Origin of the sequence: Streptomyces sp. SudanB182_2057 (assembly GCF_964272715.1) — a bacterium.
GTDB classification, from domain to species: domain Bacteria; phylum Actinomycetota; class Actinomycetes; order Streptomycetales; family Streptomycetaceae; genus Streptomyces; species Streptomyces rubradiris.
This window is the reverse complement of record NZ_OZ186798.1, coordinates 2,350,467-2,407,828: the sequence shown is the minus strand read 5'-3', so window position 1 is coordinate 2,407,828 and position 57,362 is coordinate 2,350,467. Positions and strand designations below refer to the sequence as shown.

The 57,362-nt window shown below is 72.5% G+C and carries 46 protein-coding genes, 1 pseudogene and 1 riboswitch (2 of these 48 cut by a window edge); of the genes and pseudogenes, 30 read left to right on the top strand and 17 right to left on the bottom strand.

Going from position 1 to position 57,362, the window contains the following annotated elements:
• A protein-coding gene (locus ACSURM_RS10175; RefSeq protein WP_436954687.1) for a vitamin B12-dependent ribonucleotide reductase crosses the window boundary here: on the top strand, window positions 1–144 show its 3' end. 2,748 nt of this gene lie to the left of the window's left edge; 144 of the gene's 2,892 nt are visible here — the last part of the coding sequence; the start codon falls outside the window, past its left edge; its stop codon occupies window positions 142–144.
• Window positions 145–214: 70 nt separating this feature from the next.
• Here the strand turns inward: ACSURM_RS10175 and ACSURM_RS10170 are convergent, their stop codons facing one another.
• Entirely contained in the window at window positions 215–748 is a 534-nt protein-coding gene (locus ACSURM_RS10170) for a TerD family protein (RefSeq protein ID WP_436954686.1), read from the bottom strand.
• Window positions 749–896: 148 nt separating this feature from the next.
• Here ACSURM_RS10170 and ACSURM_RS10165 point away from each other — a divergent pair, with 148 nt between their 5' ends.
• The 3 genes from ACSURM_RS10165 (at window position 897) to ACSURM_RS10155 (ending at window position 3,222) form a co-directional block, all read left to right on the top strand.
• Window positions 897–1,502 (top strand): YdbC family protein, encoded by a 606-nt coding sequence (locus tag ACSURM_RS10165; protein WP_436954685.1) that lies wholly within the window; start codon window positions 897–899, stop codon window positions 1,500–1,502.
• A 142-nt stretch (window positions 1,503–1,644) separates the two neighbouring features.
• Window positions 1,645–2,304, top strand: coding sequence for a histidine phosphatase family protein (locus ACSURM_RS10160; protein ID WP_436954684.1), 660 nt, complete (start codon window positions 1,645–1,647; stop codon window positions 2,302–2,304).
• A 12-nt stretch (window positions 2,305–2,316) separates the two neighbouring features.
• Window positions 2,317–3,222, top strand: coding sequence for an ADP-ribosylglycohydrolase family protein (locus ACSURM_RS10155; RefSeq protein ID WP_436954683.1), 906 nt, complete (start codon window positions 2,317–2,319; stop codon window positions 3,220–3,222).
• A 385-nt stretch (window positions 3,223–3,607) separates the two neighbouring features.
• Here ACSURM_RS10155 and ACSURM_RS10150 read toward each other — a convergent pair whose 3' ends face one another.
• Window positions 3,608–5,158, bottom strand: a complete 1,551-nt coding sequence (locus ACSURM_RS10150; protein WP_436954682.1) for an MFS transporter — start codon at window positions 5,156–5,158, stop codon at window positions 3,608–3,610.
• A 181-nt stretch (window positions 5,159–5,339) separates the two neighbouring features.
• Here ACSURM_RS10150 and ACSURM_RS10145 point away from each other — a divergent pair, with 181 nt between their 5' ends.
• The 3 genes from ACSURM_RS10145 (at window position 5,340) to ACSURM_RS10135 (ending at window position 7,444) form a co-directional block, all read left to right on the top strand.
• The gene (locus ACSURM_RS10145; protein ID WP_436954681.1) at window positions 5,340–5,963 is read left to right on the top strand and encodes a TetR/AcrR family transcriptional regulator; all 624 of its coding nucleotides are present in this window, start codon (window positions 5,340–5,342) and stop codon (window positions 5,961–5,963) included.
• An 81-nt stretch (window positions 5,964–6,044) separates the two neighbouring features.
• The gene (locus tag ACSURM_RS10140) at window positions 6,045–6,746 is read left to right on the top strand and encodes a ribonuclease HII (protein WP_436954680.1); all 702 of its coding nucleotides are present in this window, start codon (window positions 6,045–6,047) and stop codon (window positions 6,744–6,746) included.
• Between the two features lie 68 nt (window positions 6,747–6,814).
• On the top strand, window positions 6,815–7,444 hold the full coding sequence (locus ACSURM_RS10135; RefSeq protein WP_436954679.1) for a hypothetical protein: 630 nt from the start codon (window positions 6,815–6,817) through the stop codon (window positions 7,442–7,444).
• A gap of 498 nt (window positions 7,445–7,942) precedes the next feature.
• Here the strand turns inward: ACSURM_RS10135 and ACSURM_RS10130 are convergent, their stop codons facing one another.
• Window positions 7,943–8,563 carry a hypothetical protein gene (locus ACSURM_RS10130; RefSeq protein ID WP_436954678.1) on the bottom strand — a complete coding sequence of 207 codons (621 nt, stop codon included), beginning with the start codon at window positions 8,561–8,563 and terminating at the stop codon, window positions 7,943–7,945.
• A gap of 324 nt (window positions 8,564–8,887) precedes the next feature.
• Window positions 8,888–11,053, bottom strand: coding sequence for a RecQ family ATP-dependent DNA helicase (locus ACSURM_RS10125; protein ID WP_436954677.1), 2,166 nt, complete (start codon window positions 11,051–11,053; stop codon window positions 8,888–8,890).
• Between the two features lie 143 nt (window positions 11,054–11,196).
• Here ACSURM_RS10125 and ACSURM_RS10120 point away from each other — a divergent pair, with 143 nt between their 5' ends.
• The 6 genes from ACSURM_RS10120 (at window position 11,197) to ACSURM_RS10095 (ending at window position 21,174) form a co-directional block, all read left to right on the top strand.
• Window positions 11,197–12,780 carry a DUF4192 family protein gene (locus ACSURM_RS10120; RefSeq protein ID WP_436954676.1) on the top strand — a complete coding sequence of 528 codons (1,584 nt, stop codon included), beginning with the start codon at window positions 11,197–11,199 and terminating at the stop codon, window positions 12,778–12,780.
• A 602-nt stretch (window positions 12,781–13,382) separates the two neighbouring features.
• A complete protein-coding gene (locus ACSURM_RS10115) occupies window positions 13,383–14,141 on the top strand; it encodes an NUDIX hydrolase (protein WP_436954675.1) in 759 nt (252 codons plus the stop codon).
• A gap of 214 nt (window positions 14,142–14,355) precedes the next feature.
• Window positions 14,356–17,133: an ATP-binding cassette domain-containing protein gene (locus ACSURM_RS10110; protein ID WP_436954674.1), complete on the top strand. Its 2,778-nt coding sequence runs from the start codon at window positions 14,356–14,358 to the stop codon at window positions 17,131–17,133.
• A 162-nt stretch (window positions 17,134–17,295) separates the two neighbouring features.
• Window positions 17,296–18,183 (top strand): FadR/GntR family transcriptional regulator, encoded by an 888-nt coding sequence (locus tag ACSURM_RS10105; RefSeq protein WP_359046499.1) that lies wholly within the window; start codon window positions 17,296–17,298, stop codon window positions 18,181–18,183.
• A 436-nt stretch (window positions 18,184–18,619) separates the two neighbouring features.
• Window positions 18,620–20,164: an RNA polymerase sigma factor gene (locus ACSURM_RS10100; protein ID WP_436954673.1), complete on the top strand. Its 1,545-nt coding sequence runs from the start codon at window positions 18,620–18,622 to the stop codon at window positions 20,162–20,164.
• Window positions 20,165–20,304: 140 nt separating this feature from the next.
• Window positions 20,305–21,174 (top strand): serine protease, encoded by an 870-nt coding sequence (locus tag ACSURM_RS10095; protein ID WP_436954672.1) that lies wholly within the window; start codon window positions 20,305–20,307, stop codon window positions 21,172–21,174.
• A gap of 90 nt (window positions 21,175–21,264) precedes the next feature.
• Here the strand turns inward: ACSURM_RS10095 and ACSURM_RS10090 are convergent, their stop codons facing one another.
• A complete protein-coding gene (locus ACSURM_RS10090; protein ID WP_073939430.1) occupies window positions 21,265–21,495 on the bottom strand; it encodes a DUF7455 domain-containing protein in 231 nt (76 codons plus the stop codon).
• Between the two features lie 441 nt (window positions 21,496–21,936).
• Between ACSURM_RS10090 and ACSURM_RS10085 the strand changes: the two genes are divergently transcribed.
• The 4 genes from ACSURM_RS10085 to ACSURM_RS10070 all read left to right on the top strand — a co-directional run bounded on the left by ACSURM_RS10085 (window position 21,937) and on the right by ACSURM_RS10070 (window position 26,829).
• Window positions 21,937–24,060: a DNA gyrase/topoisomerase IV subunit B gene (locus ACSURM_RS10085; RefSeq protein ID WP_436954670.1), complete on the top strand. Its 2,124-nt coding sequence runs from the start codon at window positions 21,937–21,939 to the stop codon at window positions 24,058–24,060.
• Window positions 24,061–24,473: 413 nt separating this feature from the next.
• Window positions 24,474–24,995 (top strand): DUF1453 domain-containing protein, encoded by a 522-nt coding sequence (locus tag ACSURM_RS10080; RefSeq protein ID WP_436954669.1) that lies wholly within the window; start codon window positions 24,474–24,476, stop codon window positions 24,993–24,995.
• Complete coding sequence (locus ACSURM_RS10075; RefSeq protein WP_436954668.1) at window positions 24,992–26,143, top strand: sensor histidine kinase; 1,152 nt, start codon at window positions 24,992–24,994, stop codon at window positions 26,141–26,143. The genes ACSURM_RS10080 and ACSURM_RS10075 overlap by 4 nt, the downstream gene beginning before the upstream one ends.
• Window positions 26,140–26,829 carry a response regulator transcription factor gene (locus tag ACSURM_RS10070; protein WP_436954667.1) on the top strand — a complete coding sequence of 230 codons (690 nt, stop codon included), beginning with the start codon at window positions 26,140–26,142 and terminating at the stop codon, window positions 26,827–26,829. Before ACSURM_RS10075 ends, ACSURM_RS10070 begins: the two co-directional genes overlap by 4 nt.
• A gap of 126 nt (window positions 26,830–26,955) precedes the next feature.
• On the opposite strand, the gene ACSURM_RS10065 is transcribed toward ACSURM_RS10070, so the two are convergent.
• The 4 genes from ACSURM_RS10065 to ACSURM_RS10050 form a co-directional block, all read right to left on the bottom strand.
• Window positions 26,956–27,636, bottom strand: coding sequence for a DUF7342 family protein (locus tag ACSURM_RS10065; protein ID WP_436954666.1), 681 nt, complete (start codon window positions 27,634–27,636; stop codon window positions 26,956–26,958).
• Entirely contained in the window at window positions 27,633–29,282 is a 1,650-nt protein-coding gene (locus tag ACSURM_RS10060; protein ID WP_436954665.1) for an ATP-binding protein, read from the bottom strand. The genes ACSURM_RS10065 and ACSURM_RS10060 overlap by 4 nt, the downstream gene beginning before the upstream one ends.
• A gap of 97 nt (window positions 29,283–29,379) precedes the next feature.
• Window positions 29,380–30,321 (bottom strand): sucrase ferredoxin, encoded by a 942-nt coding sequence (locus ACSURM_RS10055; RefSeq protein WP_436954664.1) that lies wholly within the window; start codon window positions 30,319–30,321, stop codon window positions 29,380–29,382.
• 53 nt (window positions 30,322–30,374) lie between these two features.
• Entirely contained in the window at window positions 30,375–31,631 is a 1,257-nt protein-coding gene (locus ACSURM_RS10050; protein WP_436954663.1) for a citrate/2-methylcitrate synthase, read from the bottom strand.
• Between the two features lie 215 nt (window positions 31,632–31,846).
• On the opposite strand from ACSURM_RS10050, the gene ACSURM_RS10045 reads away from it, so the two are divergent.
• Window positions 31,847–32,935 carry a CobW family GTP-binding protein gene (locus ACSURM_RS10045; RefSeq protein ID WP_436954662.1) on the top strand — a complete coding sequence of 363 codons (1,089 nt, stop codon included), beginning with the start codon at window positions 31,847–31,849 and terminating at the stop codon, window positions 32,933–32,935.
• Between the two features lie 15 nt (window positions 32,936–32,950).
• Here ACSURM_RS10045 and ACSURM_RS10040 read toward each other — a convergent pair.
• The 3 genes from ACSURM_RS10040 to ACSURM_RS10030 all read right to left on the bottom strand — a co-directional run bounded on the left by ACSURM_RS10040 (window position 32,951) and on the right by ACSURM_RS10030 (window position 37,845).
• Window positions 32,951–33,876 (bottom strand): IS5 family transposase gene (locus tag ACSURM_RS10040; RefSeq protein WP_436952712.1). Its coding sequence is split into 2 segments (ribosomal slippage): window positions 32,951–33,496 and window positions 33,499–33,876, totalling 924 coding nucleotides; the frame shifts between segments, so codons are not numbered across the junction.
• Window positions 33,877–34,062: 186 nt separating this feature from the next.
• Complete coding sequence (locus ACSURM_RS10035; RefSeq protein ID WP_436953732.1) at window positions 34,063–35,298, bottom strand: IS701 family transposase; 1,236 nt, start codon at window positions 35,296–35,298, stop codon at window positions 34,063–34,065.
• A 90-nt stretch (window positions 35,299–35,388) separates the two neighbouring features.
• On the bottom strand, window positions 35,389–37,845 hold the full coding sequence (locus tag ACSURM_RS10030; protein WP_436954661.1) for a DNA gyrase/topoisomerase IV subunit A: 2,457 nt from the start codon (window positions 37,843–37,845) through the stop codon (window positions 35,389–35,391).
• Between the two features lie 328 nt (window positions 37,846–38,173).
• On the opposite strand from ACSURM_RS10030, the gene ACSURM_RS10025 reads away from it, so the two are divergent.
• The 4 genes and pseudogenes from ACSURM_RS10025 to ACSURM_RS10010 all read left to right on the top strand — a co-directional run bounded on the left by ACSURM_RS10025 (window position 38,174) and on the right by ACSURM_RS10010 (window position 42,979).
• Window positions 38,174–39,577, top strand: a complete 1,404-nt coding sequence (locus ACSURM_RS10025; RefSeq protein ID WP_436954660.1) for a M16 family metallopeptidase — start codon at window positions 38,174–38,176, stop codon at window positions 39,575–39,577.
• Window positions 39,574–40,961 (top strand): annotated as a pseudogene (locus ACSURM_RS10020) (M16 family metallopeptidase). The gene ACSURM_RS10025 and the pseudogene ACSURM_RS10020 overlap by 4 nt, the downstream one beginning before the upstream one ends.
• Window positions 40,962–41,188: 227 nt before the next feature.
• Window positions 41,189–41,341: riboswitch (cyclic di-AMP (ydaO/yuaA leader) on the top strand.
• Between the two features lie 12 nt (window positions 41,342–41,353).
• Window positions 41,354–42,100, top strand: coding sequence for a M23 family metallopeptidase (locus ACSURM_RS10015; protein ID WP_436954659.1), 747 nt, complete (start codon window positions 41,354–41,356; stop codon window positions 42,098–42,100).
• 195 nt (window positions 42,101–42,295) lie between these two features.
• The gene (locus ACSURM_RS10010) at window positions 42,296–42,979 is read left to right on the top strand and encodes a GntR family transcriptional regulator (RefSeq protein ID WP_436954658.1); all 684 of its coding nucleotides are present in this window, start codon (window positions 42,296–42,298) and stop codon (window positions 42,977–42,979) included.
• Window positions 42,980–43,192: 213 nt separating this feature from the next.
• Here ACSURM_RS10010 and ACSURM_RS10005 read toward each other — a convergent pair whose 3' ends face one another.
• Window positions 43,193–43,474, bottom strand: a complete 282-nt coding sequence (locus ACSURM_RS10005) for an HPr family phosphocarrier protein (protein WP_030609104.1) — start codon at window positions 43,472–43,474, stop codon at window positions 43,193–43,195.
• A gap of 177 nt (window positions 43,475–43,651) precedes the next feature.
• Between ACSURM_RS10005 and ACSURM_RS10000 the strand changes: the two genes are divergently transcribed.
• From ACSURM_RS10000 to ACSURM_RS09985, 4 genes are all read left to right on the top strand, one after another.
• Entirely contained in the window at window positions 43,652–46,540 is a 2,889-nt protein-coding gene (locus tag ACSURM_RS10000) for a bifunctional acetate--CoA ligase family protein/GNAT family N-acetyltransferase (protein WP_436954657.1), read from the top strand.
• Between the two features lie 96 nt (window positions 46,541–46,636).
• Window positions 46,637–47,233 (top strand): DUF5998 family protein, encoded by a 597-nt coding sequence (locus ACSURM_RS09995; protein WP_436954656.1) that lies wholly within the window; start codon window positions 46,637–46,639, stop codon window positions 47,231–47,233.
• On the top strand, window positions 47,233–48,429 hold the full coding sequence (locus ACSURM_RS09990; protein WP_436954655.1) for an alkaline phosphatase family protein: 1,197 nt from the start codon (window positions 47,233–47,235) through the stop codon (window positions 48,427–48,429). Before ACSURM_RS09995 ends, ACSURM_RS09990 begins: the two co-directional genes overlap by 1 nt.
• A 53-nt stretch (window positions 48,430–48,482) precedes the next feature.
• The gene (locus tag ACSURM_RS09985; protein ID WP_359046461.1) at window positions 48,483–49,133 is read left to right on the top strand and encodes a thymidine kinase; all 651 of its coding nucleotides are present in this window, start codon (window positions 48,483–48,485) and stop codon (window positions 49,131–49,133) included.
• A gap of 4 nt (window positions 49,134–49,137) precedes the next feature.
• Here the strand turns inward: ACSURM_RS09985 and ACSURM_RS09980 are convergent, their stop codons facing one another.
• Entirely contained in the window at window positions 49,138–49,929 is a 792-nt protein-coding gene (locus ACSURM_RS09980; RefSeq protein WP_436954654.1) for a VOC family protein, read from the bottom strand.
• Window positions 49,930–50,245: 316 nt separating this feature from the next.
• On the opposite strand from ACSURM_RS09980, the gene ACSURM_RS09975 reads away from it, so the two are divergent.
• Window positions 50,246–51,097, top strand: coding sequence for a sulfurtransferase (locus ACSURM_RS09975; protein WP_436954653.1), 852 nt, complete (start codon window positions 50,246–50,248; stop codon window positions 51,095–51,097).
• A 75-nt stretch (window positions 51,098–51,172) separates the two neighbouring features.
• On the opposite strand, the gene sepH is transcribed toward ACSURM_RS09975, so the two are convergent.
• Window positions 51,173–52,213 carry a septation protein SepH gene (gene sepH / locus ACSURM_RS09970; RefSeq protein WP_436954652.1) on the bottom strand — a complete coding sequence of 347 codons (1,041 nt, stop codon included), beginning with the start codon at window positions 52,211–52,213 and terminating at the stop codon, window positions 51,173–51,175.
• A gap of 479 nt (window positions 52,214–52,692) precedes the next feature.
• Between sepH and ACSURM_RS09965 the strand changes: the two genes are divergently transcribed.
• Window positions 52,693–53,457 (top strand): hypothetical protein, encoded by a 765-nt coding sequence (locus tag ACSURM_RS09965; protein WP_436954651.1) that lies wholly within the window; start codon window positions 52,693–52,695, stop codon window positions 53,455–53,457.
• On the opposite strand, the gene ACSURM_RS09960 is transcribed toward ACSURM_RS09965, so the two are convergent.
• Together ACSURM_RS09960 and ACSURM_RS09955 are read right to left on the bottom strand one after the other, a co-directional pair.
• Window positions 53,381–54,700, bottom strand: coding sequence for a D-arabinono-1,4-lactone oxidase (locus ACSURM_RS09960; RefSeq protein WP_436954650.1), 1,320 nt, complete (start codon window positions 54,698–54,700; stop codon window positions 53,381–53,383). The genes ACSURM_RS09965 and ACSURM_RS09960 overlap by 77 nt on opposite strands.
• Window positions 54,660–55,898 (bottom strand): MFS transporter, encoded by a 1,239-nt coding sequence (locus tag ACSURM_RS09955; RefSeq protein ID WP_436954649.1) that lies wholly within the window; start codon window positions 55,896–55,898, stop codon window positions 54,660–54,662. The genes ACSURM_RS09960 and ACSURM_RS09955 overlap by 41 nt, the downstream gene beginning before the upstream one ends.
• A 221-nt stretch (window positions 55,899–56,119) precedes the next feature.
• Between ACSURM_RS09955 and ACSURM_RS09950 the strand changes: the two genes are divergently transcribed.
• Together ACSURM_RS09950 and ACSURM_RS09945 are read left to right on the top strand one after the other, a co-directional pair.
• Window positions 56,120–57,247 carry a ferrochelatase gene (locus ACSURM_RS09950; protein ID WP_436954648.1) on the top strand — a complete coding sequence of 376 codons (1,128 nt, stop codon included), beginning with the start codon at window positions 56,120–56,122 and terminating at the stop codon, window positions 57,245–57,247.
• A gap of 8 nt (window positions 57,248–57,255) precedes the next feature.
• Window positions 57,256–57,362 carry the 5' end (the start) of an inositol monophosphatase family protein gene (locus tag ACSURM_RS09945; protein WP_436954647.1) on the top strand. The gene runs 709 nt beyond the window's last position, so 107 of the gene's 816 nt are visible here — the first part of the coding sequence; the start codon lies at window positions 57,256–57,258; the stop codon falls past the right edge of the window.

The window sequence follows — 57,362 nt, the reverse complement described above, 5'->3', positions numbered from 1 at the left end:
GCCCACACCAGCGCCGAGCTGGTGGAGATGCAGCTGGGCATCCAGGCCGACGCCCCGCTGTGCTTCTCCTGCGGTACGAAGATGCAGCGGGCCGGCTCCTGCTACATCTGCGAGGGCTGCGGCTCGACCAGCGGCTGCAGCTGATGACACGCCGTCCGTGAGGTAAGGGGCGCCGGCCATGGCCGGCGCCCCTTACCCGTGTGCGCTGAGGACGTCAGGGCCGGCGTGCCCGGCCCATGACCCGGGTGAAGGTCGCCGGGTCCCCGTCGAAGCCGTGCAGGCCCGGGTGGAAGGTCCACTCGCCGGAGTCGTCCCGGACGAACTCGGCGAGCGCGGCGGCCGTCGCCCCGGCCACCGAGCCGAAGCCGTCCTCCGCGAGCACGGTGTAGCCCTCACGGATACGGAGGGCGGGGTTCAGCACGTCGGCGAACGTCGTGTGCCCGTACCGCTGTTGGATGACGGCGCCCACCACCACGCGCACGTAGCGGCCGTCGAGGCGGTCCAGTTCGAGCGTCATGACCTCGTCCCAGCCGAACCCCTTGCCGTCCGTGCTGTCGCGGTTGAGGGTGATCGTGCCGTCCGGTGAGCGGCTGTCGAAGTGCACCAGATAGGCCGGATCCCCGTACGCGTCACCGGAGACGAAGGTCGCGGCGATGATGTCGAGGTCGGTCGGCGAGTGGCCCGCCGGGCTGGGGTCCCACTTGAGCGCGACCTCGACCTTGCGGATTCCCTTGCTGAAGCCGGTCACCGGGCTTCCCCCTTCCGCTGTGGTTCGACCCCAACTTCACTGCGGCCGGGGTTTGTTGTCCATCGTGCCATGTACGGGGGGCCGTACGCGCGGGCGATCTCCACGAAGACGTGACCGACGCCACGTCCGGTGGCCGTACGATGGCGCGGTGCTGGTCAAGTGGATTCGCTGCACCGTGGTGGACCGCCGGGGTTTCGAGCGGGGGCAGCGGAAATGGGCGGGGCTTCCCGGGGAGCCGGGTTTCCGGGGGCAGGGCGGGGGCTGGAGCCGGCAGCGGCCGGGGGTGGCGCACCTCTTCGCCTTCTGGGAGAGCCGTGCCTTCTACGACTCCTTCATGGCCCGCTCCCACGACCGGCTGGCCGCCGCCCAGTCCGGCACCTTCAAGGACGCCCAGGTCAAGCTGTTCGAGTACCGCTTCGATGTGAAGACCGGATTCGAGCCCCGCTTCACCGACGCCGATCTGATCCGGGTGGCCCTGTGCACGGTCCGCGAGGAGCGCGTGGAGCACTTCACGCTCATGCAGGAGAAGGTCTGGAACCCCGCCATGGCCGGCTCGCCCGGCATGATCCGCGGCATGTTCGCCGAGGCGCCCGAGCACGAGTTCCTGATCCTGTCGATGTGGCGCGCGGCGGCCGAGCACGGCAAGTACCGCACCGAGCGCGTGGAGCGCCTCGCCCTGCGCGCCCAGACCGAGGCGGACATCGCGGCGCTCTCCGGCGACCTCGTGGATCTGGAACCGTCCTGGACGGTCTGAGGCGCGTGCCGGTCCGCAAAGCGAATGCGGCAGCCGTGGGCGGTCCCGTCACGGCGGCCCGGGACGCCGGATTCGTGTGACCTACGCCGTATGGAGCCCGTACGAGTGCTCGACGCGTCGCCGTACCCTCTAGGGTTTCGGCATGGCACGACCACGGCGCATCGTCCTTGTCCGGCACGGCGAGTCAACGGGCAACGTCGACGACTCCGTGTACGAGCGCGAACCCGACCACGCCCTCGCGCTGACCGAGCGCGGCCGGCGGCAGGCGGAGGAGACCGGCGAACGGCTCCGCGAGCTCTTCGGCCGGGAGCGGGTCAGCGTGTACGTCTCCCCGTACCGCCGGACCCACGAGACACTCAGCGCCTTCCGCCTGGACCCCGGCCTGATACGCGTCCGGGAGGAGCCCCGGCTGCGCGAGCAGGACTGGGGCAACTGGCAGGACCGCGACGACGTGCGCCTGCAGAAGGCGTACCGGGACGCCTACGGGCACTTCTTCTTCCGGTTCCCGCAGGGCGAGTCCGGCGCGGATGTGTACGACCGGGTCGGCGGCTTCCTGGAGAGCCTGTTCCGCAGCTTCGAGGCCCCCGACCACCCGCCGAACGTCCTCCTGGTGACCCACGGGCTCGCCATGCGGCTGTTCTGCATGCGCTGGTTCCACTGGACGGTCGCGGAATTCGAGTCGCTGTCCAATCCGGGGAACGCCGAGATGCGGATGCTCGTTCTCGGAGAGGACGGCAGGTACACACTCGACCGGCCCTTCGAAAGCTGGCGCGAGCCGGTGCCGCAGTGGGTCACCGGATAAAGTGGCAGGGCGATGACCGCTGACTCCTCTTCCCCCGGGCGCCTGGAGCGCGCCCTGACGAGCCTGCGCGGACTGGCCGTGGGAGACGCCCTGGGCTCCCAGTTCTTCGTCCCCGCGCACTATCCCCTGCTCAAGCGGCGCGAGCTGCCCGCAGGCACCTGGCAGTGGACGGACGACACCGAGATGGCCTGCTCGGTGGTCGCCGTCCTCGCCGCCCACCACCGCATCGACCAGGACGCCCTCGCCCGCTCCTTCGCCGAGCACCACGACTTCGACCGCGGCTACGGCCCCGCGGTCAACCGGCTGCTGCGCCTGGTCCGGGAGGGCGATGACTGGCGCCGGCTGGCCGCCGGGCTCTTCAACGGCCAGGGGTCCTGGGGCAACGGCGCGGCGATGCGGATCGCGCCCCTGGGCGCGTGGTACGCGGACGATCCGGAGCAGGCGACCCACCAGGCGGAGATCTCGGCCTACACCACCCACCAGCACCGGGAGGCCGTGGTCGGCGCCATGGCCGTGGCCGCCGCGGCGGCGTTCGCCGGTTCCCCGGACGGCCCGCCCGCCCCCGAGGCCCTGCTCGACGGTGTCATCGCGCTGGTGCCGAAGAGCGCGGTCGGCCAGGGCCTCCGCCGGGCCCGGGACATGCTCGACTACGACGACGCGGTCACCGTGGCGGCCGTCCTGGGCTGCGGACGCCGTACGACCGCCCATGACACCGTCCCCTTCGCCCTCTGGTCCGCCGCCCGGTCCCTCGGCGACTTCACGTCGGCGTTCTGGACCACCGCCCAGGTCGGCGGGGACGTGGACACCACCTGCGCGATCGTGGGCGGGGTGCTCGCCGCGGGCAAGGCGGGGAGACCGCCCGCCGAGTGGGCCGAGCGCACCGAGGCCCTGCCGGACTGGGTGCCCACGGGGGCCTGACGGCCAGTGCCGCCGCGCGAGCCCGGACGGCCCGGCGCCACGCACCGAAACTCTCCGTTCCCGGTGGGAACTCTCCGTGACCAACGCTCGTTGTCCCGATATCCGCTGCCCGCCGCGTCCGGTGCCGGGACGTCCGGCGGGGCCGCGAGCGTGAGAGGGACGGAGGGGAGGAGCGATGTCATTCGGTACGCGGGTGCTGTCGGCGGTGCCGCCGACGCGGGGCCGGGGAGCGGTTCGGGCGCTGCTTTCCGCCCTGGTCCGGGCCCTGCTTAGGGTCCTCTCGTGCGCTCTGCCGGGCGTGGTCTCGCCGGCCGGATCTCCGCGAGGGCCGTCTGTGGCCCGGCAGGGGTCCGGCCGGCCGCGGCATCGCGCGGCGCGTACCGGTTCAGCCCATGTGCGGGCCCGCCGTGCCCGCGAGGGAGTCGAGGTCGCTCTTGCGGACCCGCAGCACCAGCCAGGCGGTGACGAAGGCGAGTACGGCCATCGCGGCGGCCGGGATGAAGGCCGTGGAGATGCCATGGGCGAGCACCTCGTTCCCCCACGGCGCGGGCATCTCGTGCGTCTTGGCGAACTCCGCCTTCTGCTCCGGCGAGGCATCGGCGAGGAACCGGGGGAGCTGCTCCTTCCCCTCGTCGGTGGCGGCCGACCCGAAGACGGTCGTCAGGATCGACAGCCCGAGCGAACCACCGACCTGCTGCATGGCGTTGAGCAGTCCGGAGGCGGCGCCCGCCTCGTGCGGGGCCACGCCGGACACGGCGGTGACGGTGGCCGTCACGAAGGTCAGGCCCATGCCGAAGCCGAACACCAGCATCGGCCCCAGCACCCCGCTCGCATAGGTGCTACCGGGCTCGATGAAGGTCTGCCAGCCCAGCCCGACCGCCACCAGCGCCGCGCCGGCCATCATGAACGGCTTGGGGCCGAGCACCGGAAGGAAGCGCTGCGACAACCCCGCGCCGATCGCGATCGCGGCCGTCACCGGAAGGAACGCGATACCCGCCTTGGTGGCGCTGTAGCCGAGTACGTTCTGCACGAACAGCACGATGTAGAAGAACATGCCGAACATCGCCGCGGCCAGGCTCAGCATGATCACGTACGTGCCCCAGCGGTTCCGGTCCGCGAACATCCGCAGCGGGGTGATCGGCTCCTTCGCCCGCGTCTCGATGAAGACGAAGGCGAGCAGCAGCACCACGGCCGCGGCGAAGGAGCCGATCGTGAGCCCGTCCCGCCAGCCCTTCTCCGCGGCGCGGATGAACCCGTACACCAGCGAGGCCATGCCGACCGTGGAGGTGAGCGCGCCGGCGAGGTCGAAGCGGCCCGGGTGGCGCTCGGACTCGTTGATGTACAACGGCGCGAGCGCCGCGATCAGTACGCCGATGGGGACGTTGACGAACAGTACCCACCGCCAGTCGAGCCAGTCGGTGAGCATGCCGCCCGCGAGCAGGCCGATGGCACCGCCGCCCGCGGAGACGGCGGCGAACACACCGAAGGCCCGGTTGCGTTCCGGGCCTTCGGGGAAGGTGGTCGTTATCAGCGCCAGCGCCGTGGGGGACGCTATCGCGCCGCCCACACCCTGGAGGGCTCGCGCGGCCAGCAGTTGCCAGGGCTCCTGGGCCAGGCCGCCCAGCAGCGAGGCGAAGGTGAACAGCAGGATGCCGGTCATGAACACCCGGCGGCGGCCGAGGATGTCACCGGCGCGCGCACCGAGCAGCAGCAGGCCGCCGAAGGTGAGCGTGTAGGCGCTGACCACCCATGTCAGATCGGTCGTGCTGAAGCTGAGGGCTTCCTGAATGTGCGGGAGCGCGATATTCACAATCGTCGCGTCGAGTACCACCATGAGCTGACTGGCCGCGATGACGGTGAGTGCGATGCCGGGGTGCCCTCCCCGACGGGCCGCGCCCGATTTCTGATCGTCCGTGAGGAGCTGAGAGGTCGTCACTATGGGTCCCCCATACAGGCGTTAGTGAACGCTCGCGTTCACTGTCGCGTCCACCGTAGTGAGTCCCCGACAGTGAACGCAAGCGTTCACTTAAGCGCGCGTCGCGCCCGCGTCCCCGTTGCTGCGGCGTGGCGTCACTGCCCCGGAATCACCGCTCACCTCGCATGCAGGAGAAACACAGATGGTTACCTCGCGCTGTTCGGCCGCGCCCACCGGAACGGCTTCCCCCCGCCGGCGCGGTGCGGTACTGGAGCGGGCGATCCTCGACGCCGCCCTGGAGCAGCTCAGCACGGTCGGCTGGAAGGGGCTGACCATGGAAGGCGTCGCGGCCGGCGCCCACACCGGCAAGGCGGCGGTCTACCGCCGCTGGCCCTCCAAGGAGGACCTGGTCGCGGACGCCCTGGTGTCCGGACTGCCCCGGGTGGAGCGGGCCCCGGACCTGGGCAGCGTGCGCGAGGACCTGCTCACCCTGTGCCGTGAGGTACGGCGGATCATGTACTCCCGACCCGGCGCCGCCCTGCGCTCGGTCATTCACGAATGCGATCAGGTGCAGGCCGAGCGCTTCGAGGGGGTGATCCTCGGCAGCGTGGTCGAGCCGACCGTCAAGCTGGTGCGCGAGGTCATCGTCCGTGGAATAGAGCGGGGAGAGGTCCGGGAGGACGCGGCCAACGGCTATGTCTTCGACGCCATCCCGGCCATGATGATGTACCGGTCGAAGATGTGCGCCAGCGAATGGAACGACCGGGATCTCGAAGGGATGGTCGACCAGCTGATGCTTCCGCTGCTGCGGCCCTACGGGGCCTGACGTCCTCTTCCGGCGCCCTTCGCGCCCCTCGGGAGACCGGGGTGTCGCGCGCCGGTTCCGGCGGCGTACGCTAAGGGCGCCATGCCGTACGAACCGCCTACCCACGCCGTCGAGCGCTCCCTGCGCGCCACGACCGGAGCGAAGGTCATTGCCGGTGTCGACGAGGTGGGGCGCGGCGCCTGGGCCGGCCCCGTCACGGTCTGCGCGGCGATCACCGGACTGCGCCGCCCGCCCGCGGGCCTGACCGACTCCAAGCTGCTCACGCTCAAGCGGCGCACGGAACTCGCCGAGATCCTGCGGACATGGGTGACGGCCTATGCCCTGGGGCATGCTTCCCCCGAGGAGATCGACGACCTGGGGATGACGGCCGCGCTGCGGCTGGCCGCGATCCGCGCCCTGGATGCCCTGCCGGTCCGCCCCGACGCCGTGATCCTCGACGGGAAGCACGACTACCTCGGCGCTCCCTGGAAGGTCCGCACGGTGATCAAGGGCGATCAGTCGTGTGTGGCCGTAGCGGCGGCGTCGGTGATCGCCAAGGTTCAGCGCGACAAAATGATGGCCGAACTGGGTGTCGACCATGCACACTTCGGATTTGCGGACAACGCCGGGTATCCGTCGCCCGTGCACAAGGCCGCGCTGGCGGAGCGGGGGCCCACCCCGCACCACCGTTTGTCGTGGGCGTATCTTGATGCGTTGCCTCAGTGGCGGCACCTCAAGAAGGTCCGCAACTGGGCGGACGGAAGCGTTCCGGAAATTGAGGGTCAGCTCGGCTTCGATTTCTGACGGTTCCGATCGCACTGATGTGCCACCCGGTCATCCGCGCCGCACCAACGTTTGATAAAAATCAGCTCATGCCTCTCATTCCCGAGGAGCCTCAGATTCACGAGAGTGCCCAGGGTCCCCGCGCCACGCCGGCCAGCGGCCGCACCGCGCCGACCCCCCGCCCCGTACCCGGCCCCCGCCCCGCGGCTCCGTCCCGCCCCGGTCGTCCCGGCCCTCCGCGGCCCACGCCGCCGGCGCAGCGCGCACCGCGAGACGCGGCTCCGGCCAAGCCCGGTCCTTCCGGCCCGGCCGCTCCCGCCGCCGCGGCGGGCCCGCAGATCCAGTTGATCCCGGCTTCGGCCGAGGGTGCGCTCGACGCCGCCGAGGAGGCGGTGGACCTGCTCCTGGACTCGGGCCGCGCCCCCGGCGACGTACTCGTCCTCACCACCGGTGCCCAGCACCCGTGGGCCGAACACGAACTGTCCTTCGGCGAAGCGTCCTACTGGGCGCAGCACGACGCCGGTGACGACGTCTTCTACGCGGACGCCGCCGTCGCCGCCCGTGCCGCCACCCGCCCGGTGGTCGTCGTGGCCGTCAACGGAGGCCCCGCCTCCGTCGCTGCCACCGCCCTCCCGCTGGCCCACTCCCGTGCCGGTGCCCTGCTGATCGTCTGCGGCGACCCGCAGCAGATCAACTCGGTGCTGGGCGCCGGCGTCTGAGTCGCGTCGGCACCTCGGGACACCGAGGGGCCGAAGGAGCCGCTCCGGCGGGATCCGCACGGTGCGGCTTTTGGCGTGTCCGGGCGACGGCCCTGAGGCGCCCGGGACGACGGGCCGCGGCCCTGACACCGCCGGGTCCGTTCTCCCGGGGAGGCCCGGGCGTACCGGCCGACGTCACGCCGGGACGGTGATCCGGGTCGACATGGGGAGGCGTGGCGATGCCTGCCCGGCAGGACAGGCACCCCGCGGGGGTGGCCCGCACCGCCTGCGGCCGTCTCCGGGGCGCACCAGGGGCCGCACCCGCACGTCACCGGCGCAGCCGGGGCAGCTCTCGCAGGTCGTCCAGGGTCCTTCGGGGTCCGGAGGACAAGTGCGCGGGTGCTCCTCGGGACCGCTCCGCGCGCACGCCGGTCCGGTCCGGCCGTCACGCGCCGGCCGGATGCGCCGTGGCAGTCCCCGGTCGGTGGCGCGGACCGTCGTACCTCCGTCCCGCGCTGGTCAGCGAGCCGCCGCCCGGCTCAGCACCTCGGATACCGGGCCGCCGGTGCGTGGCGCGAGTGGCGGGGCTTCCGACGTGGCGAACGGCTCCGGGGCCGAGTGGGCGTTCGGCCGGCGCCCGCCGCGTCCCTCGCCGAGCACCTGCCAGCCGCCGTGGGTCAGCGTGATGTACGCGCCGCAGCGCAGCCCGTGCAGAGTGCAGGCATCACGCAGTCCCCACATCCAGGCGCCGTCCTCCTCGGTCCAACGCGCGTCGCCCTCCCGGCAGTAGAGCAGGACGGCGGTGCGCACAGGGGTGCGGCGGCGCAGGTCGTGCGGAATCACCCGGCGCAACTGGGCCAGCAGCGCGTTGCGCAACATCCAGCCGTCGGCCGGGGTCGCACGGCGCGTGAACGAGGCGCTCGCCCGCAACCGCTCATCCGGGTCGAGCACCGCCACGACCGCCGTGAGCGGCTTCGGGTGGTGGCGGGCGTGCAAGCCGCTGACGACCTCACGAGGGTTGCGCAGCAAAGGGATTCCGGCGGCGGCCCACTCCGCGGGCTCAAGCAGGCGACTGGCGGAGGCATCGGAGGCCGGCGTCGACAACGAGGCCGCCGAGGACGGTGCGAATCCGAAGGTCACGTTCCTCCCTTCGGCTACGCGCCCACACTGCGGGCGAGGTCGGATTCGGGGGAGCGCGCGCCGCAGCGGAGCCCAACCGGATCACGGGTGAGTCGTGCGGGTAGCGGACCTCAATTCTTCCTGTCGAACTGGGTTGCGGCAACGAGCAATTGGCGCCGCCGAGTGTTATCTGGTAGTGCGTGGCTTATATCCCTCCTACCCAAAGATCGGGCCGTCGACGCCTGCGCCCTCCGCGGCCCCGTGCGGCGGGCCGCCGCGAACGGCCGCGCGGCAGCCCGGAACAGCGGTAACGCGCCGCAGTTCACCACAGGGATGACGCCGTACTCATCCCTGGACGGCGAGAACCAGGGGCAACACGCCACGTGCCCCGGACCTGCGCAGCAGACGCGCCGCCATGGCCAGGGTCCAGCCCGTCTCCGTGAAGTCGTCGACCAGCAGCACCGGACCGTCGGCCGCGGCGAGAGCCGACGCGAGGGCGGGCGGCACCGTCAACGCCCCGTCGAGCGCTTTCAGCCGCTGGGCGCTGTTGCTGCGGGGCACCCGGGGCGTGTCTCCCGCGTATTCCACCGAGCCGAGCAGGGGCAGCCTGCCGACCTCGGCGATGCGGGCGCCCAGGGAGTGGATCAGCCTGGGCCGGCTGCGCGAGGCCATGGTGACCACGCCCACCGGCCGGGCCGGGGCGTCGGACGCACCGGAGGCCCAGCCGCCCGGACCACGGGCCCAGTCGGCCAGCACGCCGACCACGGCCTGCGCCACGTCGTCCGGCACCGCCGCGTCCGGTGCCTGCGGCACGAACAGGGGGCGCAGCCGGTTGCCCCAGCCGATGTCCGACAGCCGTCCCAGAGCCCTCCCCGGCGAGGCCTGTTCCCCCGCCGGGATACGGCCCTTGAGCCCGATGCCGATGGCCGGGAGCCCGGTCGGCCACATGCGCCGGGGCTCCACCTCCACCCCGGCGCGCCCCAGGTCGCTCCGCGCGGCGTCCAGAGCCGTCGGGGACAGATCGGAGGTGAAGCGCGGCCCCGCGCAGTTGTCGCAGCGGCCGCAGGGTTTGGCGCCCTCGTCGTCCAGCTGGCGCTGGAGGAATTCCATCCGGCACTCGGTGGTGGTGGCGTACTCGCGCATCGCCTGCTGCTCGGCCGCGCGCTGCCGGGCCACCCACGCGTAGCGCTCGGCGTCGTACGACCAGGGCTGTCCGGTGGCCGTCCACCCGCCCTTGACCCGTCGCACCGCTCCGTCCACATCAAGGACCTTCAGCATGGTCTCCAGGCGGGAACGGCGCAGCTCCACCAGCGGTTCCAGAGCGGGCAGCGACAGGGGGCCGTCCGACCGGGCCAGCACGTCGAGGGTGCGCCGGACCAGATCTTCGGAGGGAAAGGCCAACGAGGAGAAGTACTCCCAGATCGCCTCGTCCTCCTTGCCCGGAAGCAGCAGCACCTCGGCGTGGGCGACGCCGCGGCCGGCCCTGCCGACCTGCTGGTAGTAGGCGATGGGGGAGGAGGGCGAGCCGAGATGGACGACGAAACCGAGATCCGGCTTGTCGAAGCCCATGCCGAGCGCCGAGGTGGCCACCAGGGCCTTGACGCGGTTGGCGAGCAGGTCCTCCTCCGCCTGCTGCCGTTCGGCGTTCTCCGTCTTGCCCGTGTAGGAGGCGACGGTGTGTCCGCGCTGCCGCAGAAAGGCGGTGACCTCCTCGGCGGCGGCGACGGTGAGGGTGTAGACGATGCCGGAGCCCGGCAGATCGTCGAGGTGGTCGGCGAGCCAGGCCATCCGGTGCGCGGCATCCGGCAGCCGCAGCACACCGAGGCTCAGACTCTCCCGGTCCAGCGGTCCGCGCAGCACCAGCGCGTCCATCGTGCCGCCCGTACCGAGCTGCTCGGCGACGTCCGCGGTCACCCGGGCGTTGGCCGTGGCGGTGGTGGCCAGCACCGGGACGCCGGACGGCAGGTCGCCGAGCATGGTGCGCAGCCGGCGGTAGTCGGGGCGGAAGTCGTGGCCCCAGTCGGAGATGCAGTGGGCCTCGTCCACCACCAGCAGACCGGTGGCGGCGGACAGCTTGGGCAGGACCTGGTCACGGAAGTCGGGGTTGTTCAGCCGCTCCGGTGAGACCAGCAGCACATCGACCGCGCCCGCCGCGATCTCGGCCTGGACGGCGTCCCATTCCTCGGTGTTGGCCGAGTTGATGGTCCGGGCGTGGATACCGGCCCGGCCCGCGGCCTCCACTTGGTTGCGCATGAGCGCGAGCAACGGCGAGACGATCACCGTGGGGCCGCTTCCTCTGGCCCGCAGCAGCGAGGTCGCGACGAAGTACACCGCGGACTTGCCCCAGCCCGTGCGCTGTACGACCAGGGCCCGGCGCCGGTCGGCGACCAGCGCCTCGATCGCCCGCCACTGGTCCTCGCGCAGCCGGGCGGCGCCCGTCGCGTCCCCGACGAGCCGGGCGAGAACGGCATCGGCTTCCGCCCGGAGATCCGCGTTGCTCGTGTGTTCCATGCGTTCCATACAACAGGACCGCACCGACAACCGGGCGGGCCCGGGCCGAGTCTGTGGATAACCAGGCAGCGTTGTCGTGTCCCTGATCTGACTTATCCACAGGCCGCTAAGCGGAATCTTGGAATCCGCGAGATCGTCGGCGCATGACGAATCACAGCGAAACCGCCGGACCCTTCGGAAACGACGACATCTCCGGGCACCACCCGTCGGCCGGACCGGCCGACCACACCGCGCAGGTCACCCTGCGCACCCCCGCCGAACTGGCCGACGCCCTGCCCTACCTGCTCGGCTACCGCCCCGAGGACAGCATGGTGCTCGTCGCTCTGCACGACCGGGGAGGCCGCGGCAGGTTCGGCGGCCGGGCCCGGCTCGGCATCCCGGCGGACGAGGACGACTGGGAGGCCGCCGCCCGGCAGCTGGCCCGCGGGCTGGTGACCGGCAGCGAGCGGCGCGGCGCCCGGCCCGAGGGCATGGTGGCCTACGTCTGCCAGGAGCCGGGCCCCGGCGAGTCCGGCCGGGAGGTCAAGCAACGGCTGACGAGGCTGGCCCAGCTGATGCGCACCGAGTGCGGAAGCCTGGACGTGCCCGTCGTCGAGGCCCTGTGCGTCTCGGACGGGCGTTTCTGGTCGTACTGCTGCCCGGTCAAGGGCTGCTGCCCCGAGGACGGCTCCCCGATGGGCCTGCCCGGCACCTCCGTACTCGCCGCGGCGGCCACCTACGCCGGCCTCCAGGTGCGCGGCACACTGAAGGAACTGCGCGCCAGGCTGCAACCCTGGGAGTCGGCGGCCGCGCTGGACCAGGAGATCGCCCTCGACGCGGCGGGAATGAGCCTGGTGCCCCGCATCCTGGACGAGACGACCCGCGAGGAGGTGGCGCGGGAGACCCTGGTCCTCGCCGAGCGGATCATCCGCCGCCTCGCCGCGGCGGCACCGGTCTCCGGGACCCATCCGGCGGATGTCCGTGACGACGGCCTCCTCGACGCCGACGAGGCGGCGACCCTCATCCTCGGACTCCAGGACCGCACGACCCGCGACCGGGCCGCCGCCTGGATGGAAGGGGACGTCGCGGCCCCGGCCCTGCGGCTCTGGCGCGCCCTGGCCCGCCGCTGCGTCGGCCCCTACAGCGAGCACGCCGCCGCGCCGCTGACCCTGGCGGGCTGGGTCGCCTGGTCCACGGGCGACGAACTGGAGGCGCGCGAGGCACTGGCCATGGCACTGGGCGCGGATCCCGACTACCTCTTCGCCCGCCTCCTGCACCAGGCCTGCAACGAGGGACTCGACCCGGAAGCGGTCCGCCGCTGCCTGCGCGCCCAGGACGCACGGGACGCGCAGGACGCACAGGACGCACGGGACGCGCAGGACGCGTCGGTGCGGACGGCGCGGCAATCGGATCCGGCGCCGAGGCAGGCGCTCGTCGAGAGCACGCAGAACCCCGTCCCGACACCCCGGACCTCGACGGACGGCCCGGCTCCAGGTCCCCGGCCTGCCGGGCAGCGCAGGCGCCGCACGCGCGGCGCGGACGGCGACGACCGCCGCCCCACAGCCCGGACCAAGGCCGACCAGCGCGGGCCGGCCGGCTCCCGCCCCCGGTCGACCGCGCCCGGAGGCTCCAGGCCGGGCCTCCGGGTCGGAAGCACCAGGCGCACGCGTACCACCGGCCCCGACGACACCGCGACCGGCGGCGCGCCGTCGGAGGGCGGACGCCCGCGGACCGAGGGCGACGTATGAGCACCCGCCGGACCGTGCCCGCCAGCCCGGCGAACCCGGGTGCGGTGCCGGGAGCGGCTCCCGGCCGGTTCCTGGTCACGCTGGCCAGACAGGCCACCGGCGGGATGCCGTACCCCGGCTCCGGCTCGGGCAGAGGCCGTCGGACATGGGGACAGGCCGTCGGTCATGAGGGGCAAGCCGTCGGTCACGGGGGACAGCCCGCCGGTCGCAGGGGCAGGCACAGTCCGCCGCCACGGTGGCTTTCCGTGTCGGCTTCTGGGTGGTGAACCGGAACGTCGGACACCCGGCCGCCGCCCTGGCGACGGCCGGCCGGTCCGGCCCGGGTCTGCCGCACAAGGTCCGTACCGAACACCTCGCCCGGCTGCTCGGCTGCCCCCGCCCTGAACGCGGGCTGGGGGCGGGCCCCCGGAACCGGAGAGGCGGGGCGCACCCCGTTCGGTCACCGGACCGGAACCGTGCGGGCCGAGGCGGACGACCGCGCGCGAGCCACCGACCGGCGAAAGAAACCCGGCTTCGCGCGCCACACCAGAACGAAGCAGGACAGCAACCGATGCGGCGGCCGAGGGAGTGTTTATCGTCAGGAAGACGACTATGATCGCGGCATGCCCTACGACCCGTCAGCCTTCCCGCCCTTCGCCGTCACCGTGGACCTGGTCGTGCTGACCGTGCGTCGCCATGCCCTGTGCGCGCTGGCGGTACGCAGGGGCGAACCTCCCTTCCAGGGGCGCTGGGCACTGCCCGGGGGTTTCGTACGGGCCGACGAGGACCTGACCCAGGCGGCGGCGCGCGAACTGGCCGAGGAGACCGGGCTCTGCGCCCACGACTCCGCCGCCCCGGCCCAGGACAACGGAGCCCACCTGGAGCAGCTCGCCACCTACGGCGACCCCGAGCGGGACCCGCGTATGCGCGTGGTCAGCGTCGCCCACCTCGCGCTCGCGCCCGACCTGCCCGCACCGCGCGCCGGCGGCGACGCCAGCAACGCGCGCTGGGCCCCGGTCGAGGAACTGCTCCAGCAGGGCGGGTACGGCCGTGACGGCGAACCCGTGGCACCGCTCGCCTTCGACCACGCCCGGATCCTCGCGGACGGAGTGGAACGCGCCCGCTCCAAGATCGAGTACTCGTCGCTGGCCACCGCCTTCTGCCCGCCCGAGTTCACGGTCGGCGAGCTGCGCCGGGTGTACGAGGCGGTGTGGGGTGTCGCGCTCGACCCGCGCAACTTCCACCGCAAGGTGACCGGCACCCCCGGTTTCCTCGTCCCCACCGGAGGGACGACCACGCGCCAGGGCGGCCGGCCGGCCCAGCTCTTCCGGGCCGGCGGCGCCACGCTGCTCAACCCGCCGATGCTGCGCCCCGAGGTCTGAGAAACGCGAAAGCGGCACCGGTGATCGTCTGACCCGCTGCTCGCTACCCGCTGCCCGTTATTGCTCCGGCCGCCGACCGCCGGGCTGTGCGTGCCGAGTGCGGCCGAGTGCGGGCTCCGTCGAACGGCGGAAAAGGGAGGAGGCAGGCGCACGCGCCTTTCCGCAAATCGCCTTATACCCGAAAAACCAGACATGTCGCGCTATCTTGCTGCAGGTGATCCAGGCCTTCGGACTGACCAGCAATCCCCGCAAGGCGCATCCGCCCGCCGTCGACGATGTCTCCTTCGAGGCGCGCGCCGGGCAAGTCACCGCGCTCCTCGGACGCGCCGGCGCGGGCAAGACGACGACGCTCAAACTCATGCTCGAGCTGCAACAAGGGCGCGGCATCACCTACTTCAGAGGCCGGCCCCTGCACCGGATCGCCCATCCGGCGCGAGAAGTCGGCGTACTCCTCGGTGATGTGCCGGGCCACCCCGCCCGCTCGGTCCGCGGTCATCTGCGCATGCTGTGCGCGGCGTCGGGAGTTCCCGCGCGGCGAGCCGACGAGGTGCTCGAAGTGGTCGGTCTCGTCAGCCTCCGAGAGGAGCGTCTCGGCACGCTGTCACGCGGCATGGACCGCAGACTCGGTCTCGCCTGTGCCCTGCTGCCCGACCCGCACACGCTCGTCCTGGACGAACCCACCGACGGCCTCTCCGCCCGGGAGACCCAGTGGCTGCACGGCATGTTGCGGGCCCATGCCGACCAGGGCGGCGCGGTGCTGTTCACCACGGCCGAGCCCAAGGAGGCGGCGCGCACCGCCGACCGGGTCGTCACCCTCGACGACGGCAGACTCGTCGCCGACCAGGAGGCAAGGGTGTTCGCCCGCAGCCGGCTGCGTCGGCGAGTGGCCGTCCGCAGTCCCCACGCGGCACGCCTCGCGGCCCTGCTGGCCAAGGACGCCCGCACCGCCCGCCGCTCCGTCGAAGTCGTACGCGAGGGCGGCAACCGCCTGTCGGTGTACGGCAGCACCACCGCCGATGTCGGCGAGATCGCCTTCCGCCACGGCATCCTCGTCCACCAACTCGCCGACGAGGTGGGTGACATGGGGCCGGGGGCCGGGCCCGGGGGCGACGACGGCGCGCGCCCCGCCGAACCACGGCCGCCCGTACCGGACTCACCGCCTGCCAACCGGTGGGCCCGGCCGGAGCAGGACCCGGCGGCGACCGGCGACTCGTACCGGGAGGGGAATACAACCCCGGCCGGCCGAGTGCCGAAGGAACGCGACCGCGCGGCGCCGGAACCCGCCCTCGACGGCCGCCGCGTCGGATTGCGCGGCGCGCCCGAAGCCCCGGCGCGCAGCCCGCGCGAAGTGTCGGCGGAGCCGCGACACGCGAGGCAGTCCGCTCCACGGGAGAGCAAGAAGGCCGGCTTTCCGGCGGCGGACGCACGCTCCGCGGAGCCGGTGGCGGAGCCGTGGACCGTCTCGCCCGGCCGGGCGGCGGCCGGACACCACTCGACGGCCTCGAACCGGTCCATGCCGGAACCGCACACACCAGCACAGGGTCTCCCGACGGGGAACACCACTGTGTCCGGGCACCCGGCCGGACAACGGAAGCGCACCCCGCCCGTACCGCAGGCGGAACCAGCGGTGACCGACCTGTCCCCGATGGCCGAAGGGAAGTGGGCGTCCAATCGTTCGGCTTCGCAGCGGGCGCGGAGTGCCGACAGCGGGCGTACCAGGGGCGCCGTTCAGCGGACCGAACCGGCCCACCCAGTGACCGTCCCCGGCGATTCACCGCGCGATACGGCCCCGGCCACCGCGGCGTTCCCGGCCGACGGAACGGCGCCTACCGCCCCCGCATCCGGTGCGCACGGCATGGCGGATGAGGCGCAGGGAAGATCCGCAGGGCAGCCGCACCGGCACACCGGCACAGGGGTCGGTGCCCGCGACGACGGCCGGACACGGACCGAGGCCGGCGGGGCCGGGGAAGGGGGTGGCGACGGCCGGTCCGCCGGTTCGGCGGCCGCCCCGGAGACCGGGTCAGGCGCGGTCGCGTCGCCCTCCGGGCCGCGGTCCGAGGGCGCGCCCGCCCCCGCGCCGGCCGGATCCGGCACTCGCCTCCTCCTGCCCGGGGCCAGGAACCCCGGCGCCCGGAAGGAGCGGGACGACCACGTCGGCCGTTCCGGCGCTGACCGCGCCGCCGTGCTCTCGCCTCTCCCACCCCCCATCGCCGTCCGCCCCGCCCCGAGCCCCCTGCGCCCCCTCCGCTACGAGATCCGGCGCGCCGCCGGCATCGGCACCGGCTTCCTCACCTGCGGCGTCGTACTCGTCGTGTCCGCGCTCACCGCCGTACTCCTCGCCAGGATCGGGCACACCCCGCAGGCGCGGCTGTTCGCGGCCTGGCCGCGGGAACTGCCGCTGCCGCCCGCGGCGCTCGGGGCCGGACTGCTCGGCGCGCTGGCCTTCGGGGACGAGTTCCGCCACCCCGCCCTGGCGGCCGACCGCGGCACCGTCCCCCGCCGGCTGGGGCTGCTCACCGCGAAACTGCTCGTCTCCGGAGCCACCGCGGGGCTGCTCGCCTTCCTCGTCCTGGGCTGCGACGCCGAGGTGCTCTACATCGTCTACGGACGGGAGCTGACGGAAGTTCCCGCGGACTGGCTTTCGCTGACCGCGAGTTGGTTCGGCCTGGTCGTCGGCTGTTCCTGGGCGGGGGTGCTGGCGGCCGGCGTGTTCCGGTCCACCACCGCCGGGCTGGCCGCTGTCCTCGCCGTGCCCGTCCTGGTCGTACCCCTCGTCCACAAGGCGCTCCAGGGCCCGGCCGTGCGCATGGCGGCGGACTTCCCGGTGCGGATGCGGGAGCTCTTTCTGCTGCAGTGGCCCTTCGGAGGGGAGCGGTACCTGCTCGCCGCAGCGCGGGTCCTCGCCCAACCCGTGGGCAGCGCACTGGCGTTGTCGCTCGCGGGACTCCTCTGCGCGTATGTGCTCACGGCGCTGCGGACCCGGCTGCGCTGACCGCCCCTCGTTCACTTCTGGTCCTGCTTTGCCCGCAACTCCCCGGAGAAAGCCCACTTCTTTCCGATAAGGCGTCAATTGCGACGGGGTGAGCGATCACCCTTTCGTGTGCTTTTCACCAAAGACCTCAAGGGAGTTGGAGGCGGCGCCGACAAAGGATCCGTGAGTACCCTTGCGCACACCATGATGACCGCCGCCCGCTCCTCAGACTCAGGTCTGGTCGGCCCGGGCGAACTCGACCGCTACCCCTACGCCGAAGGCCCGGTGGCCGACCGCGTCGGCGCGCCCGCCTGGGACGGCGGGGAACCCGAGCTCGGCCGGGTCAGCCGGCGGGCCGCGGCCAGCCGCGGACGCGGGCTGCACGGCCAGCTCGTCCAGCAGCTCGGACAGATGATCGTCTCCGGCGATCTGGGCGCGGACCGACCGCTGGTGCCGGAGGAGATCGGCCAGCGCTTCGAGGTCTCCCGCACCGTCGTCCGCGAGTCGCTCCGGGTCCTGGAGGCCAAGGGCCTGGTCAGCGCCCGTCCGAACGTCGGCACGCGGGTGCGCCCCGTCAGCGACTGGAACCTCCTCGACCCGGACATCATCGAGTGGCGGGCCTTCGGGCCGCAGCGCGACGACCAGCGCCGGGAGCTCAGCGAGCTGCGCTGGACGATCGAGCCGCTGGCCGCCCGCCTCGCCGCCGGACACGGGCGCGAGGAGGTGCAGCAGCGCCTGTGCGACATGGTCGAGATCATGAGCCACGCCATGGCGCAGGGCGACGCCCTCACCTACGCGCGCGCGGACACCGAGTTCCACTCGCTGCTGATCCAGATCGCGGGCAACCGCATGCTGGAGCACCTCTCCGGCATCGTCTCGGCGGCACTCCAGGTCTCCGGCGGCCCGGTCACCGCCTGTGACCGCCCCAACGAGGCGTCCCTCGCCCAGCACGCGCGGATCGTCGACGCCCTCGGCACCGGCGACGGCACGGCGGCGGAGACGGCCATGCGTCAGCTGCTGACCGTCCACCCGGAGGTGGAGCGCGTGGTGCCCGCCCCGCGCGAGCACTGACCCGCGAGGGACGTGGTGCGGTCGCCAGTGTGTGACGTCCCAGTGGTGCTCGCGGCGGCGCCGGACCCGGATGCCGGCCGCCGCCGGACCTCGCCGGACCCTCTGGAGTCCGGCGGAGTCCGGCGATGCGGCAGCCCCCCTTGGTTGCGGGGGCGACCGGGTCGGCGACCACTGGTGATCTCGTCTGCACACATCTGACCGCTTTTGACCACTTACGGGGTGTGACTCGGGCCACGCAGAATGGGCGTAACGCTCGTGGAGACAGCGCGATGACCTAAGAGGTGATAGCCGCGGAGGGAATACGGACGCCGTGCATGGCGCTGTGCATCTTCCCGGCCCCCGCCCGCGCCGTCGGCCCATCCCCAGGCCGGTGGTCGGCTCCTGTCCGCAGTGGACGGTGCCGGAAGCCGTTTTCCAACGTTCCGAGAGGTTGTTCGTGTCGGCCAGCACATCCCGTACGCTCCCGCCGGAGATCGCCGAGTCCGTCTCTGTCATGGCGCTCATTGAGCGGGGAAAGGCTGAGGGGCAGATCGCCGGCGACGATGTGCGTCGGGCCTTCGAAGCTGACCAGATTCCGGCCACTCAGTGGAAGAACGTACTGCGCAGCCTCAACCAGATTCTTGAGGAAGAGGGTGTGACGCTGATGGTCAGTGCCGCAGAGCCCAAGCGCACCCGCAAGAGCGTCGCAGCGAAGAGTCCGGCCAAGCGCACCGCCACCAGGACGGTCGCGGCGAAGACGGTGACCACGAGGAAGGCCACCGCCACCACGGCCGCCCCCGCGGCGCCCACCGTCGCGGCCGCAGCCGATTCCGCCGAGGAAGCCGCAACCGCCAAGAAGGCCGCCGCCAAGAAGACCACGGCCGCCAAGAAGGCGACCGCCAAGAAGACCGTCGCGAAGAAGACGGCCGCCAAGAAGACCACCGCCAAGAAGGACGACGTCGAGCTTCTCGACGAAGAGGTCCTCGAGGACACCAAGGTCGCCGACGAGCCCGAGGGCACCGAGAACGCGGGCTTCGTCCTGTCCGACGAGGACGAGGACGACGCGCCCGCGCAGCAGGTCGCCGCCGCCGGCGCCACCGCCGACCCGGTCAAGGACTACCTGAAGCAGATCGGCAAGGTCCCCCTGCTCAACGCCGAGCAGGAGGTCGAGCTGGCCAAGCGCATCGAGGCGGGTCTGTTCGCCGAGGACAAGCTGGCCAACGCCGACAAGCTGGCCCCGAAGCTCAAGCGCGAGCTGGAGATCATCGCCGAGGACGGGCGCCGCGCCAAGAACCACCTGCTGGAGGCCAACCTCCGTCTGGTGGTCTCCCTGGCCAAGCGCTACACCGGCCGCGGCATGCTCTTCCTGGACCTCATCCAGGAGGGCAACCTCGGTCTGATCCGCGCGGTCGAGAAGTTCGACTACACCAAGGGCTACAAGTTCTCCACGTACGCCACCTGGTGGATCCGTCAGGCGATCACCCGCGCCATGGCCGACCAGGCCCGCACCATCCGTATCCCGGTGCACATGGTCGAGGTCATCAACAAGCTCGCGCGCGTGCAGCGCCAGATGCTCCAGGACCTGGGCCGCGAGCCCACCCCGGAGGAGCTGGCCAAGGAACTCGACATGACCCCGGAGAAGGTCATCGAGGTCCAGAAGTACGGCCGCGAGCCCATCTCGCTGCACACCCCGCTGGGCGAGGACGGCGACAGCGAGTTCGGTGACCTCATCGAGGACTCCGAGGCCGTCGTGCCCGCCGACGCGGTCAGCTTCACGCTCCTGCAGGAGCAGCTGCACTCCGTGCTCGACACCCTGTCCGAGCGCGAGGCCGGCGTCGTCTCCATGCGTTTCGGTCTCACCGACGGCCAGCCGAAGACCCTCGACGAGATCGGCAAGGTCTACGGCGTGACGCGTGAGCGCATCCGTCAGATCGAGTCCAAGACCATGTCGAAGCTGCGCCACCCGTCCCGCTCCCAGGTGCTGCGCGACTACCTGGACTAGGCCGCGACAGCTCGGCCAGGTCGCACAGTACGACGGCGAAGGCCCGGTTCTCCTCGCGGGAGCCGGGCCTTCGTGCTGCGCGATCCCACTCGGTGGATCACTCTGGGTCCCCCAGGAGGACCTGAGAGTGAGGAGCATGCATGCGCCGTTCCCTTGCCCGGGCACTGGTCCGGCCGCTGGCACTGGCGGCCGCCATGGCCGCGATGCCGCTGGTGGGCGCGGCTCCCGCAGCCGCCGGCGCGGTGGTCGTGGGGGGCTTTCCGATAGACGTCTCCCAAGCCCCGTGGACGGTCGCACTGGCCAGCCGTGACCTGTTCGGCGGAGCGCGCGCGGGGCAGTTCTGCGGCGCCGTGGCCATCGGGCGGACCACGGTGCTCACGGCGGCCCACTGCATGAGCGAGGAAGCCCTCGGGGTGCCGCCGAACCGGGTGCGTGACCTCAAGGTCATCGCGGGCCGCACCGACCTGCTGTCGGCGGAGGGCGAGGAGGTCGCCGTACGGGAGATCCGGCTCAACCCCCGGTTCGACCTCACGACCAACTCCGGGGACTTCGCGGTCCTCGCGCTCGCCCGGCCGCTGCCGCAGAGCGCGGTCATCACCATGGCCCGCGCGGGCGACCCGGCCTACCGGCCCGGTACGGAGGCGCTGGTGTCCGGATGGGGCGACACGACCGGTGAGGGCGCCTATGCGCGGCGGTTGCGGGCCGCACACGTACGGGTGCTCTCCGACGACGTGTGCGACAAGGCATATCCGGGCGGCCCCGAGGGCACCTACCGGGCCGCGACGATGCTGTGCGCGGGGGAGGTCGCCGGAGGGCCGGACGGCTGCCAGGGGGACAGCGGAGGCCCGCTGGTGGCCGCCGGACGGCTGATCGGCCTCGTCTCCTGGGGGAGCGGCTGCGGGCGCCCGGAGCACCCCGGCGTCTACACGCGCGTCTCCGAGGTCGTACGAGCGCTGGAGCCGGCCACAGGGGCCGGGAAACGGCACCCCGGCGGCTCTGAGCGCGCTTGAGCGGATATGAGCACGGGCGGCCACTCCTGGTGGGGAGCGGCCGCCCGATCACCGGCCTGTGCCGGGGCTGGCTCGTCGTGGGTGCGAGATTCAGCGCTCTTCTTCGGAAGCGTTGCCCGGAACGGACGTCAGTCGCTCGGTCTCGTCCTGTATCTCAGCGGCGATCTTCTTGAGTTCCGGCTCGAACTTGCGACCGTGGTGGGCGCAGAAGAGCAGTTCTCCGCCGCTCAGCAGGACGACGCGCAGGTATGCCTGGGCGCCGCAGCGGTCGCAGCGATCGGCGGCCGTCAGCGGGCTCGCGGGGGTCAGAACAGTAGTCACGTCGCCTCTTCTCTAGCTCGACGAGCTGTCGTACCAGGGTCAACATCCAACCAGCCCGAAAACGTTCCCGCTCGTGGCCTTCCCGCGAAAAATTTTTTCCGGGGACGGTCGTCTGCTGCCCGTTGGCGGCGAATGTGCCGTATTGCGTGTCTTGTATGCGTACGGGTTCGCGCTCTCTTGCTGTCTCGTCCTCCCGGCTGGGTTGCCGGTTGTTCATGAGGACGTGCCCGGAGCCTAAATGGTTCATGCCCCAAAGGGAACGTGATATGTGCTTCACTCCATCGAGGGATCGAACAGGCATGCGAGGCTCGACTAGTGTGAGATGCCGACGAGGGTGGCGTTACACCGGCTCTACCAGGGCTCGGTACCCTCTGTGCGGCGACCGAAGCCGCCCCCTTACCCAGAAGGGGGCCATCTGAAATTCAGCGAGGAGCGAACCGCGTGACCGCCGAGACGTCCGTGCCGTCCACAGCGCTGCTGGCAGGAGCAGACCGCGACGGTTCCAACTACACCGCGCGGCACCTGCTCGTCCTCGAGGGCTTGGAGGCCGTGCGCAAGCGCCCCGGCATGTACATCGGCTCGACCGACAGCCGCGGCCTCATGCACTGCCTGTGGGAGATCATCGACAACTCGGTGGACGAGGCCCTCGCGGGTGTGTGCGACCGCATCGAGGTGATCCTGCACGACGACGGCTCCGTGGAGGTGCGCGACAACGGCCGCGGCATCCCCGTCGACGTGGAGCCGAGGACCGGCCTGTCCGGCGTCGAGGTCGTCATGACCAAGCTGCACGCGGGCGGCAAGTTCGGCGGCGGCTCCTACGCGGCCTCCGGCGGCCTGCACGGCGTCGGCGCCTCCGTGGTCAACGCGCTCTCCGCCCGCCTCGACGTCGAAGTGGACCGCGGTGGCCACACGCACGCCATCAGCTTCCGGCGGGGCGTCCCCGGCGCCTTCGCGGCCGACGGCGCCGAGGCGAAGTTCGAGGCCAAGAGCGGCCTGCGCAAGACCAAGAAGATCCCCAAGACGCGCACCGGCACGCGCGTGCGCTACTGGGCCGACCGCCAGATCTTCCTCAAGGACGCCAAGCTCTCCCTGGAGAACCTCCACCAGCGCGCCCGGCAGACCGCGTTCCTGGTCCCCGGCCTGACCATCGTCGTCCGCGACGAGTTCGGCCTCGGCGAGGGCGGCAGCAAGGGGGAGGAGTCCTTCCGCTTCGACGGCGGCATCAGCGAGTTCTGCGAGTACCTGGCGAACGACAAGGCGATCTGCGACGTCCTCCGCTTCTCGGGGAAGGGCACCTTCAAGGAGACCGTCCCGGTCCTGGACGAACACGGCCAGATGACCCCGACCGAGGTGGCTCGCGAACTGGGCGTCGACATCGCGCTGCGCTGGGGGACCGGCTACGACACGACGGTCAGGTCGTTCGTCAACATCATCGCCACCCCCAAGGGCGGCACCCACGTCGCCGGCTTCGAGCAGGCCCTCACCCAGACGATGAACGACGTGCTGCGCGCCAAGAAGCTGCTGCGCGTGGCCGAGGACAACATCGTCAAGGACGACGCCCTGGAGGGCCTCACCGCCGTCGTCACGGTCCGCCTGGCCGAGCCGCAGTTCGAGGGGCAGACCAAGGAGGTCCTCGGCACCTCGGCGGCCCGCCGCATCGTGAACAACGTGGTCAGCAGCGAGCTGAAGGCATTCCTGACGGCCACCAAGCGTGACGCCGCCGCCCAGGCCCGGGTCGTCATGGAGAAGGTGGTCGCCGCCGCCCGCACCCGGGTCGCGGCCCGCCAGCACAAGGACGCCCAGCGCCGGAAGACCGCCCTGGAGTCCTCGTCCCTGCCGGCCAAGCTCGCCGACTGCCGCAGCGACGACGTCGACCGCAGCGAGCTGTTCATCGTCGAGGGCGACTCCGCGCTCGGCACGGCCAAGCTGGCGCGGAACTCCGAGTTCCAGGCCCTGCTGCCGATCCGCGGCAAGATCCTGAACGTGCAGCGGTCGTCGGTGACCGACATGCTCAAGAACGCCGAGTGCGGGGCGATCATCCAGGTCATAGGAGCGGGCTCCGGCCGCACCTTCGACATCGATCAGGCCCGGTACGGCAAGATCATCATGATGACCGACGCCGACGTGGACGGCTCGCACATCCGCTGCCTGCTGCTCACACTGTTCCAGCGCTATATGCGGCCCATGGTCGAGGCCGGCCGGGTCTTCGCCGCCGTGCCTCCGCTGCACCGCATCGAGCTGATCCAGCCGAAGAAGGGCCAGGAGAAGTACGTCTACACGTACTCCGACCGCGAGCTGCGCGACAAGCTCATGGAGTTCCAGAGCAAGGGCATCCGGTACAAGGACTCCATCCAGCGCTACAAGGGCCTCGGTGAGATGGACGCCGACCAGCTGGCCGAGACCACGATGGACCCGCGCCACCGCACCCTGCGCCGCATCAACCTCTCCGACCTGGAGGCCGCCGAACAGGTCTTCGACCTGCTGATGGGCAATGACGTGGCTCCCCGCAAGGAGTTCATCTCCAGCTCGGCGGCGACGCTGGACCGGTCCCGCATCGACGCGTAGCCGCCGCACAGAGCACCGGCCGACGGGCGGAAGAGCGCTGGGCTGGGGCGGAAGGGTGCTGGGCCGGGGCGGAAGCGGCTCGGCCGACGGGACGGAAGCGCCTGGCCGGCCGGTGTCGGTGACTGGCTGGTCGGCGTGACGGGCGGGACCCTGGCCTTGAGCGGCTGGGGCCCGCCTGGGGCCGCATGGTCATGGGTGGGGCGGCGGTGCCCGGCACCGGAGGCGGACTGGAAGGTTCCCCACCCAGCCGACCCGGAGTTTTTCTCCACCCGTGGGTGGAGGTGGGCCGCTCCGGGGTTCCACCCGTGATCCACCCCAGGTCCGATCAGCTGACCTGCGAATTTCCGTAGCTTTGAAGGTGCCGGGAGCGCTCGCTCCGGCGGCCCCGCACTTTCCCGCTCACGGAGGCTCATATGTCCGGGCTCGTCAACGCGCTGGCGATCGTGGCCGTCGTCGCCGTGGTGTTCGCCAGGCAGTTCCGTGCCCGTGCGATCGCCACGGACCGGCGCTGGTGGCTGCTGCCCGTCGTCCTCGCCGTGGTCGCGCTGCGCGAACCCGGCATACTCGACGCCCACCACCACGCGGAATCCGCCGCCCTGCTCACGGCCGAACTGGTCATCGGCTTGGCCACCGGCGTCGGCTGGGGCTGGACCACCCGGCTCTGGACGGCGCCGGACGGCACCCTGTGGACCAAGGGCACGAAGGCGAGCATCGCCGTATGGACCGTGGGCATGGCCCTGCGAGCCGGTGTCCTGGCCTTCGGCACCACACTCGGTCTGCACCAGGAGAGCTCCGCGGTCATGCTCGGCCTCGCCGGCACGCTGCTGGTCCGTGGCGGGATCCTGGCCTGGCGGGCCCAGTCCTTCGGCCCGGCGAGGCGCCTCGCCCCGGCATACGGTGGCGACAACCCGTCGGCCTGGAAGGAGCGCGTGTGACAGACAACGTTTGGACGCGCTGGCCGTCCCGCGAAGCGCTCGGCCCCATGGGCATCAGCCGGCCCCGGCGGCTGCTCGCCTGGACGATCCGCCTGATGGTGCTGTCCATGCTGCTGTGGGCCGCCTTCAGCCAGCGGCACGTCGGGCTGCGGGGAGGGCTCGTGGCAGGGGTGGGAGTGGCACTCGCCGCTCTCGTCGCCTGGGCCTTCTTCCGGACGACCTACGAGCACCGGCTGGTGCCGTCCCTCGCGCTCATGGGTGTGCTCCTCGGTGTCGCGGCCACCGCCGAGGCGACGGGGTTCAGGGGGCCGGCCTTCGTCATCTGGTGCGGCTGCGGAGTCAGCGCGCTGGAACGGCTGCCGCTCGGGGCAGGAGTCCCCGTCGCGTCGGCGGCACTGGCCGCGTACTCCGCGTCCACCGACGACGCCTGGCTGACCACGGCCGCCACCGTGGCCGGCCTGGCCCTCGCCGGGTACGTCCTGCGGCTGGACGCGGAAGCCCGGGGCAATGCGCAGCGGCTGCTCGCCCAGGAGCGTGCCGCCCGCGCGGCCGAGGCCGAGTCCGCGGCGCTCGCCGAGCGGGCCCGCATCGCACGGGAGATCCACGACGTGCTGGCACACAGCCTCTCGGCGCAGCTCGTGCACTTGGAGGCGGCCCGGTTGCTGATCGAGAACGGTGCGGACCGGGAACGGATACTGGAGCGCGTGGTGGCCGCCCGGGGGATGGCCCGGGACGGACTCGCCGAGACCCGGCAGGCGCTGTCCGCGCTGCGCGGCGAGCTGACCCCGCTGGAGGACTTCCTGACCGAGCTCGCCCGTACGGCCGACGGCGCCGAGGTCACCGTCACAGGTGAACGCAGACCGCTGTCGGTCGAGGCGTCCCAGGCCGTGCGGCGGGTGGCGCAGGAGGCGCTGACGAACGTCCGCAAGCACGCCCAGGGCGCCAGGGTGGATGTCCGGCTCGACTACAGCGACCACGAAGTCACGCTCAACGTCCGGGATTCGGGCGGCCGCCCGAGCGAACTCGGCGGATCCGGCGGCGGGTACGGTCTGCTGGGCATGCGTGAGCGCGCCGAACTGCTCGGCGGTTCGCTGGACGCGGGGCCGGCTGAGGAAGGGTTCGTGGTGACGCTGAAGGTGCCCGTATGACAGCGACGGAGGGGCAGGAGAGGATCGCGCGGGTGGTCGTCGCCGACGATCAGACCGTGGTCCGCGAGGGCATCGTGATGCTGCTGGGGCTGCTTCCCGGGGTGGAGGTCGTGGGGTCCGCGGGCGACGGCGAGGAGGCCGTGCGGCTGGTCGGTGAACTCGCGCCGGACGTCGTCCTGATGGATCTGAGGATGCCGCGCTGCGACGGCGTGGAGGCGACCCGGCGGATCCGGGCGCAGTACCCCGGGACGCAGGTCGTGGTGCTCACCACCTTCTCGGACGACGAGTCGCTGTTTCCCGCGCTGCGGGCCGGTGCCCGGGGCTATCTGACCAAGGACGCGGACGGCGACGAGATCGTGCGTGCCGTGCACAGCGTGCTGTCGGGCGACGCGGGGCTGTCGCCGAGTGTCCAGAGACGGCTGCTGGAGCGGCTGTCGCGACCGGAGCCCGAACCTGAGCCAGAGGCCGGTGAGGCGCCCGACGGGCTGACCACGCGGGAGGTCGAGGTCCTGGTGCTGATCGCGGAGGGGCTCAGCAATCAGCAGATCGCCCGCAGACTGCATGTGTCGACCGCGACCGTGAAGACCCACATCAACAACCTCTTCGCCAAGGCGGACCTCAAGGACCGGGCACAGGCCGTGCGGTATGCCTACAGCAAGGGGCTGGCGAAACCGCCCACCCGCTGACCGACTCCTCACGGCCTCCTCCCACGCTCCACCTCAGCAACATCAAGAACGCCGAGGCCGACTTGAGCAGCGATCCGCACGGCAGGGTTCGTCAACGTGGTCAAGTGTCCGCCGCACGCCTCGCGCTCAGACGTGGGTCGCCCATACGTAGCGGTGTTCCGGGCGGCCCGCGTCGCCGTACTTGAGGGTCAGCCGGGCCCGGCCGGTGCGCTCCAGCAGTTTCAGATACCGCTGGGCGGTCTGCCGGCTCACCCCCGTCCGCTCGGCGATCTCCTGGGCGGACAGCGGGCGTTCGGCGCTCAGCAGCGCCTGGCGCACCAGCTCGGCCGTCGTGGGGGAGTGCCCCTTGGGCAACTCGGGTTCCGACGGGGCGGACAGTGCGCCGAAGATCCGGTCCACCTCCGCCTGCTCCGCCTCGCCGCCGCCGTCCAGGGTGCGCCGCAGCTGGGCGTACGCCTCCAGCTTGGCCCGCAGCCCCGCGAAGGCGAATGGTTTCACCAGGTACTGCAGCGCCCCGTGCCGCATGGCCGCCTGCACGGTCGACACGTCCCGCGCCGCCGTCACCATGATCACGTCGGCCTGGTGGCCGCGCCGGCGCATCTCCCGGACCACCGCGAGACCGGTGTCGTCGGGCAGGTAGTGATCCATCAGGACCAGGTCGAGCCGCGGCAGGCTCTCCACCTGACGCAACGCCTCGGCCGCGCTGTGCGCCTCGCCGGCCACGTGGAAACCGGGCACCTTCTCGACGTAGGCGGCGTTGACGCGGGCCACACGGGTGTCGTCGTCCACGACCAGGACCTCGATCATCGCGCCTCCTCCTCGGCGCCCGCGGGTACCGATTCGGGTTCGGCCAGTGCCTCGGGCAGTACCACGGTGAACTCCGCGCCGCCGCCGGGCGCCGGGCCCACGGTCGCGCTCCCGCCCTGCCGCTCGGCGAGCCGCCGGACCAGGGAGAGTCCGATGCCCCGCTTGCCGTGCGCGGGCGGCTTCTTGGTGGACCAGCCCTCCGTGAAGATCAGCTCGCGCAGGTCCTCCGGCACTCCGGGTCCCGTGTCGCGCACCTTCAGGACGACCGTACGGCCCTCGGCGCGCAAGGCGACCTCCACGCGCGCGTGCGGGGTGGCGGCGACGGCGTCGAGGGCGTTGTCCACGAGGTTGCCCACCACCGTGACCAGCCCCTGCGGGTCGATCAGCCGGTCCGGGAGCCGGGTGCGCTCCGATACGCCCAGGGCGACCCCGCGCTCGGCCGCCACGGTCGCCTTGCCGACCAGGAGCGCGGCCAGCAGCGGGTCCTGGATCCGTTCCGTGATCTGCTCGGCGGTGGCCCGGTGGTCCCCGACCACCTCGCCGACGAACTCCACGGCGTCGTCGTACATCTCCAGCTCCAGCAGCCCCAGCAGGGTGTGCATGCGGTTGGCGTGTTCGTGGTCCTGGGCGCGCAGGGCGTCGATCAGGCCGCGCGTGGAGTCCAGTTCCCGCCCCAGCTGCTCCAGCTCGGTGCGGTCGCGCAGGGTGGCCACGGCACCGCCGTCCCCGGTGGGCATGCGGTTGGCGACCAGGACGCGCTGGCCGCCCACGGTGAGCAGGTCGGTGCCGGTCACCCGGCCGGCCAGCACGTCCGTCGTACGGCCCGCGCCGAGCGCCTCGTCCGGGGTCCGCCCGAGGGCCTCGTCGCCGATCCCCAGCAGTCGCCGCGCCTCGTCGTTGAGCAGGCGGATACGGCCGCCCCGGTCCAACGCCACCACCCCCTCCCGGATGCCGTGCAGCATCGCCTCGCGCTCCGCGAGCAGCGCCGAGATGTCGGAGAAGGCCAGGTCCCGGGTCTGCCGCTGGACCCGTCGAGAGATCAGCCAGGCGGCCAGCGCGCCCACCGCCAGGGCACCGCCGGCGTAGGCGAAGAGTCCCGGGATGGCGCTGATCAGCCGCGCCCGCACACTGTCGTAGGCGATGCCGACCGAGACCGCGCCGACGACATGGTGGCCGGCGTCGTACAGCGGCACCTTGCCGCGCGCCGAGCGGCCCAGGGTGCCCCGGTCGATCTCCATGACCTCCTCGCCGGCCAGGGCGTCGGACGGGTCGGTGGAGACGCGCCGGCCGATCTCCGAGGGCGTGGGATGCGACCAGCGCACCCAGTCGCGGTCCAGCACCACGATGTACTCGGCGTGCGTGGCCCGCCGGATCCGCTCGGCCGCCCGCTGCACGGGACCGTTCCCGCTCGGCGCGGTGGTCCGGACGCCCTCGGCGATCTGCGGGTCCTGCGCGGTGGTCGCGGCGATGGCCAGCGCCCGCCGCATCGCCTCCTGGTCCAGCTGTTCGCTCAGCGGTGCCAGGAAGAGCCCGGTCGCGAGCACCGCGACCCCCGCGGCGATCGCCACCTGCATCAGCAGCACCTGGGAGAACATCCGCCGGGGCAGACCGAGGCGCAGACGGCGTACGGGGGGAGTGGAGCGCATACCCATGACGGTACGTGGGGCGGCCGGAAGCCCCCAGCGGGTGGGGTGTGGATCTCTTGATCAACCCTTGATCAACGTGGACGGGACGCGCGCCGGGTCAGCTCGCCAGCGCCGTCGGCCGCAGCTCGCGCACCTCGACCACGTCCATCCGCGCGGGCGTGCCGAGCACCTCCGCGCCGCAGCTCTCCGGGCGGGGCGGCAGCGACGCGCCCTGTGCCACGGTGACCCGCCACCGGCGGCCGTCGGCGTGGGTGACGGTGACCTCCCAGCGCGGCGCCGTGCCCTCGGTCCGTACGACGCTCAGCACTCCCGCGCGGTACTCGTCCGCGGCCGTCCGCACGGCCAGCTCCGCCGCCTGGCCGGGCCGCTCCCACGCGGAACACCCCCGGCACCCCTCGACCAGCACGCGCCCTTCCTGGGCGCCGTGCAGGGCCTCCTTCACGGTGTGGGCCCCGGCGCGGCCGTAGGCGTAGCCGTACGGCAGGACGAGCACCGTGGGAGCGAACCGATGTCCACCCAGATGAGTGACCTCCCAGACGCCGTGCACCCCCGACGCGACCAGCTCCGCGGCGAGGGGGCGGCCCAGGAGGGCGCAGCAGCGGTCACGCTTGCCGTTGGTGCACACGAGCGCCAGCGGGTCACCCCGATGGGGCCGCCCGCCGAGCACCGCGCCGAAGGACCGGTGGTCGCCCGCCCCCAGCGCGGCGAAGTCCAGGTCGAGCAGGCTGCGCGGCTCGACGGTGGCGGCGCCGTGCAGCCACACCCGCCCGGGAACGGTGTGCGCGGCGTACACCTGGCGCACCGGGGGCGGGCCGGGGTCGGCGTGGCGTCCGGGACGGCGGATCAGCGCGATCCGCACGCCGGTTCCGTCGGCGGCGGCCTCCAGCGCACGGCCCAGCGCGGGATCGAGATGGCTGGACCTCAGCGCCCTGGCGCCCCACGGGCCCGGCTGTTCCAGCAGCAGCCAGGTCGTCGCCGTGGCAGCCGTACCGGAAACCGGCTCGTCGAGCAAGCGGGAGACGGTCGCACACCTACTCACAGAGGTGAGCCTAACCTGACTTTCCCGCCGGTGACTTGCGGGCCCGCCGTGCCCTACTCCGGGAGGGGCCGGGGCGGGCGCGGACCGACGTAGTGGCCGCTGGGGCGCATGCGCAGCGGGCGCTCGCCGTACTCCTCCAGGGCGTGCGCGATCCAGCCGGCGGTCCGCGCGACGGCGAAGATCGTCTCGGCGGCCGAGGCCGGCATGCCGCAGGACACGGTGAACACCGCGAGGGCCAGGTCGACGTTGGCGTGCAGCGGGGTGTGCCGGGCGGTGGTGGCGACGATGTCACGGGCCGCGAGCAGCGCGGACTCCGCGCGCGGGAGCCGCTCCAGCAGCTCGAACAACGCCCGCGCGCGGGGGTCCTCGCCGGTGTACAGCTGGTGGCCGAGGCCGGGGACGCGGCGGCCCGCACGCAGCTCTTCGGCGATGACCGGGACCGCCGTGCCCTGGTCGAGCACGTCCAGGAGCATCCGGTGGGCCAGTCCGCCGGCCGCGCCGTGCAGCGGGCCCTCCAGTACGCCGAGCCCGGCCGAGACCGCCGCGTACGCGTGCGCCCGCGCCGAGGCGGCGACCCGGACCGCGAGGGTGGACGCGGCCAGGTCGTGGTCGGCCAGCAGGGCCAGCGCGGTGTCCAGGACGCGCAGGGAGGCATCGTCGGCCGGGTGGCCGGTCAGCCGGCCCCACAGGCGGTGGGCCAGCGGGCCGTCGTCCTCGTGGTCGTACCGGACCCGCGGCAGCGCGGCGACGAGGGTGGGGACGAGGGTGCGCGCCGTGTGCAGCACGGCCTCCTCGGACAGGTCGAAGCGCAGCGGGTCCTCGGCCGCCGCGGCGATCGCCGCCACCCGCAGCCGGTCGACGGCGGAGGCGTGTTCGGACAGCGCGCCCACCGCGCGGCGGGCGACCTCGGCGGTGGCCTCGGGCGCGGTGAACGTCGCTCCCGGCGCCGGCTGCCCGGTCCACAGCCACTCCGCGACCTCCTCGTAGGGGTGGCGGGCGGCCAGCTCGACCGCGTCGACGCCGCGGTAGTAGTACCGGTCCTGCTCGATCAGCGTGATGCGGGTGCGGACGGACAGCTCGCCGCCGGTGCCCGGGCTTCCGGCGGCCTCCCGGCGGTTGCGGCGGGCGAGCGCCTCGACCTCCCCGGCCTCGAAGGTGCTGGCCCGGCCGCCGGGCTCGCGTCTGCTGCTGAGCAGGCCGCGGCTCACGTACGCGTAGACCGTCTCGGGCTTCACGCCGAGCAGTTCGGCGGTCTCCTTGGTGGTCAGCCGGCGCCCGGAGTGGTGGGGAACGGTGTCGTGATCGCGCATGGGGGCCACCGTAGCCGCCTCTGTACATGTTGATGGCCGAACGTTGATTCAAGCAATATTGATCGAATCCACGATGAGCTGTCGATCGTCGCATCAAGTCCGGGATGCGGAACGGGAGCCGGTTCCGGGCCGCTCGTATCCTGGACCCTCCGTCCATGCCCGTCCGCGCACCGGGCGCGAGCCGGTGCGCGCTGGTACGTCTGAGAGGTCGCCCGTTGGGGAACAGCTTGGCAAGCGGCGGCAGCCCGCAGCAGATCCCGGTCGTGGTACTCGCCGGTTTCCTGGGCTCCGGGAAGACCACGCTCCTCAACCATCTGCTGCACCGCGGCGGAGGCAGCCGCATCGGGGCCATCGTCAACGACTTCGGCGCCATCGAGATCGACGCCATGGCCGTCGCCGGGGCCCTCGGCGACTCGACCGTCTCGCTCGGCAACGGCTGCCTGTGCTGCGCCGTGGACGCCGGCGAACTCGATCTGTACCTGGACCGGCTCGCCGCGCCCGCCGCCGGCATCGACGTGATCGTCATCGAGGCCAGCGGGCTGGCCGAACCACAGGAACTCGTGCGCATGGTCCTCGCCAGCGAGCACCCGGGCATCGTCTACGGCGGCCTGGTCGAGGTGGTCGACGCCGCCGAGTTCGACGACACCCGCGCGAAGCACCCCGAGATCGACCGGCACCTCGCCCTCGCGGACCTGGTCGTCGTCAACAAACTCGACCGCGCCGGCGACGCGGACCGGATCGTGGGGCTCGTCCGCTCGCTCACCGACCGCGCGGCCGTCGTCCCCGCCACCTACGGCCGCATCGACCCCGAGTTCCTCTTCGACTGCCGCCCCACCGAGGAGCGCGTCGGCCAGCTGTCCTTCGACGACCTGCACGACCACGACGACCCGGAGCACGCCGGGCACCTGCACACCGGCTACGACAGCCTGTCCTTCACCTCCGCCGTCCCCCTGGAACCCCGGCGGCTCATGCGGTTCCTGGACAGCTGGCCCGAGGGCCTGTACCGGATCAAGGGCTACGTCGACTTCGGGCCGTACGACACGGCCAACCGCTACGCCGTGCACGCCGTCGGCCGGTTCCTGCGCTTCTACCCGGAACCCTGGGCGCCCGGCGACGAACGCCTCACCCAGCTCGTGCTGATCGGCTCCGGCATCGACGCGGACGCGCTCCGCAAGGAACTGGAGGCGTGCGGGAACGACGCCCCGCACGCCGACGAGCACGGCATGTGGGGCGTCCTGCGCTACGTACAGGGACCGGACGAGGAGGAAGCCGACCTCGTCGAGGAGCCCCCGCCCGTCTACTAGGACTTGTCCGGGCGATCAAGTTCGCAGCCAGATGATCAGGGCTGCCGCTGTGGCGGTGCCGAGGAAGACGTACCCGCGTTTGTCGTAGCGGGTGGCGACTGCCCGGGACTGCTTCAGCCGGTTGATCGCCCGCTCGACCGTGTTGCGTTTCTTGTAGCGGTCTTCGTCGAAGCCGGGTGGCCGTCCGCCACGCGAGCCCTTTCGCAGGCGGGCGGCCTGGCTGTCGGTCTTCTCGGGGATCGTGTGGCGGATGCCCCGCCGTCGCAGGTACTCGCGGCAGGGTCCGTTGCTGTAAGCCTTGTCGGCCGCCAGGCTGTCGGGTTTCTTGCGCGGCCTGCCCGGTCCGGTCCGGGGGACGCGGATCTTTTCAAGGACCGGCTTGAACTGGGTGCAGTCCGCCCTCTGCCCGCCGGTGACCACCACAGACAACGGGCGGCAGCGACCGTCCGCGCTCAGGTGGAGCTTGCTGGTGAACCCGCCCCGCGAGCGCCCCAGGCCCTCACCTCCAGCACCACCTCCACCAGGCGGGCGAGCAGGCTCTGCCACGGCGTTTCGCCCTGGTGTTCCATCTCTTCGGCCCCCTTTGACGCCGGCGGCGGCTCGGTCCGGGCGCCGGCCGCGTGCTGATGAGCACGCACGATGGTGGAGTCCACCGCGATGTCCCAGTCGATCTCACCCGCCGCGTCGGCCGCGGCCTGGACCTGCTGGAGCAGACGCTCCCAGGTGCCGTCGGCCGACCACAGCCGGTGGCGTTCGTAGACGGTCTTCCACGGCCCGAACCGTTCGGGCAGGTCACGCCACTGCACCCCGGTCCGCACCCGATGCAGAATCCCGTCGATCACCTGCCGGTGGTCCCGCCACCTGCCACAACGCCTGTTACTGACCGGCAGGAACGGCCGCAGCCGTTCCCACTCGGCATCCGTCAGATCACCCCGCCCCATGTCCACATCAACGACCCGAGCGCAAAGTAGTCACATGATCGGCCGGACAAGTCCTAGTAGTGCTTCGTTAGGTTCTGGGCTGTCTGCGGCTTCTCCGAGGGCTGGGCAGGGGTCGTCCGCAGGTGGCGCAGGTACCGGTCCAGCACCTCAGCAGGTCCTGAAGAGCGTCGAGGACCTGGTAGAGGGTCAGGCCGGTATGCGGGCTTTTGGGTCGTGCCGCCTGAGGGTGAGGAAGGCTTGTGCGGCGGTGACGAGGGTGACGTGATGGTGCCAGCCGCGCCAGGTGCGGCCCTCGAAATGGTCCAGTCCGAGGCCGTGCTTGAGCTCGCGGTAATCGTGCTCGATCCGCCAGCGCATCTTGGCCCACCGCACCAGGTCAGCGACTGGTGTGGTGGCGGGCAGGTTCGATATCCAGTAGTCCGTCGGGGTGTCCTGGCCGTCCGGCCATTCGATGAGGAGTGTCTGGACGGGCAGGACGCCGTCCCACTGGTTGCGGCCGCCGCCGGCCTCCTGAGCTGCGGCCAGGGACTGCTTGCCCGCGGGCCGCACGGTCAGCACCGCGAACCGTGAGGTCATCGCGCCTTTGCTGCCCTGCCTCCAGGTCACCTCGGTGAACTGCTTGGCACCCGCCTGCGCGGCGAGGACGCAGACGGCTCGCGGTGGGGTGCGGTAGCGGGGAAGGGTGGGTGGTCCGAGCCCGCCATAAGCAGGCTGGTGCGGCTCGGCATCCTCCAAGTGAGCGACTTCCTTCCCGTTCAGGGCCAGGACATAGGACAGCCCTCGCGCCTGGAGGCCGAGCCGGAACGGGGTACTGACGCCGTAGCCGGCGTCGGCGACCACGACCGGCGCCTTCAACTGCCACTGGGCGAGCGTGTCCAAAAGGCCGAGCGCCAGACGCCACTTCTCCCGGTGCACCACGTCGTCGGGGACTCCTGCCCTGCGGCACCGGTCCGGCTCGTCCGTCCACTCACGCGGCAGATACAACTGCCACTGCAGCGGGCATGAGGCGGTGTCGGTGGCGGCATGGACACTGACCGCGACCTGGCAGTTCGCCCGTTTGCCGACCGCTCCGCAGTACTGGCGGGCCACACCCACCGACGCGGTGCCGCACTTGGGGAACGACACGTCGTCGATCACCCACACCTCAGGGCGGATGGCCTCGCACAACCGCTCGGCGATCCGCCGCCTCACCGGTAAGGGATCCCACGGCGACTGGTTCACGAACTGCTGCAGGGCCTGCATGTTCCCGTCCGGCAGACGCTCGGCCATCGGCTGGATGGACTTGCGCCGGCCATCGAGCATCAAGCCTCGCAGATAGCACTCGCCCCACCGCCGCTGATCCCGCCGCGGAAACGACCCGAACACATCGGCAACGAACTCCGCCAACTCGCCCCGGAGCCGTTCCACTTCCCCCAACCTCACTCCAGGAAGCTGCCCACCATCAGCCGTGATCACTCAACGTAACGAAGCACTACTAGCCCCTGCCCGGACCGCCAGCCCTGGCCGGGCCGCCTAGAGCACCGGTCCCGCCACCACCGACACCGTCTTCGGCAGCGACGTGCCCGAGCCGTCCCGGCGCGGGTCCGGCTCCGGCAGCTCCGCCGGGGTGCCGTTCTTCTGCGCCGCCCGCGCCGGCGCCGGGCCCGCCCAGGCCAGCGACAGGCAGTCCTCGCCCTTCAGGAACCGCTGGCAGCGCACCCCGCCGGTCGCCCGGCCCTTGCGCGGGTACTGGTCGAACGGGGTCAGCTTGGCCGTCGTCTGCACCGAGTCGTCCAGCGTGCCGCGCGAGCCCGCCACCGTGAACACCACCGCGTCGGCAGCCGGATCGACCGCCGTGAAGGAGATCACCTTCGCGCCCTCGGTGAGCTTGATGCCCGTCATGCCGCCCGCCGGACGGCCCTGCGGACGGACGATGGATGCCTGGAAGCGCAGCAGCTGCGCGTCGTCCGTGATGAACACCAGGTCCTCCTCGCCGGTGCGCAGCTCCACCGCGCCGACGATCCGGTCCCCCTCCTTGAGCGTGATGACCTCCAACTCGTCCTTGTTGGACGGATAGTCGGGCACCACCCGCTTGACGACACCCTGCTCGGTGCCGAGCGCCAGACCCGGCGACGACTCGTCCAGCGTGGTCAGGCAGACCACCGTCTCGTCGTCCTCCAGGGAGACGAACTCAGCCAGCGGGGCCCCGCCCGAGAGGTTCGGCGCGGCCGTCGGCTCGGGCAGCTGCGGCAGGTCGACCACGTTGATCCGCAGCAGCCGGCCCGCCGAGGTCACCGCGCCGATCACCCCGCGCGCGGTCGTCCGCACGGCCGAGACGATCACGTCGTGCTTGACCCGCTTGGCGCCCGCCGCCCGCGGCAGCGGCGCGTCGGTCGCCGTGCGGGCCAGCAGCCCCGTCGAGGACAGCAGCACCCGGCACGGGTCGTCGGCCACCTGGAGCGGCACGGCGACCGGCGTGGCGGCGGACTCCAGCAGGACCGTGCGCCGGTCGGTGCCGAACTTCTTCGCCACGGCGGCCAGTTCGGCCGAGACCAGCTTGCGCAGCTCCGCGTCCGACTCCAGGATCCGGGTCAGCTCCTCGATCTCCGCGGTGAGCTTGTCCTTCTCCGCCTCCAGCTCGATCCGGTCGTACCGGGTGAGCCGGCGCAGCGGCGTGTCGAGGATGTACTGCGTCTGCACCTCGCTCAGCGAGAAGCGCTCGATCAGGCGCTCCTTGGCCTGCGCCGAGTTGTCGCTGGACCGGATGATCCGGATGACCTCGTCGATGTCGACCAGCGCGGTCAGCAGGCCCTCGACCAGGTGCAGCCGGTCGCGCTTCTTGCCGCGGCGGAACTCGCTGCGCCGCCGGACCACGTCGAAGCGGTGGTCCAGGTAGACCTCCAGCAGCTCCTTCAGGCCCAGGGTGAGCGGCTGGCCGTCGACCAGGGCGACGTTGTTGATGCCGAAGGACTCCTCCATCGGGGTCAGCTTGTACAGCTGCTCCAGGATCGCCTCCGGCACGAAGCCGTTCTTGATCTCGATGACCAGGCGCAGGCCGTGCTCGCGGTCGGTGAGGTCCTTGACGTCGGCGATGCCCTGGACCTTCTTGGCGTTGACCAGGTCCTTGATCTTCGCGATGACCTTCTCGGGGCCGACCGTGAACGGCAGTTCCGTGACCACCAGGCCCTTGCGGCGGGCGGTGACGTTCTCGATGGAGACCGTCGCGCGGATCTTGAAGGTGCCGCGGCCGGACGCGTACGCGTCCCGGATGCCGTCCAGGCCGACGATCCGGCCGCCGGTGGGCAGGTCGGGGCCCGGGACGTGCTTCATCAGCGCGTCCAGGTCGGCGTTCGGGTGCCGGATCAGATGGCGGGCGGCGGCGATGACCTCGCGCAGGTTGTGCGGCGGCATGTTCGTCGCCATGCCGACCGCGATGCCCGAGGCGCCGTTGACCAGCAGGTTCGGGAAGGCGGCGGGCAGGGCCACCGGCTCCTGCTCCTGACCGTCGTAGTTCGGCGCGAAGTCGACCGTGTCCTCGTCGATCGACTCGGTCATCAGGCCCGTCGCCTCGGCCATCCGGCACTCGGTGTACCGCATGGCGGCCGGCGGGTCGTCGTTGCCCAGCGAACCGAAGTTGCCGTGGCCGTCGACGAGCGGCACGCGCATGGAGAAGGGCTGCGCCATGCGCACCAGCGCGTCGTAGATCGACGAGTCGCCGTGCGGGTGCAGCTTGCCCATGACCTCGCCGACGACCCGCGCGCACTTCACGTAGCCGCGTTCGGGGCGCAGGCCCATCTCGTTCATCTGGTAGACGATCCGGCGGTGCACCGGTTTCAGTCCGTCACGGGCGTCCGGCAGGGCGCGCGAGTAGATGACCGAGTACGCGTACTCGAGGTAGGAGCCACGCATCTCGTCCACGACGTCGATGTCGAGGATCCTCTCCTCGAACGAATCGTCGGGCGGCGGGGTCTTCGTGCTGCGGCGGGCCATCGCTGCCTGGCTCCTTCTGATCTGGTCGCTCGCCTACGGGGCGCTTGGTGCTGAAGCGTTTGACGGATCTGACGCCGACCATTGTGGACCGAGGTACTGACAACCCGTGCACGACCCGGTCCGGGCGGCCCCGGCCGGCGGCGGGGAGCGGGAGCGCCCCCAGCGCCGGGGAACCGTCCGGGAAGGGGTCCGACGCAGCGTACGCGATCCGCTGTCGGCGTACGTCCGCGGGAACTTCGCGAAGGCCCCGCACGCTTTGCATACAGTGGCAGGAACGGCAGCACAACCGCGGTTTCCATCAACCGCCTCCGCTCGCGAAGGGACGTACATGCCCATGGGTCACACGACCACAGCCGAGGCAGGCTCCGGGGGCCTGGCAGCGACCGAGCACCGCCTGGCCAACGGTCTGCGCGTGGTGCTCTCCGAGGACCACCTGACCCCGGTGGCGGCGGTCTGCCTCTGGTACGACGTCGGCTCCCGCCACGAAGTCAAGGGGCGTACCGGCCTTGCTCACCTCTTCGAGCACCTGATGTTCCAGGGCTCCGCACAGGTGAAGGGCAATGGCCACTTCGAACTGGTGCAGGGTGCCGGAGGCTCGCTGAACGGCACCACGAGCTTCGAGCGCACCAACTACTTCGAGACCATGCCCGCCCACCAGCTGGAGCTGGCCCTGTGGCTGGAGGCGGACCGCATGGGCTCGCTGCTGGCCGCCCTGGACGAGGAGTCCATGGAGAACCAGCGGGACGTCGTCAAGAACGAGCGCCGCCAGCGCTACGACAACGTGCCCTACGGCACCGCCTTCGAGAAGCTGACCGCCCTCTCCTACCCGGAGGGCCACCCGTACCACCACACGCCGATCGGCTCCATGGCGGACCTGGACGCGGCCACCCTGGAGGACGCCCGCCAGTTCTTCCGCACCTATTACGCGCCGAACAACGCGGTGCTCTCCGTGGTCGGCGACATCGACCCCGAGCAGACCCTGGCCTGGATCGAGAAGTACTTCGGTTCCATCGCCTCCCACGACGGCAAGCCCGCGCCCCGCGACGGCTCGCTGCCGGACGTCATCGGCGGGCAGAAGCGCGAGGTCGTCGTGGAGGAGGTCCCGGCGCGCGCCCTGATGGCCGCCTACCGGCTCCCGCACGACGGCACGCGCGCGTGCGACGCGGCCGACCTCGCGCTGACCATCCTCGGCGGCGGCGAGTCCTCCCGCCTGTACAACCGCCTGGTGCGCCGCGACCGCACGGCCGTCGCCGCCGGCTTCGGCCTGCTGCGCCTGGCCGGCGCGCCCTCCATGGGCTGGCTGGACGTGAAGACCTCCGGTGACGTCGAGGTGCCGGTCATCGAGACCGCCATCGACGAGGAGCTGGCCCGGTTCGCGGAGGAGGGGCCCACCCCCGAGGAGATGGAGCGCGCCCAGGCCCAGCTGGAGCGCGAGTGGCTGGACCGGCTCGGCACGGTCGCCGGTCGCGCCGACGAACTGTGCCGGTACGCCGTCCTGTTCGGCGACCCGCAGCTCGCCCTGACCGCCGTGAATCGCGTCCTCGAGGTGACCCCCGAGGAGGTCCAGGAAGTCGCCAAGGCGCGTCTGCGGCCCGACAACCGCGCGGTGCTGGTCTACGAACCGAAGTCCCCGGAGGCCGCCCCCGACGCCGATGTCCCGGAGGACCCGGAGCAGGAAGCGACCGTAGAGGCGGGCCGCGACGAGACCGAGAACGAGGAGACGGCCAAGTGACCGAGCTCGCCACCATGGAGTTCCACCCCCAGCCGCGGCCCGGCGAGGCCAAGCCCTGGGCGTTCCCGGCCCCCGAGCGCACCGCGCTCGGCAACGGCCTGACCGTGCTGCGCTGCCACCGCCCCGGCCAGCAGGTCGTCGCCGTCGAGGTGCTGCTGGACGCGCCGCTGGACGCCGAGCCGGCCGGCCTGGACGGCGTCGCCACGATCATGGCGCGCGCCTTCTCCGAGGGCACCGACCAGCACTCCGCCGAGGAGTTCGCCGCCGAGCTGGAGCGCGCGGGCGCCACCCTGGACGCGCACGCCGACCACCCCGGCGTCCGGCTCAGCCTGGAGGTCCCGGTCTCCCGCCTGGCCAAGGGCCTCGGCCTGCTCGCCGACGCGCTGCGCGCGCCCGCCTTCGCCCCGAGCGAGGTCGAGCGCCTCGTCCGCAACCGCCTGGACGAGATCCCGCACGAGCTGGCCAACCCCTCCCGCCGGGCCGCCAAGGAGCTCTCCAAGGAGCTGTTCCCGGCGGCCTCGCGCATGTCCCGGCCGCGCCAGGGCACCGAGGAGACCGTCGAGAAGATCGACGCGGCGGCCGTACGCGCCTTCTACGACCGCCATGTGCGGCCCGCCACGGCCACCCTGGTCGTCGTCGGCGACCTGACCGGCACCGACCTGGACGCGCTGCTCGGCGACACCCTGGGCGCCTGGACCGGCACCCCCGGCGAGCCGCGGCCGGTGCCGCCGGTGACGGCCGACGACACCGGGCGCGTGGTGATCGTGGACCGGCCCGGCGCCGTCCAGACGCAGCTGCTCATCGGCCGGGTCGGCCCCGACCGGCACGACCGCGTGTGGCCCGCCCAGGTGCTCGGCACCTACTGCCTCGGCGGCACCCTCACCTCCCGCCTGGACCGCGTCCTGCGCGAGGAGAAGGGCTACACCTACGGCGTGCGCTCCTTCGGGCAGGTCCTCAGGTCCGCGCCGGACGGCACGGGCGCGGCGATGCTCGCCATCAGCGGCTCCGTGGACACGCCGAACACCGGCCCGGCGCTGGACGACCTGTGGAAGGTGCTGCGCACCGTCGCGGCGGAGGGCCTGACCGACGCCGAGCGGGACGTCGCGTGCAGAACCTCGTCGGCGTGGCGCCGCTGAAGTACGAGACCGCGGCGGCCGTCGCGAGCACGCTGGCCGACCAGGTCGAGCAGCACCTGCCCGACGACTTCCAGGCGACGCTGTACCGTCAGCTGGCCGCCACGGGCACCGTGGAGGCCACCGCGGCCGTCGTGAACGCCTTCCCGGTGGACCGCCTGGTGACCGTCCTCGTCGGCGACGCCTCCCAGATCAAGGCGCCGGTCGAGGCGCTCGGCATCGGTGAGGTGACCGTGGTGCCGGCCGAGTAGCGGCCCGGCGCATCCGGCGCACGCGCGCGTGGGGCCCTGACGGCTTACGAGCCGTCAGGGCCCCACGCTGTTCCACTCGGGCCCTCAGATGCCCGTTTTGGGGCGGAGGTTGCCTGTCTGACCTGTGGGATGCGCTACAAAACCCCGGATCCGTTTGAGGATCGAAAGCGGGCCGCCGTAGCGTCGTCCGGGCTGTTCGTCAGGCAGTGCGCCGCACCCGCGGCACCGGACAGTCATCGCCGAGTCCCCGTACGGCGCGAGCCAGGGGAGCCGGGGACCCACCGTCCCTGGGGTGAATCGGGCGCCCGCGAGGGGGCTCGTAGGAGACCTTCCTGCTCCGAACCCGTCAGCTAACCCGGTAGGCGAGAGGGAAGGAAAGGACCAGCCACTTCATGGCGTTCATGTGCGCCACCGGGAAGCACCGCAAGCCCGGCCGGGTCAAGCGCACCACCGCTCAGGCGGCCGGCGTCGCGGCCCTGACCACCACCGGTGTCATCGGCACCCTCGCCGCCTCCCCGGCGCTCGCCGCCGACAACCCCGTGGACCAGACCGGCCTCACGCCGGTCCTCGCCGCCACCGAGGACGTCGCCGCGCAGATCGACGCGCAGGCCACCGCCCAGCAGCAGGCCGCCGACCGCAAGGCCGCCGAGGAGGCCGCGGCGAAGGCGGCCGCCGAGCGGGCCGAGGAGGAGCGGGTCCGCGCCGCGCGCGAGGCCGAGCGCCGCCGGCTGAACACCTTCGTCGCCCCCGTCGCGCACTCCTACGTCTCCACGGCCTACCAGGCCTCCAGCTCCCTGTGGTCCTCCGGTTCGCACACCGGCATCGACTTCCACGCGGCCAGCGGCTCCACGGTGCACGCGGTGGGCGCCGGCACGGTCGTCGCCACCGGCTGGGGCGGCGCCTACGGCAACCAGGTCGTGATCCGGATGGCCGACGGCATGTACACGCAGTACGGGCACCTGTCCTCCATCGGCGTCACAGTGGGCCAGCAGGTCGAGCCGGGCCAGCAGATCGGCCTGTCCGGCGCCACGGGCAACGTCACCGGCCCGCACCTCCACTTCGAGGCGCGCACGTCGCCCGAGTACGGCTCGGACATCGACCCCGTCGCCTACCTCCGCGGGCACGGCGTCCGGATCTGACGCCCGCGCGTTTCCGACGGCCCCGGCTCACCCGAGCCGGGGCTTTCGCCGTTTTTCACGCCGTCCGCCGGACTCGTTGTCCAAAAAATATCCATGGATTACCGCCCCCCGTCGGAAATTCCGGCCCGCTGGAATAGAGTCACGGTATACGCGTCCATCGTCGGCGTTTCACGGGGATTAAGGCGGAGGTCGGTCATGCGTATTCCGGCGCACTCGGTGTGCACCGCTGTCCGGGACGACATCGTCGCGGGTGTCTACGAGCGCGGCAGCCGGCTCACCGAGGAAGTCCTGGCCCGCCGCTACGGCGTCTCGCGCGTCCCCGTCCGCGAGGCGCTGCGCACGCTGGAGGCCGAGGGTTTCGTGGTGACGCGCCGGCACGCGGGCGCGTGCGTGGCCGAGCCGACCGAGCGGGAGGCCGCCGACGTGCTGGAGATGCGGACGCTGCTGGAGCCGCTGGGCGCCGCGCGGGCCGCCCAGCGGCGCACGGAGGCCCATCTGAAGGTGCTGCGCGGCCTGGTCCGGCTGGGCCAGGAGCGGGCCAGGAAGGGCAACAGCGAGGATCTGCGCGCGCTCGGCGGCTGGTTCCACGAGACGCTTGCCCAGGCCTGCGGCAGCCCCTCGCTGACCTCGATGCTGACCCAGCTGCGGCACAAGATCGCCTGGATGTACGCGGTGGAGCCGCCGGTGAGCCCGGTGGAGTCCTGGGCGGAGCACGGCGCGATCGTGGACGCGGTGGCGCGCGGGGACGGCGAACGCGCGCGGGCGCTGACGGCACTGCACGCCGAACGCGCGACGGGCGCGCACCGGCTGCGCCTTCCCGGCGCGGAGCGTGTGAGGACTTCGCAACATGCCGTAAACATGTCGGGTCCGCGGCATTAACACGGGCGCCGTATACAAAGAAGGGTAATTCGGCGGCGGGTGTTTTCCGCTGCCCTTTTCCGCTTCCGTCAATTTCATGTCCCGCGTGTGCCGGGCGACCGGGCGAACACCCGAGAAGAAATCCGCCGACGGAACCGGCGCGACCCTGGAACCGGCGGCGGAAACGCGGAAGCCGCGCCGCCCGATACGGACGGCGCGGCTTCCCGGTCCCGCTCAGACGGTCTCGGGCAGTTCCTCCAGGCCCTCGGAGACCAGCTTGGCCAGACGGTCCAGGGCGGCGTCGGCGCCCTCGGCGTCGGAGGCGAGGACGATCTCCTCGCCACCCTGGGCGCCCAGGCCCAGGACGGCCAGCATCGAGGCCGCGTTGACGGGGTTGCCCCCGGCCTTGGCGATCGTCACCGGGACGCCTGTGGCCGTGGCGGCTCGGACGAAGAGAGAAGCGGGGCGGGCGTGGAGGCCCTCGGCCCAGCCGACGTTGACGCGGCGCTCAGCCATGTGTTGCTGCCCTTCAGTGCTCAGGGTTGTCTAGACCAGTTTCCCATACCGTGAAGCGTGCCCGGAGCGGGCCGGCGAGGACCGCCCCGGCGCGACCCCGGACCGCGGCCTCGGTCCGGCGTCGCCCCCATAGACTGCCTCGCGCCGTTGTCGTACGCGACCCTTACGCTGGGGCCCATGCACACCTCGGCGGACCGGCAGGACCGGCACCAGTACCCCGCCCACTGGGAGGCGGACGTGGTGCTGCGCGACGGCGGCACCGCGCGCGTCAGGCCCATCACCGTCGACGACGCCGACCGCCTGGTCAGTTTCTACGAGCAGGTCTCGGACGAGTCGAAGTACTACCGCTTCTTCGCGCCGTACCCACGCCTGTCCGCCAAGGACGTCCACCGCTTCACGCACCACGACTTCGTGGACCGGGTGGGACTCGCGGCCACCATCGGCGGCGAGTTCATCGCCACCGTACGCTACGACCGCATCGGCGCCGACGGCCTGCCCGCCTCCGTGCCCGCCGACGAGGCCGAGGTCGCCTTCCTGGTCCAGGACGCCCACCACGGCCGCGGCGTCGCCTCCGCCCTCCTGGAACACATCGCGGCCGTCGCGCGCGAGCGGGGCATCCGCCGCTTCGCCGCCGAGGTGCTCCCCGCCAACACCAAGATGATCAAGGTGTTCACGGACGCCGGCTACACCCAGAAGCGCAGCTTCGAGGACGGCGTCGTACGCCTGGAGCTGGACCTCGAACCCACCGACCGGTCCATGGCCGTGCAGCACGCCCGGGAACAGCGCGCCGAGGCCCGCTCGGTACGGCGGCTCCTCGCACCCGGCTCCGTCGCGGTCGTCGGCGTCGGCCGCGCCCCCGGCGGGGTGGGCCGCGGCATCCTCGGCAACATCCGCGAGGCCGGCTACGCGGGCCCGCTGCACGCCGTGAACAAGGCATTCCCCGAGGACCTCAAGGAGATCGACGGGGTGCCCGCCTACCGCTCGGTGCGCGACATCGACGGGCACGTGGACCTCGCCGTCGTCGCGGTACCGGCCGAGCACGTGCCCGCCGTGGTCGCCGAGTGCGGCGAACACGGCGTCCAGGGGCTGGTCGTCCTGTCCGCCGGGTACGCCGAGAGCGGGCCCGAGGGACGCGAACGGCAGCGCGCGCTCGTCCGGGCCGCCCGCGCCCACGGCATGCGCCTCATCGGCCCCAACGCCTTCGGGATCATCAACACCGCCGAGGACGTCCGGCTGAACGCCTCGCTCGCCCCCGAGCCGCCCCGCCCCGGCCGCATCGGGCTCTTCGCCCAGTCCGGCGCCATCGGCATCGCCCTGCTGTCCCGGCTGCACCGGCGCGGGGGAGGGGTGACCGGCGTCACGGGCGTCTCCACGTTCGTGTCCGCCGGCAACCGCGCCGACGTCTCCGGCAACGACGTCCTGCAGTACTGGTACGACGACCCGGACACCGACGTCGTCCTCATGTACCTGGAGTCCATCGGCAACCCCCGCAAGTTCACCCGGCTCGCCCGGCGCACGGCCGCGGCCAAGCCCCTGGTCGTCGTGCAGGGCACCGGCACCGCCCCGCAGGGACACGCGGTACGCGCCACCCGGCTGCCGTACGCGACGGTGTCCGCGCTGCTGCGGCAGGCCGGGGTGATCCGGGTCGACACCATCACCGAGCTGGTCGACGCGGGGCTGCTGCTCGCCCGGCAGCCGCTGCCCGCGGGACCGCGCGTGGCCATCCTCGGCAACTCCGAGTCGCTCGGCGTGCTGACGTACGACCGGTGTGTGGCGGAGGGGCTGCGGCCGGCCCGGCCGGTGGACCTGACCACCGAGGCGACGGCGGAGGACTTCCACCGGGCGCTGGCCGACGCGCTGGCCGACGACACGAACGACGCCGTCGTCGTCACGGCGATCCCCGCGATCGGGGAAGGGTCGCCGGGGGACGCGGAACTGGCGGAGGCACTGCGGTCGGCCGCGGCGGCGGTGCCGGGCAAGCCGGTGCTGGTGGTCCATGTCGAGCTGGGCGGGCTGGCACAGGCGCTGTCGGCCGCGACGAGCACGGCACCGGGGGCACCGGGCGCCGCCGACCGGACGCCCGGCGCGCGAGCGGAACGACCGTCGGCCGCGCCATCGGCTCCCGCCACCGAACCCCCCGCACCACTCGTACCCCCCGCACCCCCGGCCGGCCAGGCATCCCCCGCCTCCCCCCAGGACGGCACCCGTCTCATCCCCGCCTACCCCGCCGCCGAACGCGCGGTGCGGGCGCTCGCCGAAGCCGTGAGGTACGCGCGGTGGCGGCGGGAGGCGGCCGACCCCGGGAAGGTCCCGGAGTTCGACGACATCGACGAGAAGGGGGCCGCCCGGCTGATCGGCGAGCTGCTCGCCCGCGGCGAAGGGCTCACGATCTCCGCCGAGCACACCTGCGAGCTGCTCGGCCGCTACGGCATACCCGTGCGCCGCGCCCTGCCCGCGCCCGGCCCGGACGCCGCCGTGGACGCCGCCCGCGCGCTCGGCTACCCGGTGGCCCTCAAGGCCACCGCCCCGCACCTCAGGCACCGCGCCGACCTGGGCGGGGTCCGGCTGGACCTCGCGGACGAGGAACAACTGCTGCGGGCCTACGCCGAGTTGACCGAGCTGTTCGGGCCGCCCGAGGAGCTGCGGCCGGTGGTGCAGGCGATGGCGCCCCGGGGCGTGGACACCGTCGTCCGCGCGGTGATCGACCCGGCGGCCGGGGCCGTGCTGTCCTTCGGCCTGGCCGGCGCCGCCTCCCAGCTGCTCGGGGACATGGCCCACCGGCTGATCCCCGTCACGGACCGGGAGGCGACCTCGCTGGTGCGCTCCATCCGCACCGCGCCGCTGCTGTTCGGCTGGCGCGGCTCCACCCCCGTGGACACCCCCGCCTTGGAGGAGCTGCTGCTGCGGGTGTCCCGGCTGGTCGACGACCACCCCGAGGTGGTCGCGGTCACCCTGGAGCCGGTCGTCGTCGCCCCGCACGGGGTGAGCGTCCTCGGCGCCACGGTACGGCTCGCGCCCCCGCCCGCCCGCGACGACCTCGGCCCGCGCACGATGCCGGCCTACTGAGCGGCCCCACCGCCGTCCGGAACCCCTCCGCCCCTTGGGCCACGCCCGCCCCCGGACCGTCCGGCTGGCCCGGAGTGCCCTTGCCCACGGATTAGGATGGACGCCATGGCCAAGACCAGTACGACGACCCAGGGGCTGCGCGCGGCGATCGAGCGCAGCGGCTACTACCCGGCCCTCGTGGCCGAGGCGGTGGAGGCCGCTGTGGGCGGCGAGCCCGTCCGGTCGTACCTGGTCCACCAGGAGACGACGTTCGACCAGAACGAGGTCCGCCGGCACGTCACCGTGCTGGTCCTCACCGGCAACCGCTTCATCGTCAGCCACACCGACGAGCAGGCCGCCGACAACACCTCCCCGACGCCGTACGCCACCACCTCCACCGAGTCCGTGAAGCTCGACCGGATCTCGTCGGTCGTGGTCAGCCGGGTGGTCGCCAACCCCGAGCAGTACACGCCGGGCACGCCGCCCCGCGAGGTCGTGCTGACCATCGGCTGGGGCGCGGTCAACCGCATCGACCTGGAGCCCGCCGCCTGCGGCGACCCCAACTGCGACGCCGACCACGGCTACACGGGCAGCTCCACGGCGGACGACCTCAGCCTGCGCGTCAGCGAGGCCGGGGACGGCCCGGAGACGGTGCGCCAGGCGCTCGCCTTCGCGCAGGCCATCTCGGAGGCGACCGCGGACGTCACGCGCTGATGTCCCAGCTCTCCGCCTGGGACCACCCGGAGCCCCTCGCCCTGGACACCGCGCCGCTGCCCGAGTACGGCAGCGGCTCCCTGGCCGACCTGCTGCCCACCCTGGCCACCGGCCTCGGCGTCCCCGGCCTGACCGCCACGATCGGCGAACTGACCCCCGCCGACCGGGTCTGCGTCTTCCTGGTCGACGGCCTCGGCTGGGAGCAGCTCGCCGCCCACCCGGACGAGGCGCCCTTCCTGACCTCGCTGCTCGGCAGCTCCCGCGGCGGCACCGGCCGCCCGCTCACCGCCGGCTACCCGGCCACCACCGCGACCTCCCTCGCCTCCGTCGGCACCGGCCTGCCGCCCGGCGCGCACGGTCTGCCCGGATACGCCGTGCGCAACCCCGCCACCGGCGAGCTGATGAACCAGCTCCGCTGGCAGCCGTACACCGAACCGGGCGCCTGGCAGCCGTACCCGACCGTCTTCCAGCTGGCCCACCAGGCCGGGGTGCACACCGCCCAGGTGACCTCGCCCGCCTTCGAGCACACCCCGCTCACCAAGGTCGCGCTCAGCGGCGGAACCTTCCACGGGCGGCTCACCGGCGAGGAGCGGATGGACCTCGCGGCCGAGCAACTGGCCGTCGGCGACCGCTCGCTGGTGTACACGTACTACGCCGAACTGGACGGCTCCGGGCACCGCTACGGCGTCGCCTCCGACACCTGGCGCGGCCAGCTGATGTACGTCGACCGGCTCGCCCAGCGGCTGGCCGAGCGGCTGCCCCCGCGCAGCGCCCTGTACGTCACCGCCGACCACGGCATGGTCGACGTGCCGTTCGACGAGCGGCACCGCATCGACTTCGACGAGGACTGGGAGCTGCGGGCCGGTGTCGCGCTGCTCGGCGGCGAGGGCCGGGCCCGGCACGTGTACGCGGTGCCGGGCGCCGAGAACGACGTGCTGGCCGTGTGGCGCGAGGTGCTCGGGGAGCAGTTCTGGGTGGCCTCGCGCGACGAGGCGATCGCGGCGGGCTGGTTCGGGCGGCCCGGCGCGTGCGACGAGCGCGTGTACCCGCGGATCGGGGACGTGATCGCCGCCGCGCACGACGACGTGCTGATCATCGCCTCCGAGCGGGAGCCCAAGGAGTCGGCGCTGGTCGGCAACCACGGCTCGATGACCCCGGCGGAACAGCTCGTCCCGCTGCTCGAAGTACGCTCCTGACCCCCTGCCCCTCCCCCTTTTCGCCGATTTCACCGAAAGGTGCTCAACTCCTCATGCCCGAGCTGGTGTTCTTCTCCGGAACGATGGACTGCGGGAAGTCGACGCTGGCTCTGCAGATCGAGCACAACCGGTCCGCGCGCGGCCTGGCGGGCGTGATCTTCACCCGGGACGACCGCGCGGGCGAGGGCAAGCTGTCCTCCCGGCTGGGCCTGGTCACCGAGGCGGTGGAGGTCGAGGACGGCAAGGACCTGTACGCGTACCTCGTGGACCACCTCTCCCAGGGCGGCCGGGCCGACTACGTGATCGCGGACGAGGCGCAGTTCCTGGCGCCCGAGCAGATCGACCAGCTCGCGCGCGTGGTGGACGATCTCGGGCTGGACGTCTTCGCCTTCGGCATCACCACCGACTTCCGCTCCAAGCTGTTCCCCGGCTCGCAGCGGCTGGTGGAGCTGGCCGACCGGATCGAGGTGCTCCAGGTGGAGGCGCTGTGCTGGTGCGGCGCACGGGCCACGCACAACGCCCGCACGGTGGACGGCGAGATGGTGGTCGAGGGCGCCCAGGTGGTCGTCGGCGACGTCAACCAGTCCGCGGGCGAGGTCGGCTACGAGGTGCTGTGCCGCCGGCACCACCGGCGCCGGATGACCGCCGCGTCGGCCCGCGCGGCGGCCCTGTCCCCGGACGTGCTGCCCGTCTCGCCCTCCTGAGGGCTCAGCGCGCCCCCTGGACCACCGAGAACTCGGCGCCCTCCCGGTCCGCCACCGTCGCCACCCGCCCGTACGGGCCGTCGTGCGCCGGTGCCAGGACCCGGCCGCCCAGCTCCGCCACCAGGCGCAGCGTCGCGTCGAGGTCGGCGGCCTCGAAGTACGTCCGCCAGTGCGGCCCCCGGCCCGGCGGCAGGTCGTGGCCCACGCCGTGCAGCCCGGCCACCGGACGGCCGTCCAGGCACAGGGTCAGACAGTCGTCACCGGCGGAGACGACCGGCTCCTCCTCGTAGGGGAAGACGCTTCTGTAGAACTTCGTGACGCTTTCCGTCTCGAAGGTGAGCAGTTCGTTCCACACGGGGGCGCCCGGCACACCGGTCAGGGCCGCCCCGGGATGCGCGGCGCCCTGCCAGATCCCGAACACCGCCCCGGAGGGATCGGCGGCGATCGCCATCCGCCCGGCCTCGGCGGCGTCCAGCGGGCCGACGGCCACCGTGCCGCCGCACAGCCGGACCGTGTCGGCGGTCCGGTCCACGTCGTCCGAGGCGAGGTAGGGAGTCCAGGCGACCGGCAGCCGGCGGTCCGTCGGCAGCCGGCCCACGCCCGCCACCTCCCGCCCGTCGAGCAGCGCCCGCACATACGGGCCGAGCTGCTGCGGACCGGGCCGGAACTCCCAGCCGAACAGCTCGCCGTAGAACTCCTCGGTGGCATCCAGCCGGTGCACCATCAGGCTCACCCAGCAGGGTGTGCCGGGCAGGCGCCGCGCGTGCGCACCGGCCGGCTCCCGTGCCTCGGTCATCGATCACTCTCTCCCCGGCCCCTCGCGGTGGCCGTGTCGCTTCCGCTCCCCGGAAGGGTGTCCGCGCCGTCGGCGCGCACGCCCGTGCCGGTCCCCGCATCCTCCGGGTGCCGCAGGGCCGTACCGCGCCGCTCGCCGTCCCTACGAGAGGATGCCCGATCCGCCGTCTTTCGCCGCATCTTGACGATGGCCGACGGGTGTCCGTCAGTGGTACACCATGTGCTCGATCCCGTACCGACCGTGATCGAGCCTGTCCGGCCGAGCAGAGTAGCCGGACCTGGACGCCACGGCCACCCCTGGCGTATGGATGGACCCCATGACAGCCATCATCACCGCATCCGAACTCCTGCCCGCGCTCACCGGCGGCAATCCGCCCGTCCTGCTGGACGTGCGCTGGCAGCTGAGTCTGGCCAAGGCGGCCGGCGCGCCCGCCTTCGACGGGCGGGCCGAGTACGCGGCCGGGCACATCCCGGGCGCGGTCTTCGTCGACCTGGACCGGGAGCTGGCCGGGGCGCCGGGCGTGGGGGGCCGGCATCCGCTGCCCGACCTCGCGGAGTTCGGTGCCGCGATGCGCCGCGCGGGCGTGTCGGCCGGCCGTCCGGTCGTCGTGTACGACGGCGGGCAGGGCTGGGCGGCGGCGCGCGCGTGGTGGCTGCTGCGCTGGACGGGTCACCCGGACGTGCGGGTCCTCGACGGCGGGTTGCCGTCCTGGCGGGGTGAGCTGTCCACCGAGGTGCCGGGCCCGGCCGAGGGCGACTTCACACCGGCGCCGGCGGCCGGGGGGCTGCTGGACGCGGACGGGGCCGCCGGCCTGGCCCGCACGGGTGTGCTGCTGGACGCCCGCGCGGGGGAGCGGTACCGCGGTGAGGTGGAGCCGGTCGACCGGGTCGGCGGGCACATCCCGGGCGCGGTGTCGGCGCCGACGACGGAGAACGTGGGCCCCGACGGCCGCTTCCTGCCCGCGGCGGAGCTGAGGGACCGCTTCAAGGCCCTGGGGGTGTCCGGGGACACCGAGGTGGGCGTGTACTGCGGTTCGGGCGTCTCCGGCGCCCACGAGGTGCTCGCGCTGGCGGTGGCGGGCATCCCGGCTGCCCTGTACGTGGGCTCCTGGTCGGAATGGTCCTCGGACCCGTCGCGTCCGGTGGCGGTGGGGGCGGACCCGCGATAGCGCCACGGCCGGAGAACCGGCGAAAAAAGGGGGGCACGCACGCGTGCCCCCCTTTTCCTGGCTGCCGTCGGCCGCCTACTCCTGCTTCTTGCGGCGGGTGCCGAACACGATCTCGTCCCAGCTCGGCACGGCGGCGCGGCGGCCGGGGCGGACGCCGTCGGCCTCGGCCTGGCGGTCGGTCGCGCCGACGAGCCGGTCACGGTGGCTGCCGACGGAGCGCGGCATGAGGACGTCCGCGTAGGCGGAGCCGGCCGAGGCGGCGGGCGCCGGCGGCTCCTCCGCCTCGGGCTCGTCGCCGGGCTCCTCCGCGGAGTCCGACGGGCGCTCCGGGACGACGAGGTCGCCCCGGAAGCTCGGCACGGCCTCCAGCAGGCTGGTCAGCGAGTCGCGCTCGCCCGTGCTCTCCTCGGCGGGCTCCGGCGGCGGCGCGGGCAGGCCGGGCCGCTCCCGGTCCACCCGTTCGAGCGCACGGTCCATCGAGCGTTCGCGGGGCAGCCGGGCGATCCGCGGGACGAACGGGAAGCTCGGCTCGGGGGCGGCGAGGTCGTCGGACTCGCCGATCAGCGAGCGCGCCTCGTCGTCGACGGCCTGGACGAGCCGCCGGGGCGGGTCGTACGTCCAGCTCGCCGAGTGCGGCTCGCCCGCGACCCGGTAGACGAGGAGCACCTCCCAGGTGCCGTCGTCGCGGCGCCAGGAGTCCCACTGCACCGTGTCCTTGTCGGCGCCGCGCAGCAGCAGCCGTTCCTGCACGGCCTCGCCGAGCAGCGGGCCGGAGTTCTCGCCGGGGCGGCGGACCGGGGTCTTGCGGGCGCGCTCGGCCATGAAGGCGCGCTCGGCCAGCACGGGCCCCTCGAAGCGCCGCACCCGGTCGACGGGGATGCCGGCGAGCTGGGCGACCTCTTCCGCGGTGGCTCCGGCTCGTATCCGGGCCTGGATGTCCCGCGGGCGCAGATGGCTCTCGACCTCGATCTCGATCTGGCCGAGACGCGGCCGGTCGCCGCGCACGGCGGCGCGCAGGCGTTCGTCGATCGGAAGTGTGTACTCCGTGGAGTCGGCAGCCTTCAGCACCAGCCGTGTGCCGTCATTCGAGACGGCCACGACACGCAGTTCGGGCATGGGGACCTCCCGGGTGGTGCCTGCCGACGTCACGTGCGTCGCTGCTTCCGCTAGTCGAGTGTGGCCTGCCCGGGTGCAGCCTGCCACAACCTTGCCGAGTTGCCCGGCGTGTCGGGCGTGGGCCCGGGACCGCCGTTATGGCACGGTTACCTGTTCGCCACGCTAAGTGACCAACTCCGTCACCCTGTGCAACCAGTCCCCTCCCGGTGATCCAGCGGGGCCGCGGATCTCCTGGTGGGAGACCGGACCCAGGGCTCGCAACAGTACTCCATTCGGGCCACGTGCGTGGATTGGTGCGCTGGCCAACTTCTCGCAAGGGGTGCGACTTGGCCGTTCGCAACCGGTTTTGTCGATCATGACGTGGTGAAGTTCACGCAATCGCCAGAAACGGAACTAATGGTTTCGTCCATACGTCCCCTTCTCGTGCAGTCGGTCGGTCAATGTCGATCAAGTACGGGAAAGGCAGGCAAGTTCCGGGTATGCGTGAGACACCCGATACGGGGCGCAAGAGGATCGATCTGAACGTCCCCCAGGTGGCGGGCGGCGCCCTGGCGGCGGTCGTGGCGGCCAAACTGGCTTCGTATTTCGGGGTGTACGGCACGATCCTCGGCGCCGGTGTGGTCAGCGTCCTCGCCACCTGCGGCGGAACGGTCCTCCAGCACTTCTTCAAGCGGACCGGGGAGCAGCTGCGGGAGAAGGCGGTGGTGGCGGCCCGGCCCCGGGAGCGTACGGTGCCGGCCCCGGGGGAGTTCACCGAGGGCACCGTCTACCGCGCGCGGGTGAAGAGCTGGCGCCGCCCCCTGGTCGCCGCCGCCCTGGTCTTCGGCGTCACGATGGCCGGTATCACCACGTACGAACTGATCTCCGGCAACAGCTTCAGCGGCGGCAAGGGCACGACCGTGAGCGACGCCGTCACCGGCCGGAACACCTCCGGCACCCGGTCCGACCACACGCCGGCCCCGTCGGACACGCCGTCCCCGGGACACGCCCCGGCGGGCGGTGGTGACATGGATACGGACCGCGGCACCTCCCCGACGCCCGGCGGCTCCCCGAGCGGCGAGCCGGACGGTGGCTCCGGCGGGACCCCGAGCGGCACCCCGGCCACCCCGTCGGCCCCCGCCACCCCGAGCCCCACCCCCAGCGCGCCGGGTACGTCCGCCACGGCGCCTACGCCCCCAGGACCCTCCGCAGATAGTCGTTCTGGAACAGCCGGTCCGGGTCAAGGCGGTTCCGCAACGCCGTGAACTCGCCGAAACGCGGATATACCCGGGAGAAGTACTCGGCGTCCCGTGTGTGCACCTTGCCCCAGTGCGGACGCCCCTCGTGCGCGGTGAAGACGCGCTCGGCGGCCGTGAAGTACGCCTGGTAAGGCGTGCCCCGGAACATGTGCACGGCTATGTAGGCGCTGTCCCGGCCGGAGGCGGTGGAGAGGGTGATGTCGTCGGCCGGGGCGGTGCGCACCTCCACCGGGAAGCTGATCCGCAGCCCCGAGCGGTCGACCATGGTCCGCAGCTCGCGCAGGGTCTCCACGACGGCGGCGCGCGGGACGGAGTACTCCATCTCTACGAAGCGCACCCGGCGCGGCGAGGTGAAGACCTTGTACGGGATGTCGGTGTACGTCCGCGCGGACAGGGCCCTGCTGGAGATCCGGGCGATGGCCGGGACGGCGGCCGGTGCGGCCCGGCCGACCCACTGGGCCGCCTGGAACACCCCGTTGGACAGGAACTCGTCCTCGAACCAGGCGGCCGCCCGTCCCACCGGCCGCGGCGGCCCGGCGCTGCGGTTGTTGCGCTTGGTGGTGGTGTTCCCGGTGTGCGGGAACCAGTAGAACTCGAAGTGCTCGTTCTCCGCCCACAGTTGGTCGAACTCCGACAGGACCCGCTCCAGCGGCATCGGCTCCTCGCGCGCGGTGAGCAGGAAGAGGGGCTCGACGGCGAACGTGATCGCGGTGACGATGCCCAGGGCGCCCAGGCCGATCCGGGCGGCGGCGAAGACCTCGGGGTGCTCCTCCGCGGAGCAGGTGAGGACGGATCCGTCGGCCGTGACGAGTTCGAGCCCCTTGATCTGGGCGGCGATGGAGCCCGAGGTGCGGCCCGTGCCGTGGGTGCCGGTGCTGGTGGCCCCGGAGACGGTCTGCTCCATGATGTCGCCCATATTGGTGAGCGACAGACCTTCGCGCGCGAGGGCGGCGTTGAGCCTCTTGAGCGGGGTGCCCGCCTCCACCGTGACCGTCATCGACCGCCGGTCGATGTCGCGTATGCCCGTCAGCAGTTGAGGGCGGATCAGGACGCCGTCGGTGGCGGCGATCGAGGTGAAGGAGTGCCCGGTACCGACCGCCTTCACCTTCAGGCCGTCCTCCCGGGCCCGGCGCACCGCCGCGGCCAGCTCCTCCACCGAGGCCGGCGCGACCTGCCTGGCCGGCCGCGCCGTGACGTTGCCGCCCCAGTTACGCCAGGTTCCGTACGTCCCGCTCGCTGTGCTGCTCAACGGTGCCTCCCCGCCCCGCGGCCGGCCTGCGCAGCCGGCGGTACCCGAGGAAACCGACCACGACCGCGACGGCCCCGGACACGGCCGGGACCCCGTACCCGGCCCGCGCCCCGGCCGCGTCGATCGCCCAGCCGGCCGCGGACGAGCCGAGCGCGACACCGACCGCCAGGCCGGTGCTCACCCAGGTCATGCCCTCGGTGAGCCGCGCGCGAGGTACGTGCTCCTCGATGAGGGACATCGTCGTGATCATCGTCGGCGCGATGGACAGCCCCGCAACGAACAGCGCCACGGCCAGAAGCGGCAGGTTTCCGACCAGTAGGAGGGGGATCATACTCACGGCCATCGCCGCCACGCCCAGCAGCCAGCGGCGTTCCGGCGCCCCGCCGAAGCGCAGCAGCCCGAAGACCGCGCCGGCCACACAGGAACCGGCGGCGTACAGCGCGAGGACCACGCTGGCGGCGCCCTTGTGGCCGCGTTCGTCGGCGAAGGCGACGGTCACCACGTCCACGGCGCCGAAGATCGATCCGGTCGCCACGAAGGTGGCCACCAGCACCCGCAGACCCACCGAGCGCAGGGCGCTGCCGCCGTCGTGCGCCTCGCGCGGGTGCGGCGCCGGTTCGGTGGCCTGCTGGGCGGTCAGCCAGAAGACGCCGGCCGCGAGGAAGCAGGCCGCCAGCAGCGGGCCCGCCTCCGGGAACCAGGCCGTGGACAGGCCGATGGAGACGATCGGCCCGAAGATGAAGCAGACCTCGTCCACCACCGACTCGAACGAGTACGCGGTGTGCAGCTGGGGGGTGCCCCGGTACAGCGCGGCCCAGCGGGCCCGGATCATCGCGCCGAGGCTCGGCACCGAGCCGGTCCCGGCGGCGCAGACGAACAGCACCCAGTCCGGCCACCGGAACCGGACCGCGCACAGCAGCACGGCCGCCGCGGTCAGGGCCACCAGGGTCGCCGGGCGCAGCACCCGGCGCTGCCCGTGGCGGTCCACCAGCCGGGAGACGCGCGGTCCGACGGCGGCGGCGGACAGCGCGAGGGTGGCCGACAGGGCGCCCGCGAGGCCGTACCGGCCGGTGACCTGGGAGACCATCGTGACCACGCCGATGCCCATCATCGACAGCGGCATCCGGCCGAGGAATCCGGCGGCGGAGAACGCCTTGGTCCCGGGCGCGGCGAACAAGGCTCTGTAGGGGCTGGGCACGAGGTCTCCGGAAGCGGTTCGGTAAGGCGCGAATAGAGCCGATACAGCTTACAAGTTAGGGCACCCTAAGTGAACCCATATCGGCGGCCCGGAATGCGCCCCTATGGGACGTGCGGACAAAAAAGCCGGAACCCGCTCGGACAAAAGGCCACCAACGGCTCGAAACCGACTCGTCGCACCGCTGTTTCCCGGCTGTCAGTGCCGGGTGGCAGGATCGACCCATGCCAGACGCGCTCGATGCCACCCCGTACGACGCCCTGCTCCTGCTCTCCTTCGGCGGCCCCGAAGGCCCGGACGACGTGGTCCCGTTCCTGGAGAACGTCACGCGCGGGCGCGGCATCCCCAAGGAACGCCTCAAGGAAGTGGGGCAGCACTACTTCCTCTTCGGCGGGGTCAGCCCCATCAACGACCAGAACCGCGCCCTGCTCCAGGCGCTGCGCGAGGACTTCGCCGCGCACGGCCTGGACCTGCCCGTCTACTGGGGCAACCGCAACTGGGCGCCGTATCTGACCGACACCCTGCGGGAGATGGCCGCCGACGGCCACCGCCGCATCCTGGTCCTGGCCACCAGCGCCTACGCCTCCTACTCGGGCTGCCGCCAGTACCGCGAGAACCTCGCCGACGCGCTGGCCACCCTCCAGGCCGAGGGCGTGGAAGTGCCGGCCGTGGACAAGCTGCGGCACTACTTCAACCACCCCGGCTTCGTCGAGCCCATGATCGACGGCGTGCTGCGGGCCCTGGCCGACCTGCCCGAGGACATCCGCGCGGGGGCCCACATCGCCTTCACCACCCACTCCATCCCGAACGCCGCCGCCGACACCTCCGGCCCCGCCGAGTCCCACGGCGACGGCGGCGCCTACGTGGCCCAGCACCTGGACGTGGCCCGGCTGATCGCCGACGCCGTCCGCGAGCGCACCGGCGTCGACCACCCCTGGCAGCTCGTCTACCAGTCCCGCTCCGGCGCCCCGCACATCCCGTGGCTGGAGCCCGACATCTGCGACCACCTCGAGGAGCGGCACGCGGCCGGCGTCCCGGCCGTCGTCATGGCCCCCATCGGCTTCGTCTCCGACCACATGGAGGTCCTGTACGACCTCGACACCGAGGCGAAGGCCAAGGCCGAGGAGCTGGGCCTGCCGGTGCGCCGCTCGGCGACCGTGGGCGCCGACCCGCGGTTCGCCGCCGCCGTCCGCGAGCTGATCCTGGAGCGGGCCGCCGTGGAGCGCGGCCGGAAGGTCGCCCCCTGCGCCCTGGGCGCCCTCGGCGCGAGCCACGACGTCTGCCCGGTCGGCTGCTGCCCGGCCCGTGCCCCCCGCCCCGCCGCCGCGGGCGCCGACAGCCCCTACGCGTGAGGAGAGCCGTGACCGACCCCCTGCACCGGGACCTGCTCGCACTCGCCCGCGAGGCCGCCCGCCGGGCCGGCGAGCTGCTGCGCGACGGCCGCCCCAGCGACCTGGCCGTGGCCAG

Excerpts from the sequence above, each read along its gene's own strand:
- ACSURM_RS10160 (WP_436954684.1), top strand. The coding sequence starts at position 1,645 with ATGGCACGACCACGGCGCATCGTCCTTGTCCGGCACGGCGAGTCAACG.
- ACSURM_RS10155 (WP_436954683.1), top strand. The coding sequence starts at position 2,317 with ATGACCGCTGACTCCTCTTCCCCCGGGCGCCTGGAGCGCGCCCTGACG.
- ACSURM_RS10145 (WP_436954681.1), top strand. The coding sequence starts at position 5,340 with ATGGTTACCTCGCGCTGTTCGGCCGCGCCCACCGGAACGGCTTCCCCC.
- ACSURM_RS10140 (WP_436954680.1), top strand. The coding sequence starts at position 6,045 with ATGCCGTACGAACCGCCTACCCACGCCGTCGAGCGCTCCCTGCGCGCC.
- ACSURM_RS10135 (WP_436954679.1), top strand. The coding sequence starts at position 6,815 with ATGCCTCTCATTCCCGAGGAGCCTCAGATTCACGAGAGTGCCCAGGGT.
- ACSURM_RS10125 (WP_436954677.1), bottom strand. The coding sequence starts at position 11,053 with ATGGAACACACGAGCAACGCGGATCTCCGGGCGGAAGCCGATGCCGTT.
- ACSURM_RS10120 (WP_436954676.1), top strand. The coding sequence starts at position 11,197 with ATGACGAATCACAGCGAAACCGCCGGACCCTTCGGAAACGACGACATC.
- ACSURM_RS10115 (WP_436954675.1), top strand. The coding sequence starts at position 13,383 with ATGCCCTACGACCCGTCAGCCTTCCCGCCCTTCGCCGTCACCGTGGAC.
- ACSURM_RS10095 (WP_436954672.1), top strand. The coding sequence starts at position 20,305 with ATGCGCCGTTCCCTTGCCCGGGCACTGGTCCGGCCGCTGGCACTGGCG.
- ACSURM_RS10080 (WP_436954669.1), top strand. The coding sequence starts at position 24,474 with ATGTCCGGGCTCGTCAACGCGCTGGCGATCGTGGCCGTCGTCGCCGTG.
- ACSURM_RS10070 (WP_436954667.1), top strand. The coding sequence starts at position 26,140 with ATGACAGCGACGGAGGGGCAGGAGAGGATCGCGCGGGTGGTCGTCGCC.
- ACSURM_RS10065 (WP_436954666.1), bottom strand. The coding sequence starts at position 27,636 with ATGATCGAGGTCCTGGTCGTGGACGACGACACCCGTGTGGCCCGCGTC.
- ACSURM_RS10060 (WP_436954665.1), bottom strand. The coding sequence starts at position 29,282 with ATGCGCTCCACTCCCCCCGTACGCCGTCTGCGCCTCGGTCTGCCCCGG.
- ACSURM_RS10050 (WP_436954663.1), bottom strand. The coding sequence starts at position 31,631 with ATGCGCGATCACGACACCGTTCCCCACCACTCCGGGCGCCGGCTGACC.
- ACSURM_RS10030 (WP_436954661.1), bottom strand. The coding sequence starts at position 37,845 with ATGGCCCGCCGCAGCACGAAGACCCCGCCGCCCGACGATTCGTTCGAG.
- ACSURM_RS10025 (WP_436954660.1), top strand. The coding sequence starts at position 38,174 with ATGCCCATGGGTCACACGACCACAGCCGAGGCAGGCTCCGGGGGCCTG.
- ACSURM_RS10015 (WP_436954659.1), top strand. The coding sequence starts at position 41,354 with ATGGCGTTCATGTGCGCCACCGGGAAGCACCGCAAGCCCGGCCGGGTC.
- ACSURM_RS10010 (WP_436954658.1), top strand. The coding sequence starts at position 42,296 with ATGCGTATTCCGGCGCACTCGGTGTGCACCGCTGTCCGGGACGACATC.
- ACSURM_RS10005 (WP_030609104.1), bottom strand. The coding sequence starts at position 43,474 with ATGGCTGAGCGCCGCGTCAACGTCGGCTGGGCCGAGGGCCTCCACGCC.
- ACSURM_RS10000 (WP_436954657.1), top strand. The coding sequence starts at position 43,652 with ATGCACACCTCGGCGGACCGGCAGGACCGGCACCAGTACCCCGCCCAC.
- ACSURM_RS09995 (WP_436954656.1), top strand. The coding sequence starts at position 46,637 with ATGGACGCCATGGCCAAGACCAGTACGACGACCCAGGGGCTGCGCGCG.
- ACSURM_RS09990 (WP_436954655.1), top strand. The coding sequence starts at position 47,233 with ATGTCCCAGCTCTCCGCCTGGGACCACCCGGAGCCCCTCGCCCTGGAC.
- ACSURM_RS09985 (WP_359046461.1), top strand. The coding sequence starts at position 48,483 with ATGCCCGAGCTGGTGTTCTTCTCCGGAACGATGGACTGCGGGAAGTCG.
- ACSURM_RS09980 (WP_436954654.1), bottom strand. The coding sequence starts at position 49,929 with ATGACCGAGGCACGGGAGCCGGCCGGTGCGCACGCGCGGCGCCTGCCC.
- ACSURM_RS09975 (WP_436954653.1), top strand. The coding sequence starts at position 50,246 with ATGACAGCCATCATCACCGCATCCGAACTCCTGCCCGCGCTCACCGGC.
- sepH (WP_436954652.1), bottom strand. The coding sequence starts at position 52,213 with ATGCCCGAACTGCGTGTCGTGGCCGTCTCGAATGACGGCACACGGCTG.
- ACSURM_RS09965 (WP_436954651.1), top strand. The coding sequence starts at position 52,693 with ATGCGTGAGACACCCGATACGGGGCGCAAGAGGATCGATCTGAACGTC.
- ACSURM_RS09950 (WP_436954648.1), top strand. The coding sequence starts at position 56,120 with ATGCCAGACGCGCTCGATGCCACCCCGTACGACGCCCTGCTCCTGCTC.